Here is a 57,671-nt window from a genome sequence, read left to right as displayed (position 1 = left end):
TCTGCCGCTCCGACATCGCCATGCCGAGCACCGCGTAGGCTTCCTCGGCGAGCGGAGCCGAGTCGAAGAATGCGCGCAAGTCCGTCGACCGGCTGATCGTGGTCTCCACATCCTCGGCGGTCGCGAAGAAGGCCCGGATGCAGGGGTCCGTCGCCCAGGCTGCCCGATTCCCCTCGCGCGCGGCGGGCAGGTCCGCGACCACCTTGCCGACATAGTCCAGCGCCACGCCGGCTTGCGGCGACAACTTCTTCTGGTAGCCGGAGACCAGCCGCAGACGCGGGTTGAGCGCCGTCATCCGCTCGACGATCTCATCGAGGTCGCGACGCTCATGCACAGGCGGCCGGGACGTGCGCCGGCGCAGCCAATTCACAATACTCATGAAGCGGCCTGTGGCCTTCGCGCCCGGTTGCTGGCTCGTCCTGTCCTACTTGGCCGGGCCGGGTTGCACGGACACGGCAAGCGCTTCCGTGTAGACCGCCTGGACCCGGTCCCCCTTCTTCACGTTCTTCATCTGCTCGGGGTCTTCCACCATCAGGTCCAGGACGCGCCCCTTGGGCCCCTTGACGGTGACGATCTGCGCTTCCTTGTTCACCGCGACGACGTCCGCCACCACGGTGACTTCACGCCCCACCGTGCCACCGGGCTTTGCACCCGGCGCGGCACGGTCCGCGCTCTCGCGTTCCTGCATCGAGGGCGGCCCGCTGCCCTTCTTGAGGCTGACGGTGAGCGCCTCCTTGTACTCGATGGTGACGATATCGCCCACCTTCAGCTGGTCGAAGTTCCGCACGTCCTCGCCCACCACGAGATCCCTCACCTTGCCGGCCTTCGTCTTCAGCGTGACCTTGCGCGCCGCGGCATCGATCGCCGTAATCGTCGCGGTCACCTTCGCCACGCCGGTCACGGTCGTCTGGTCAGGTGTGCGCGACACATTCGTCTGCACCTCGGGCTGCGCCACGGCCGGGCCTGCGAAGGCTGCCATCGCGGCCACGACAATCATCGTCTTCCTGATCATGTTTTCTCCTTCATTCACCCATTATTTGATGGTGTAGCCGCGTCCTTCCATGCATGCCGAATACGCGCGGTAGTAGGTGCTCATGGCGTTCTGCGTCTGGGCTTGTCCCGATGCCTGCGCATTGCGCTGGTTCTGGCGCGCCCGGGCGCCGCCCGCCATCGTGCCGACCGCGGCACCGGCGGCCGCGCCCTTGCCGGCATCCCCCGCAATGCCACCGATCACCGCGCCACCGAGTGCGCCTCTCGCTGCACCCCCCACCCGTTCGCCGCCGCCAACGGCCGGGCCGGCGGGTGCGGGCGGCGGCGCCGCGGCCACCGCCGCCGGGTCGATCCCGGTATTGGTCTTGGCCCACGAATAGCAATAGCCGTCGTCCTTTTGCTGCTGCTGCGCGCTCTGCCCCTTGGCGGGATAAGGAATGGGCTTCGATTGCGCGACGGCGCCAAGCGAGACCATCGTCGCTATCGCGATGGCCGCACACCGTATGGTCAATGTCGTCATGATGATTACCTCCTCGCTGTCTCCATGGCCCTGCTCGCCTGCCAGACGGTCATGAGCTGCCTCCGCTGGACGCCGGAACATCGGGCGCGGCCCCCGGCCCCGCTCCATGCGCAGGAGGCTGGGCGGCCTGCTTCTGCGCGGTACGACGCTCCAGTCCCCAGAAGAACATCGGAATGAAGAAGATGGCGATCACGGTCGCACCGAGCATTCCGCCGATCACGCCCGTGCCGAGCGACTGCCGGCTGGCCGCCGACGCGCCACTGGCAATCGCCAGCGGGATACAACCAAGAATGAACGCCAGCGACGTCATGATGATCGGACGCAGCCGCAGCTTGGCCGACTTGACCGCGGCGTCATACGCGCTGAGTCCCTCCTTCACGCGTATTTCCACGGCGAACTCGAAGATCAGGATGGCGTTCTTGGCGGCCAGTGCAATCAGCACTGTCAGGCCAATCTGGAAGTAGACGTCGTTCTGCATGCCCCGCAACAGGATGCCCACCAACGCGCCAAACAAGGCAAACGGCACCGCCAGGAGCACGCCAAGCGGCAATGACCACTTCTCGTACTGCGCGGCCAGGATCAGGAACACCATGAGCAATGCAAAAGCAAACACCAGCGCCGCCGTCGAGCCGGCCTTCTTCTCCTCATACGCCTGCCCGCTCCAGCCGTAGCTGTAGCCCTGGCCCAGCACTTCCGCCGCCACTTCCTCCATCGCCGTCAAGGCCTGACCCGAGCTGTATCCGGGCGCCGCGTCGCCGGTGATCTTGGCCGCGGGAAAATTGTTGAAGCGCGTCACCAGATCGGCGCCCGGCGTGTAGCGCGACGTCGTGACGGCCTTGATCGGCACCATGTCGCCCTTCGCGTTGCGGACGTAGAGCTTGTCGAGATCCTCGGGACGCGAGCGGAACTCCGGCTCCGCCTGCAGGATGACCTGGAACAGCCGGCTGTTCTTGGGAAACTGGCTGACGTACAGCGAGCCGAACATCGTCTGCAGCGCCGAGTAGACCTGATCGACCGGCACGCCCTGCGTCTCGGTGCGCTCCCGGTCAACGTCCACCAGCAATTGCCGGGACCGCGTGTTGATCGTGGAATTGACGCCGCGCAGCTCTGGCCGCTGGCGTGCCTTGGCGATGAAGGCGCGCACGCGTTCCTCGAGCTGCTGATAGGTGCCATCGCCGGTGGATTGCAGCCAGAACTCGAAGCCGCCGGTAGTACCGAGGCCCGGGATCGATGGCGGATTGACCGGAATAACAACCCCATCGCGGTAGGTCGAGAACTCGCGGGTGGCCCTCGCGATCAGGTCCTCCGCGCTTTCCCCTTTGCCGCGCTCGTGAAAGCCCTTGAGCGTCACGAACAGCGTCCCCGCATTGGCCTTGTTCTGGGAATCGATCAGGCTGTAGCCATCGGGCGAGGCCACCGACTTCACGCCCGGCTGCTTGGCGAACCACGCCGCCGCGCGACCGGACAATTCCTGGGTGCGATCCAGGCTGGCCGCGTCCGGCAGAATCACCGCGCCAAACAGATAGCCCTGGTCCTCCACGGGAAGGAACGATGACGGGATGCGCATGAACAGCAACACGCTGACCACGATCAGCGCGGCGACCAGCGCCAGCGAGATCACGACGCGCCGGATCACGAGCTGGATGGCGCTGCCATACCCCTCGACCAGGCGGTCAAAGCTCCGGTTGAACCAGCGGAAGAAGCGGTTCTTCTCGTGCTCCCCCGGCTTGAGCAGGATGGCGGCCAGCGCCGGTGACAACGTCAGCGCCACCACCCCGGATAGCAGCACGGAAACCGCCAGCGTGATGGCGAACTGCTTGTAGAGCTGCCCCGTGATGCCGGACAGGAAGGCCACCGGGATGAACACCGCCAGCAGCACCAGCACGATGGCGATCACCGGCCCGCCCACTTCATCCATGGCGTGCTTGGCGGCCTCCTTGGGTGGCATCTTGAACTCCACCATGTTCCGCTCGACGTTCTCGATCACCACAATGGCATCGTCCACCACGATCCCGATGGCCAGCACCATGCCGAACAATGTCAGCATGTTCACGGAAAAGCCGAATGCCGACATCGCCATGAACGTGCCGATGATCGACACCGGCACCGCCAGGATCGGCACCAGCGTCGCCCGGAAACTCTGCAGGAAGATATAGACCACCAGGATCACGAGGATCACGGCGTCACGCAGCGTATGCACCACCTCGTTGATCGATTCGTGCACGAACTCGGTGGTATCGAGCGCGATGTCGTATTCCAGGCCCGGCGGGAACGTCTTCTTCATCTCTGCCAGCGTGTTGCGCACCTGCTCCGCCACGGCCAGCGCATTCGCGCCCGGTTGCTGGTAGACCGCCAGCAGCGTGGCCGTCTTGCCCTTGTAGCGGCTGCGCAGCGAATAGTCCTTCGAGCCCAGCTCCGCGCGGCCGATGTCCTTGAGGCGCACCAGCGCGGCCTCGCCCGACGCGGCACGCAGGATGATGTTCTCGAATTCCTCCGGCTCCGTCATGCGGCCCTTGGTCGCCACCGGGAAGGTCTGCTTGACCGGGCCCGCTGTCGGCGACTGCCCGATGCGGCCCGCGGAGAACTGCTCGTTCTGCTTGCTCACCGCGTTCTGGACGTCTTCCACCGTGATCCCCAGCCGCGCCATCCGGTCGGGGCGCAGCCAGACCCGCATGGCGTAGTCCGGCGTGCCGAAGATGGAGGCCTGGTTGGCGCCCGGGATGCGCTTGAGCGCATCGAGGATATAGATATTGGTGTAGTTGTCGACGAAGGTCTGCGGATAGCTGTTGTCCGGCGAGTAGACCGCGATCACCATCATGAATGCCGACGACCGCTTCTGCACCGACACCCCCTGCTTGGTCACCGCGTCCGGCAACGTCGGCAACGCCAGGTTGACGCGGTTCTGCACGTCGACCTGCGCCAGCGCCGGGTCCGTGCCGATCTCGAAATAGACCGTCAGCGTCAGGTTGCCCGTCGACGAACTGGTCGACGACATATAAAGCATGTTGTCCGCGCCGTTGACCTGCTGCTCGATCGGCGCGGCCACGTTCTGCGCCACCACTTCCGAGCTGGCGCCAGGATAGGTCGTGGTCACCGTGATACTGGGCGGCGTGATGTCCGGGAATTGCGCGATAGGCAGGTTGACCATGGCCACCAGCCCACCCACCACGATGATGATCGACAGCACCGACGCGAAAATCGGCCGGTCGATGAAGAAGTGGGAGAGCTTCATGGCTTCGCCCCTTCATGCGCCGCTCCCGGGGTGGCGCCCGGCGGATTTGCGCCCGGATTCGCACCTGACGCTGCCCCGGCTGCGCGACCCAGGCTTGCCGCACCGGGTCCGCCCGGCGGCGGTCCGGATGTGGCCTGCCCGGCCGGGCGCGGGGCTGCCGGCACGGGCTTGACCGACGCACCGGGAATCAGCCGCACCGAGCCATCGACGATCACCTGGTCGCCTTCACGCAGCCCGGACCGTACGACCCAGTTACCCTCCGACCATTCCCCTACTTCCACCACGCGCGACTCGGCCTTGTTGTCCTTGCCCACGGTCCAGATGGTTTCGCCGCGCTGACCCTGTACCACCGCTTCCTGCGGCACGGTAATGGCGCGCGTCCGCTGTGCGCCAAACAGCTTGACGCGCACGAACTGCCCCGGACGCAGCGATCCGGTCGGGTTGGCCACCTCAGCGCGGACCAGATAGGTCCCGGTCTCGGCATTGAACGACGCATCGGCAAAGGCAATCCGGCCGCGATGCGGATAGACGCTGCCGTCGGCCAGCACGATCTCCACCTCGAACTTGCCACGCTCCGGCATTTTCAGCGACCCGGAGGCCTGCTGCGATTGCGACTGCAGCACCTCGTTCTCCGACAAACTGAAATTCACCCACATCGGGTCGAGCTTCGCCACGTACGTCAGCAGGCTGTTGCCCGCATCGATATAGGTGCCGACCTGCTTCTTGGCGAAGCTGCTCAGGCCACTGACCGGTGACATGATGGTCGTATAGCCCAGGTTGAGTTTCGCGTTGACGACGTTGGCCTTGGCCTGCTCGACCGCGGCGGCGGCGGCCTGCTCCTGTCCCGTGGAGTCGTCCAGGTCCTTCTGGCTCAGGGCATTCCTGGCGGCCAGCGGCCGGACGCGATTCAGGTTGGCGCGCGCCGTGGTCAGCCGCGCCTGTTGCTGCGCCAGTTCTGCCTCGGCTGCGGACAAGGCGGCCTTGAACGGCTTCTGATCCATCCGGAACAGCACTTCACCGGCCTTCACCAGCGAGCCCTCGGTGTAGAGCCGCTGTTCGAGAAAACCGTTGACCCGCGCACGGATCTCGACCTGCTGGGAGCTCTGCGTCTCGCCGACAAATTCGAAGGTCAGCGGCACATCGCGCAAGGACACCGTGATGACGCCGACTTCGGCCGCCACGGCCGCTGGTGGCTTGGTTTCCTTCTTGCCACACCCGGCGGCCAGGACGATGGACAGGCCGACGAGGATCCGTTGCCAGTTGTTGTTGTTCAGACCGCTTCGCATCTCGATCTCCTCCCTGGCATGGCGTCGCGATTCTCCGGCGCGCCGCCTCGTCCCCGGCAGGCCATGGCGTCCTGCCGGTGCGCCTTCTACTTGCTGCGACTTCGGATGCCTGACAACGCCCGCACCGGGTGAGCCAAACGACGCCTATCCTGCGGGGCGCGCCGATCTCGCCTCTAAGAGTGCGTCTCGCGCCAGGTCATGACAATTGGACCAAAGTCCAACGCACGGCAGCGTCATGGCGAGCCACTCCATGGCTTGACGGATTGCATCAGGTCCATCAGCTGGCCGGCGCTGAATGGCTTGCGCAGGTAGCCGATCGCCCCGGCGGACAGGGCCTTTTCACGCACATCGGGGACGTCGTACGCCGTGATAAACAGCACGGGCAAGGCTGCCGGCGCTAGGCGCCGCTGGATCTCCAGTCCGCCGATCTCGGGCATGCAGACATCCAGGATGACGCAATCCGGCCGGTACCAGGGCTCCCTGGCGATCTTGTCGAGCAGCGCCAGGCCGCTGGTGTAGGTGTCGACCGCGATACCCGCCGCACGCAGCAGCCGCGCGATGGCGCGCGCTACGGACTCGTCATCGTCCACGACGGCGACAAAAGTTTCGGAAGGACCCATGAGGAGGAGACCTGGATGCGTAAGGCAATCGCGGTCATGCGCATGTCATGACAACATGTCTTCTCAACAGGCTATGAAACGCAGGCGCCCGGGGATATTGGACCAAGGTCCATCCGCGAGGGTCCGGCGTGCGTGCTAGTGCGGCGGGCGCCCCTCCTCGATGGCGGCGAGGCCGATCTTGTCGGCGATACGCACCAGTTCGGGCAGCGACGTGACTTCCAGCTTCCGCATGACGCGCGCCCGGTGCGCCTTGATGGTCTTCTCGACGGTGCCCAGCTCACACGCCACCTGCTTGTTGAGCCGGCCTGTCACCACCCAGGCCATGACCTCGCGTTCCCGGGGGGTCAGCCGATCGACCCGCGCATTCAGCTGCCTGAGTTCGTTGCGTCGCGCGTGGCGCTGCACGGCGACCTCGCACCCCCGGGCCACCGCGGCCAGCAGGACCGTATCCGAGACCGGCTTCAGCAGGAAATCCATCGCCCCGGCCTGCATCGCGACGACGGTCAACGGCACGTCCGCATGGCCGGTCAGGATGATGATGGGCAACTTTTCCCGCAGCATCTGTTGCAGCGCGATGCCGTTCACGCCGGGCATCTCCAGATCCAGCAGCAGGCATGCCGGCTCGCTGTCCGGGTCAACGGCCGCGAAGAAGTCGTTGGCCGAACTGAACGGGATCGCGCAATGCCCATGCGCCGCCAGCAGCCGGACCAGCGCGCGCCTGACGCTTGCTTCGTCATCAACGATATAGATCTTCGGCATTGTTTCGCTCATTGCGCCCTCCTTCCGAGAAGGAACGATGCATGGCCGCACCCATGGCCGCCGTACGCCCCACGCCCCGATCCGGCAGCACGGCCTCCGGTGGCAGGGAGAACCGGAAGGTCATGCCGCCTTCCTCGTTATTGCGCGCCTGTAGGTAACCGCCGTGGCGCTCGACGATGGAGCGGCTGATGGAGAGCCCCAGACCCATGCCATGGGGTTTCGAGGTGACGAACGGCACGAACATGTTGTCCAGTTCACCGGACGCGACGCCGCAACCGGTGTCACACACCGAGACCTGCACCATGCCGTCGGCCTCCGCCGCCAGCACGCTCACCTCCCGGGCGCAACCCGCACCGGGGCCGCGCGCATCGCTCGTATTTCTCGCATCGATGGCATCGAACGCATTCAGCAGCAGGTTCAGCAGCACCTGCTGGATCTGGACCGGATCACCGATGACGCGCGGCAGTGAAGGCGCCATGCGGCGCCTGACGACGATGTCGCGGCTGAGCGCGTCGGCACGGACCAGCGTCATCACATCCTCGATGACGGCATTCAGGTCGACTGGCGCGAACTGGGTGGCCTCGCCCCGGATCAGCGCGCGAATCTGGCGGACCAGCGCGCTGGCACGACACGCATCGCTTGCTACATCCTCGAGGATCTCGCGCACCTCCGCCACGTTCGCGGGATCGGTATCGAGGTATTTGAGCGCGGCCTGCGCATTGCTGGTGATGGCGGTCAGGGGCTGGTTGAGCTCATGGGCCAGCGACCCGGCCAGTTCGCCCATGCTGGAGACTCGCGACAGATCCACGAGCCGTCGGTAGTCCGGATCGGATGTCGCCAGCGAACCGGGCGACTTGCCCGTGCCGGACGTCGTCCCGCCACGGCCCGCTTGCCAGCCGGCGAACAGGCCGCCGATCTTGCAGGCGACCAGTCCGAACGCCGTCGCGACCGCCAGCCGGATGGGAAGCGTCATGGCGAAATCCCCAGGGGATGTACAGCGCGGCAAACACGATTGCGCGCGACGCGAGGCGCTCGCACGGCGCAAGGCATCCCAGTGCAACGCAGGATGCCTCCACGCTTTGCCCGACGCACATTCTTTGCACCCCTACCACCTTAGGTTTCATTTTTGGCGATTGCAAACTTTGCCGAAGACCATCGCCTCGCCAGCGGCGAGATGCTGCGATCACCCGGCAACGCGTGGCGAGTGCTGCGTCGGGCGCGGCGATGGCTTCGCAGGAACTGATACGCCTCATGCAAGCCTTCTCTCCGGACGTCTCTCCTCATCCCCTCTCGTTTTCCCGGACTGTCCCAGAATGCAAAAACGTTGTCCCGGATAGTCAAAACCACCGGCAACCAATCTTCGATACTTCGCCGTCATGACTCGACGGTGGCGCGGCCCCGGTGCGAGTCCCACTCGCAACCCTTTCCGCATTCATCATGGATTTTCTCGCTGACACAACCGTCCTGTTCGTGCCCGGCCTGCGTGACCACGTACCGGAACACTGGCAGACACTGCTCCAGGCGCAACTGCCCAACGCCCGCTCGGTGCCCCCGCTCGAGCACGACAAGCTGAGCCGCGCCGCACGCGTGGCCGCACTGGATCAGGCGCTTGCCGCCATCGACGGTCCGGTCGTACTCGTGGCGCACAGCGCAGGGGTGATGATCACCGCGCATTGGGCCGCGCTCCATCAACGCAAGATTCGCGCCGCACTGCTGGCCGCGCCTGCCGACCTCGAAAGCCCGATGCCCGCTGGCTATCCCACCCGGGCGGCCCTCGACGAGCACGGCTGGCTGCCAATTCCGCGGCATCCCCTGCCTTTCCCGAGCATCGTCGCCGCCAGCCGCAACGACCCGTTGGCCGCTTACACGCGCGTGGAACAGATGGCGCGCGACTGGGGCGCCGGACTGGTCGATCTCGGCGAGGTGGGACACCTCAACCCCGCAGCGGGATACGGGCCGTGGCCGCAAGCCACGACCTTGCTCGAACGCCTGCTGCGCAACGCGTAGACGCATAGCCCTAGCCCCATCCAACAACGATTTCGCAGTACCTGGCAGTACCCATTCCGACGGGAACACCCACATCGCAATAGTGAGAAAAAAATGAAAGGAGATACACGTATGAAGTTCAAGGGCATGGCCACGGCCGCATTGCTCGTCTGCGCGGGGAGCGCCTTCGCGCAGTCGAACGTCACGCTATATGGCGTGCTCGACATGAACCTGGAGTATGTCAACCACGTGGGTCAGGTGCCAACCGCCGCCAACGGGTTCAATCGGGGTCCTTCGAACCACGTCTATCGGATGGACTCCGGTGGCATGGCCGGGTCCCGCTGGGGTCTGCGCGGCACCGAAGACCTTGGCAATGGCCTCAAGGGCGTGTTCGTGCTGGAGTCCGGCATCAGCGCCGATAACGGCACGCTGCAGCAAAGCGGTCGCCTGTTCGGTCGCCAGGCATTCATCGGCCTGCAAAAGGCGGGGATCGGGCAACTGAGCCTGGGCCGCCAATACACCTCGATGTTCGAGGCGCTGGCCAACTTCTCGCCGACCGCCTACGCCACCCAGTACGAGCCGGTGGTGCTGCAATCGGGCGCGAACTTCCGCGAGGACAACACCGTCAAGTACACCGGCCAGTTCGGCCCCGTCACCGCGCTTGCGCACTTCTCCTTCGGCACCGGCCTGGCCCTGCCCCAGACCGTTGGCGTGGCAACGCCGATCGGCGGCAATGGCGAAGTACCCGGCCAGTTCCGGCGCGATACCGCCTACGGCACCGCCTTCGCCTATCAGACCGGCCCGTTCGGCGCGACGATCGGCTACGACCAGTGGAACCCGACAATCGGCACCAGCAGCGGCACGATCAAGAAGGCCGTGGTCGGCGCGAGCTATACGTGGAACAACACCGCCAAGATCATGGGCGGCTACCGCTGGGGCCAGAACAAGAACGCGGCCGGAACGCTGATCCAGCGTGACGACTTCTTCTGGATTGGCGCCAACTACCAGGTGACGCCGGCCATCGGCCTGACGCTCGAATACAACTACGACAACGTCAAGAGCCTCTTCGGCAATACCAGCGTGGCCAATCCGTGGCAGGTCGCGTTCGTGGCGAACTATGCGTTCTCCAAGCGCACCGATGTCTACCTGACCACGGCCTATGCGAAGAACGCTGGCCTGATGATGGAATCGCTCGCCACGGTCTACGCCAACAGCCTGTCACTGGGCAACAGCTATGCGCTGGCCAACGGCCAGAGCAACATGCTCGGCGCGGCCGTCGGCATTCGCCACAAGTTCTGATATTGCCTGTATCGGGAAAAACGGGGATGGGCGGGGACGGGCGATTCAATCCCGTTCCGCCCTCCCATCCCCGATGATTTTCGGCCTGGCCACGCTGTGTGGCCCTTTTCTTCTTTATTCGCCAGAACGCTCAGGGGGCAGGTGCAGGCGGCGGCAAGTTGGGCTTGTAGTTGGCAGGTGGCGTCGCGGGTGGCGCCGCAAGCATCTGGCCGTAGACCGGGACCCGGTGTCCTCTGGCGTACATGCACTGCATATAGGCCGCGTCGTATTGGTCCTGCGCACTGTAGCCCGAGTCGCTTGAATTGCTGGCCCCGAACGCCGAACTGCTCGCCGCCGCCATGCCGGACGCTTGATGCGAGCTCACGCCGCCGGCCCGGCCCTGCGCGAACTGACGGCAATCGATGTCATCGCCGACAAACTGGTCGAACGTCTTGTGAGTGCCCGGAAGCACCATCACGCTGGGGGCCGACGGCATTGTCGTACAGGCGCCCACCGCAAGCGCGGCCGCCATCAGCAGGGAAACGGAACGCGGCTTCATCAATGCCCCGGCATTACAGCGACGGCTGGGCCGGCTCCGTCTGCCAGCCGCCCGGACATTCCTTGACGTACGGGTAATAGCCACTGGGCTGGTCGCAGCGGTACCACCATGCGTTCGCCGAGGCACCATCCGACCCATCGCCTTGTTCGATGTATTGCACCGAAGGCGCGTAGTAACTGGCGTAGGCATCGGGGTATGACCAGCCGTAGTATGGATATCCCCACCAGCCCCAGCCGCCACCTACCACGAAAACCGCGTGCCCGTGCCCATGGTGAAAGCCGCCATGGTGGAAGCCACCGTGACCGTGAAAGCCGCCGCTGTGCATGCCGCCGCCGTGCATGCCACCGCCGCCACCGCCGCCACCGCGACCGCCACCTCGACCGGCGGCCAGCGTCGGACCGCCGGCGGCCATCGCCACCCCTGCCACCAATGCCAGGACGATCTGGCAAAACCTGCGCCCGTTCATGATGTGCCCCCTGCTTTGCTGCCCGACGTCCGGGTCACCCGGAACTCGCGCCGGACCTTAGGAGTGCGCCGAGCCTGCATCCCGTAAACCGCTGACAGGTCGGATTTATTCCATCAACCAGCCCCCGGCTTCCTTGTGCTGTCATGACAGGATGAAGAAGTATCTCGGACGATCCTTTGGGGCACCCTGCATGCGCTAGGGCGGCGGCGTCTTGCCGCCATCGTCCGTGAAGTTGTAGAGGTGCGTGTTGTCGGGCGCTTCCCCGATCCTGGTGCCGCTCGGCCGGAACCCGATGTGGCGACCGTAGTTCTCGCTGTCCGACTTCGCGCTTTGGGTGGCCAGCTCGACGGCCTCCGGGTAGGCCATCGGCTGCTTGTCCTTCTCGATCTCGAGCAGCTTCGTCTGCCCATTCACGCGCACGCTGTACCGGCCCAGGTTGTAGAGGAGATACATCGCGAAGAGGTTGTCGACATCCTGATAAGCGCCCTCGTCCCGGCGGAAGTCGAGGGACAAGACCGAGGGGAATCGATTGGGCAAGTCCTTGAAGGCCACCTTGTCCTCCTCGAGCGGATCCACATAGGTCGAGCCACCGTACTTCTTGTACAGCACGACGTCCATGCCGTACCCGCGCTTGCCCCACTCCCGGATCAGCTTCATCGCCATCTCGGTGGGCACATTGGCTCTAGCGGCCGCCACCACCCGCCGTCCGGACAGGAACCTGGCGCTGGTGACCTCCAGGTCCTTGTAGCCCGCGCCAAACTTGAACGCGGCGCCGATGGTTTTCGCGCAGTTGAGGCGCAGGTAGTCGTACTTGATTTCGCCGCTGTGATACTCGGTGTTGCGGGCCCGCCGGTGATAGTCGTCATTGATGCGCCGGAAGTACGCCGCCAGGGCCGCCTTGTCGCTGGCCGGTACGCCGTGGACGCGCACGCCGATCACCGATCGCTTGTAGATCTCGCCGAAGTCGAGACCAAATGAAGCCGTCTCGTCGACCGAGGAGACGGTCCTGAACAAGTATTCCTTCTTCGGGATGCCTACCATCAGATCCTTCGTGTAGTAGCCCTTTTCGTGCTTGCGCGTGCGGTCCGCGTAGAAGTTGGCCGAGTAGACCAGATCGTCGCCGGGCACATCGTCCCGGATCGCCAGCGCGAAATGGCCGGCCGATCCGCCCTTGGAGGTGCCAAAGCTGATAAGCAGCTCCAGGTCATAAGGATCCTCGCGAAGGACGTCGGCAATCTGGTCGATGTTGGCAGGCTCGGGCCCGCCCTTGCTGCCGAAGTCGGCTGCGACCGCACCCTCTGACAAGAGCACGGCGATGACTACGAACCAGATCGCTAGCCTCTTCCTCATCGCTCCGCTCCGCTAGGTTGCCTCGTCGCCGCCATTGCCTTGTCCGGCTCGCCACTTCGAGACACTGCAACCAAATTGCCCGCCAAACCAGCGCGAAAACGCACTCAGCGAGGAAAAGCCGAGCAGCGTGGCCACTTCCGACAGCGGCCGCGACGGGTTCTCGATATACCGGGTCGCCAGCCCCGCGCGCGCTTCATTGACGATGTCCGAGTAAGTCGTGCCGAGTTGCGCCAGATGCCGATGCACCGTACGCCGATCCACCCCCAGATGCTCGGCCACGCGATCGACAGTGCACAGGCCACCGGGCAGCAGCGCAAGCACGAGCTTGCGCACCTTGTCGTCCATCGTGGTATTCGATTGGGCCAGCAGCGTGCCCAGATAGCGCCTGACCTGCTGCGCCATGACCGGATCGTACGACGGCAGTGGCGCCTCGAGGTCCGAGGCCACGCAGACAATGCCATCGAAATCCTGGTTGAACAATGCCTGCATGCCGAACACGCGCAGATAGGTCGCGTGGCTCTCCGGCGGCGAATGAGAAAAGCAGATGCTGCGCGGCCGCCATGCGGGTCCGAGGAACAGGCTCAGCATCCGGAACATGACGCCAGCGGCCAGTTCCGTGGCCTGACGCAGGGTGCCGGGCTCGTCGCTGAAAATGTGCAGCCGGATCACCACCAGTCCCTCGTCGTCCTCGACGCGCATGGCCAGCGCCTCGTTCTGCAGGCCCATGTATCGCACCATCGATTCGAGCGCGCGCCGCAGCGTGGGCTCCTCGCGCACGACGAAGGCCAGCGGGCCGAGGTTGGAAAACTGCCGCTGCTCGGCCAGGCGCAGGCCGAAATCCTCCGCATGCCCGGCACGCGCCGAAGCCTCGAGCAAGCTCCCCACCCGCGCGGCCGGAATGCGGATATCCGGGTCCAGCAGCGCATCGCGGCTGATCCTTGCCGCACGCAGCATCTGGTGTGGATCGAGCCCCACGGCGCGCGCGACATCCACGTAGTTGGTGAGGCTGGCACTGCGCAGAAAGTAGGACATCGTGTTTTCCCTGACTGTCCCAAAATGTAAAGAGGCCGTCCCGCAATGTCAAATCCTGCAGCGCCATTGTCCGATACTTGCAGCACTGATTCACGTATCCGACATGAGGAGACAGACATGCAATTTCTTGACGATTCGCTGCACCCCGAGAACATGAACAAGGTGGTCATCACGGTGGCCCCCTATGGCCCCGAGTGGATGCCGGAGGACTTCCCGGAAGACATTCCGGTGACGATGGAAGAACAGATCCAGAAGGCGGTGGACTGCTACAACGCCGGCGCCACCGTGCTGCACCTGCACGTGCGCGAACTGGATGGCAAGGGTTCCAAGCGTCTCTCCAAGTTCAATGAACTGATCGCTGGCGTACGCGCAGCCGTACCCGACATGATCATCCAGGTTGGCGGGTCCATTTCCTTTGCGCCGGAAGACGACGGCCAGGCGGCCAAGTGGCTGTCGGACGACACGCGCCACATGCTGGCCGATCTCGATCCGGCACCGGACCAGGTGACCGTGGCGATCAACACCACGCAGATGAACATCATGGAGCTGCTCTACCCGGAGTATCTCGAGGGTACGTCGCTCTCCAATCCTGCGTTCGTCGCTGCCTACCGCGAGATGACCGTGCCGGCGGGCCCGGGTTGGGTCGAGGAACACCTGCGCCGGCTCTCCGCCGCCGGCATCCAGCCGCATTTCCAGCTCACCGGCATGCACGCGTTGGAAACGCTGGAGCGCATGGTTCGTGCCGGCGCCTACAAGGGTCCGCTGAACTTGACCTGGATCGGCATCGGCGGCGGCTTTGACGGCCCCAATCCGTTCAACTTCTTCAACTTCGTCCACCGTGCGCCCGACGGCTGCACGCTGACCGCGGAATCGCTGCTCAAGAACGTGCTGCCGTTCAACATGATGGCGATGGCCATGGGCCTGCATCCGCGTTGCGGCATTGAGGACACGATCATCGACCAGCACGGCAACCGCATGACCTCGGTGCAGCAGATCGAACAATGCGTGCGCGTGGCGCACGAACTGGGCCGCGAGATTGCTACCGGCAAGGAAGCCCGCGAGATCTATCGCATTGGCACCTGGTATGACAGCGCAGAGGAAACGCTCGCCGCGCACGGCATGGCGCCGAACCGCAAGCCGGGCGAGAAGAACCTGCCGATGCGCGCCGCTGCCTGATCCGCACCATGCCCGCCACCAACCCCTGCATCAACATCTGCCGCATGGACCTGGCGGGCAAGTACTGCCAGGGCTGCCGCAGAACCACTGTCGAAATCGGTCTCTGGGAGCGGATGACCGATACGCAACGCGCCGACGTGCTGGCGGCGTTGCCACAGCGCGCGCCCGGGCGCGGCGCTTCCTCCCTGCCGCCACCGGGTCGACCTTGACCCTCGCGCCGCATCTCACATGCGGCGCCCCTTTCCCCCCGGGTCTGCCAATTTCAGACACTTTCCCTGAGTCCAAAGCGAGGCGGACCCGGCTTTTACTCGCTCGTGCAGATTCTTATAAATTGATCATGGAGACAACAATGCTCAAGCGCCCTGCCCTTCTTCGCATGCGTCATGCGGTCATCGCCGCAGCAATGACGCTGGTCATGCCTGCCGCGATGGCCTGGACCAACAAGCCCGTGCGCGTGCTGGTGCCGGCGCCCGCCGGCGGCACCATGGATGTCATGGCGCGCCTGCTGGCCGACCAGCTTTCCGCCGACCTCGGCCAGCCCGTGGTGGTCGACAACAAGCCCGGCGGTGGCGGCGCCATTGCGATTTCCGCGTTGCTCGCGGCACCGGCCGACGGCCAGACCATCATGGTGACGGCAACCAATGTGCTGACGGAAGTCCCGCAGGTACAGAAGGTTGCCTATGACACCATGCGCGATGTCCGGCCGCTGGCAGCGGTGGGCCGCTCGCGGATGGTGCTGGTCGGCACGCCGTCGCTGCCCGCCAAGGATCTGAAGAGCCTGATCTCCTACGTCAAGGCCAATCCGGGCAAGCTCGGCTTTGCCTCGTACAGCGCGGGCACGGCATCGCACTACGCCGGCGCGATCCTGAATCAGGAAGCCGGCATGGACCTGCAGCACGTGCCGTTCGCCGGCTCGGGCCCGGCACTGGCCCAGGTAATGGGCGGACAGATCCCGCTGATGTACGACGGCATGGTGACGTCCCTGCCAATGATCCGCGCCGGCAAGGTCCAGCCGTATGCCGTGGCGTCCAAATCGCGCTCGCCGCTGCTGCCGCAGGTGCCGACGTTCGCCGAACAGGGCTACCCCGATATCGATTTCAGCAACTGGGTTGGCGTGGTCGCGTCCGCGCAGATGTCGGCCGACATGTCGCAGAAGATCCAGGCGGCGGTCTACAAGGCCGCAGGCATGCCGAAGCTGCGTGAGCGGCTGGAAGGCCTCGGCTATGAGCCGATGCCGCCGGAATCCCTGTCCGAACTCGGCCGCGATCTCCGCACCGAATACGATCGCAATGCCGGCATCGTGAAGACGTTCAATATCAAGCCCTGATTCGGGCCTTGATTCACCGCAGTAAAAAAGCAGCCGACGAATTCATCGGCTGCTTTTTTTACAGCATCTCGCGCGTCACTGCGCCGGGTTGCCGTGAGCCAGCCAAGGCGTGGGAGGGCGGCACCGCCCCAGCACGCCCAGCGGTCCCATATGCCGGAATAGCGACTACTATGAACAGACGCACTGCTGCGTGGGATAACGGCAACGCTGAGGGGGGACCGCAATGGCGAGAAGACTGAACCGGCTCGCAGTGATGGCTACGGCACTCATGACACTGACATTGGCGATTGGCTCACGCGCCGATGAAATCCCGCTGATTACTGGCAAGCAGTGGACAGACTCCTCTGAACTGACAAAAAAAGCCTACCTTGTAGGCATTGCCAACGTGCTTCAGGTTGATATCGCCTATCACGAAGGCAAGCCGCCGCCCGATGGGCAAAGCATCGTTCCCCGCTTTGCAAGGGGGCTCAAGGGCCATTCGCTCGACTCCGTGCGCCAGGGCTTGGATCGCTGGTACGCGGCACATCCTGACCAGTTGCAGCGGCCGGTCATTGAAACGATCTGGTTCGAAATGGTTGTTCCCGGTCTGCAGACCAAGAAGTAAGGTGACGCCATGAAACGACTCCAACTGATTGGTGCGGTGCTGGTCGCCGCTGGCGCTGCAGGATGCACGAATATGACACCGCAGCAGCAAGGCACCGTGACCGGTGCTGGCATCGGCGCCGCAGCAGGCGCGGGCATCGCGGCCATTGCCGGAGGTAGTGGCTGGACTGGCGCGGCGATCGGCGCCGTAGCCGGTGGCGTAGCGGGCAACATCAAGGGAAGCAAGCAGCAGCAGTGGTAAATCGCCCTGCCGGGCGCCACTCGACTGCGGTGCTCCACCTCGACGCGCGATATCGCGCTCCACGTGGGCGACAACCATATGGCAGAGCGAAGGCGTGAACCATGAAGGCGGTGCAACGAGGTAGTCGCTTCAATTGGGGCAATATCAAGGCACCTCTTGCAGGGCTCGGCAGGAAGCGTCTCGGCGTCGCCATCCTCTTTGCAATCGCTACCGGCTCGGGACATGCCGAATCGCCGGATGCGAACGGCTGGAAATTTGCAATTGCGCCGTACCTCTGGTTACCCAACGTGAGCGGAGCCCTGAGCTTCTCCGGAAATTCATCGACCGGGGGCGGCAGACTTGACCTCGGAACAGGGCCGGACAGCTATCTCCAGAATTTGCAGTTCCTTCTGATGCTGCAGGCCGTAGCCAGCAAAGGGGACTGGGCCATCGTGGCCGATGCGGCATACCTTGACTTCAGCCACCAGCAAACCACCCTCAATTCCGTCGGCGCGGGGAGCGGCGCGACGATTGCCATCCCGCGCGAGTTGGCAACCAATACAGGCAGCAGCCTGAGCGGGGGGCTGTTCGGACTCGCCGGCGCCTATACCGCACTGCGGGCGCAATGGGGGACGGTCGAGCCGCTCGGTGGGCTTAGATACCTGAACCTGAGTGCCAACGCGAACTGGGCGTTATCTGCCACGTTCACGCAACAAGGCGCGACGCTGGCGACGCAGGGAAGCCTGTCGCAGACAGCAAATATTGTGGACGGAATCATTGGCGTTCGTGGACGAATACGCGTCGGAAGCAATGACAGATGGTATGTGCCGTACTACCTCGACGTCGGGACCGGTTCCTCCAGATATACGGTGCAAGCGTCCGGAGGCGCCGCCTATGCGGCAAAGTGGGGGGATGTGCAACTGCTTTATCGCTACCTCACTTACCAACTCGGTAGCGGCGACCTGGTTCAAAGGCTTACCCTGAAGGGCCCCATGCTGAGTGTCGCGTTTCGCTTCTGAATTCCCTCCAGCGCAGAACCCTTTGTTTACAGGTAAAAAAACGGGCCCCATCTGAAAGACGGGACCCGTTTTGCGTTTCAACGAATGTTGTTAGCGGCTAGCCGATACGGGCCGTTTTCACATTCACACTGCTAGGCTGCTTATCGGTTCCGCAGTCGCTTCTTGTCGATCTTCCCGACACTGGTCTTCGGAATTTCCGCCACGAAGGCGATACGGTCGGCCTCGGGCACCGCGAACTTGCTCAGGCGCTGCGCTGCCACCTGGTCCAGCAGTTGTTCCCGGATCTGGTCCGCACCAACCTCGGCGCCCTCCTTGCGCACCACGAACGCCATCGGCCGTTCGCCCCAACGGGCATCGGGCACGCCGATCACCGCGCACTCCAGCACGCCCGGCACACGGGTCACGAGATGTTCGATCTCGATCGACGACACCCATTCGCCACCGGTCTTGATCACATCCTTGAGACGATCGACGATCTGCACGAAGCCATCCTTGCCCATCACGGCCACGTCCTGCGTGTGCAGATAGCCGCCGGCCCAGAGCTCCTCGGATGCTTCCGGCTTCCGGAAATATCCGCGCGTCAGGTAAGGCGCGCGCAGGACGATTTCGCCCTGGCTCTGGCGATCGCGTGGAAGATCGCGCATGTCCGTGTCGACGATGCGGAAGTCGACCAGCGTGACGGGCCGCCCCGTGGAACAACGCATGCGGACCTCTTCCTGGCGACTCGCGGGCGTGACGCCCGGGGGAATCTGGGCCAGCGCGACGATCGGCCCCGTTTCCGACATGCCATAGCCCGCGAAGATGTCGATGCCACGTGCCAGCGCTGCCTCGCAGAGCGAAGGCGGCAGGGCCGAGCCCCCAATGATCATCTTCCAGCCCGACAGGTCCTGTCCGCCCGTCTCCGCAGCCTGCAGCAGCATCTGCAGGATGGTCGGCACACAGTGCGAGAACGAAACCTTCTCGGTGTCGCGCAGCTTCAGCAGCAGGTCCGGCTGGTAGCGACCGGGCAGTACCGTGCGCAGGCCGAGCATGATCGCCACATACGGCATGCCCCACGCCATGACGTGGAACATCGGCGTGATCGGCATATACACGTCCTCGCGGTGCATGCGCTGACCTTCGCGCGGCGAGCACAGGCTGGTCGCGGTGGTCAGCGTGTGCAGCACGATATCGCGATGGCTGTAGCAGACGCCCTTGGGGTCTCCCGTGGTACCGGTGGTGTAGAACGTCGCGGCCTTCGTGCGTTCGTCGAACTCGGGAAAATCGAAGTCCGCCGACGCGTCGTCAAGCAGCGCCTCGTACTCGCCGGCAAACGGGATGGCGCTGTCCGGTGCCGGCTGGCCGTCGGCCATCAGCACGAAGCGTGGCGAGCAGGTGAGATCGCCACGGATCTGTTCGAGCACCGGCACGAAGTCCGGATGCACGAGCACGACATCCGCGCCCGCGTCATTGAGTGTGTAGAGGATCTGCTGCGGCGACAGGCGGACGTTCACCGTGAAGAGGGTGGCGCCCATCATCGGCACGCCGAAGTAGCACTCCAGGTAGCGATGGCTGTCCCAGTCCATCACCGCAACGGTGGAACCGTGGCGCACGTCGAGCCGGGTCAGCGCGGAAGCCAGCCGGCCCACGCGCTCGCGGAAGGTGCGGTACGTATAGCGCATCTCGCCGCGATAAGTGATCTCCTGGTCGCCATAGAGGCTCATCGCGTTGATCAGCAACTGCTTGACCAGCAGCGGATAGGCGTAAGCCGAACGCGTCGGCTCAATCAGGTTTTGCTCCATGTTTCTTCCTGAAAAATCGATCAGTACGGCACGGTGCCGATGATGCCGGCGCGCTCCATCTTGCGATGGCATGGCGGATAGTCCATCACCGCATAGTGCTGGGTGGCGGTGTTGTCCCAGATCGCCACACTGCCCGGCTGCCAGCGCCAGCGCACCTGGTACTCGGGGATGTACACCTGGGAGACCAGATAGCGCAGCAGATCCGACGCGCCGGGATTGGCGTCCTGGCCGAATCGCACGCGCGACGCCGTGTGGAAGTTCGTGAAATGCGTGGTGAACGCATTGACGTAGAGGATCTTCTCGCCGGTGTCCGGATGCGTGCGCACCACCGGGTGCTCGGCATCGGGATACATCGCCTTGAGCGCGAGCCGCTTTTCGATCGGCATCGCCGCGCCGAAGCTGGCTTCGATGCTGTGGCGCGCGCGCAGGTCGGCGATTTGCGTCTTGATGTGATCGGGCAGGTTTTCGTAGGCGAGCGCCATGTTCGCCCACATCGTGTCCCCGCCCACCGGCGGGCACTCCACGCAGCGCAGCACGGCGCCGAACTGCGGGGCTTCACGCCACGTGGTGTCGGAGTGCCACGCGTTTTCGTAGCGGTCGTTCGGCTGGTCAGGTGACTTGTAGATGCGGACCAGGCCGGGATGCTCGGGATCGCTGCCGGCGACCGGATGATCCTCCAGCTCGCCAAAGCGGCGCGCAAACGCGACGTGCTCGGCGCGGCTGAATGTCTGGTCGCGCAGGCACAGCACGCGGTGCTTCAGCAGCAGGCTGCGGATGTTGCCGAACAGGTCGTCGTTGTCGATGGCCTCGGCCAGATTCACGCCGACGAGTTCAGCGCCGATCGAGTGGGTCAGTAGTTTGACTTGCATGACGTGGTCCTCAGAGAACAAAGATCGACGAGCCGGTGGTCTTGCGCGATTCGAGGTCGCGATGCGCCTGCACGGCGTCTTCCAGCGCATAGCGCTGATTGATCTCGATGCGGATGCGGCCGGAGCCCACGTGATCGAACAGCTCGCCAGCCAGTTCGGCCTTTTCCGCCGGATCGGCGATGTAGTCGGCCAGCGCCGGGCGCGTGACGTACACCGATCCCTTCATCGCCAGCAGCACGGGATCGAACGGGGGAATCGGTCCCGATGCGGTGCCCACGCATACCAGCAGCCCGCGACGCTTGAGCGAATCGAGCGACGCCATGAAAGTGCTTTTGCCCACGCTGTCGAACACCACCGAGACGCCCACGCCATCGGTCAGCTCGCGCACGCGGCGAGCCACGTCCTCATGGCTGTAGTTGATGATGTGGTCACAACCGTGCGCGCGCGCCACCTCGCCCTTGGCTTCGGACGACACCGTGCCGATCACATTGAGGCCCAGCAGCTTCGCCCATTGGGACACGATCAGCCCGACGCCACCCGCGGCGGCGTGCAGCAGAATCGTATCGCCGCGCTTGAACGAGTGGATACGGCGCATCAGGTAGGCCGATGTCAGCCCGCGCATCGTCATGGCCGCGGCGGTCTCGAAGCCGATGGTCTCGGGCAGGCGGATCAGCGGCGCGGCCGGCACCACGCGCTCGGTGCTGTAGGCACCCAGCGTATTCAGGAAGCCCGTGTAGGTCACGCGATCTCCGACCGCCACGTTGGTCACGCCAGCGCCGATGGCCTGCACTACGCCAGACGCTTCGACGCCCATGCCGGCGGGCATCGGTACCGGATAGGTGCCGTTGCGGAAATAGGTATCGGCGTAATTCAGGCCGACTGCCACGTGGCGGATGCGAACCTCGCCCGGACCGGGATTTCCCACTTCCACGTCTTCATAGCGAAGCACCTCCGGTCCGCCGGTTTCATACATGCGCACTGCCTTGGCCATCATCTTGTCTCCTGGATTTGCTGCGGCACGACGCGTGCCGCCACGACTGCAAATTTAGGGCGTCGGGCACCTTTCCGCTTTGCAATAGCCACATCCGACTTTGCATTTCATGCCAGCGCCGCCTATCATCTTCCGCAGCATCACGCGGCGCGCCGGATGCGCCGCGTACATAACAAGAACGGAGACAAGATTGAGAACGCTGCTGCGAGCGGCCGCCCTGACGAACTTCTTCGAGGTGGCGGAAGCGCTGAAGCTGAATCCACAGCCTTTGCTACAGAAGGTGGGATTGAGCCGGGCGATGTTGGCCGATCCTGAACAACGCGTCCCGGCCGACGCCTGCGCGAGATTGCTGGAAGCGGCGGCCGAGGCATCGGGATGCCTGACCTTCGGCCTGCGCATGGCCGAATCGCGGCAGTTGTCGGATTACGGCGTCATGAGCCTGCTGATCAGCCAGCAGCCGACGCTACGCAGCGCGCTCGAGACGAGCATCCGCTACCGTCACCTGGTCAACGAGTCCGTGGCGACCCTGCTGGAGGACATGGGCAAGATCGTGCTGATTCGCCAGGAGGTGGTGCTGAATACGCCATCCCGGCAAGGCACGGAGCTGGCCATTGGCGTGATCTTCCGCCTTTGCCGTGCGCTGCTCGGGCCGAACTGGCGGCCGCTCAGCGTCAGTTTCACGCATGCCGCGCCGCCCGACCTGCAGGTGTACCGCCGCCTGTTTGGCTGCCCGGTCGAGTTCGGCCAGGAGTTCAACGGGATCTCCTGCCTGGCTGCCGATCTCGACGCGCCGAACCCCACCGGCGATCCGGCGATGGCGCGGCACGCCCAGCGGCTTGTCGAAACGCTGCCGCGTGTCAACGAGCCATCGATCGGTCGCGAGGTGCGCAACGCGGTCACCCTGTTGCTGCCGATGGGGCGGGCCACCAGCGAAGCCGTGGCGCAGGGACTCGGCCTGAGCCTGCGCACGATGCAGCGCCAGCTCGACGCGTCCAACGAGACCTTTACCGATATCCTGAATGACGTACGGCGCGAACTGGCGCTGCGCTATGTGAGCAACACGTCGTATTCGCTGTTGCGGGTGGCCGAGCTGCTCGGCTACGGGTCGGCCAGCTCCTTCACGCGCTGGTTCTCGACGCAGTTTGGCGAGGCACCGGTGGTCTGGCGGCGGCACCACGGCACCGGTCGCTGACGCGTGTCATCGCTGCCCGCAATCAGCTGTGGCCGCGCACGCGGGCCATGTTGCTCTTGATGACGTCGAGCACGGCGGCAGTCAACAGTGCCGTCGACTGGCCGAACATCAGGATGCCGTGCGCGGCTTCTATCGGCCCGAGCATGCGCCAGCGCGCGGACATCACGATATCGCCGTAACCCAGCGTCGCAAAATTGACAGCCGAGTGATAGAGCGCCTTCGCAAAGCTATCGAACTCGCCAAGCACCATGAACAGCCCGGCCCAGACCACCATCTGCGCGAAGTTGCACGCCAGCGCGAGCAGCATGACGATCATCAGCAGCGAAATATCCATCCAGAGCGGCTCGCGCCCCTCCCAGCGAGTGCGAAAGCCCGCATAGTGGCGCAGGCAGATCGCCACGGCGATCCCCTGCAGCAGCAGGCACAGCAGCATGACCGGGATGGCGACCAACAATTGAATCCCCATTGCCACCCCTCAGGTTGATGCGCCCGCCGGTGCAGTGCGTCGCCGATCCAGCCAGCGCAGCATCACCACGGCATACAGTGACACGCCGATAAACAGCCCCATCCGGATGGCAAAGGCGCGGTAGACGTCCTTGCCTGCCGCGCTGTCCTCGACGGACTGTCCCAGCAGGATGATCAGCGTGACCAGGCTGTTGAGCCAGAAGCCCGGCGTTGCGCGCGTCGGCCGGATGGCGAAGAGCCTGCGCGCGATGACCAGCGCGAACAACAGCGTCCACAAAAAGAACATCCAGAGGTGAACAAACAGGCCGAGTGCGAACCAGAAGACGATGGCCAGCAACCCGCCCAGCAACGTGGAGCCGAGCAGTTCCATTGCCGCGCTGCGTGCCGTCGTGCAGCTCTGCCTGCCAAGACTGACCGCTTTCATGATGATCGGCAGGTAGCTAGCGGGATCGGTCAGGGCCAGCAGGAACGCCGGCATGACAACCAGCGTCGCGCGCCACGCCATGCGGTCGGCTTCGTGCGCGCTGACCGCAGGGCGCGCGGCGGCCGGGGAGGCATCCCGATCCGGGATCAGCCAGTGGCAGACATTGAGCGCCAGCGCGCCGAGCAGCAAGCCTCTGGCCAGCGCGCCGATCACGCTGAGCGCCAGGCCGGTATCCAGGGTTCCGGCCACCGGGATCAGTGCAATGCCTGCCGCAAGGAACGTGGCCACCAGGTTGTTGCCGCCACGCAAGCCATAGCGGAATGCAAGGAACAGACCCAGCCCCGCCATCAGCACACCGCTCAGTGATGCATACAGCAGGAACGGGACCAGCAGCAAACCGCTCGCGGTGGTCAGCGCCACCAGCACCACCATCGCCAATGCCGCTTTCGCTGTCACGGGGCGATCGAGCGAGGCGAACAGGAACACGGCCAGCACGGGCGCCACCATCGGAATCGGCCATTGGAAGCCGAAGCTGATGGTCAGGCTGAGCCCAGTGCCAAGCGCCAGCCGTAGCGCGCGGCGGGCGCGGTGGGCGCGCCGCGCGGCGGCGCTGGCGATGGTGGCCTCAGTAGACATAGGACAGCCAGCTCATCAGATGCACGAACAGGCGACCCAGTGGATTGAGCGGGTTGCCTGTCAGCGGAAACGCCATGACCTCCGCCTGTCCGCCGACACGGATACCCCGCAGCGTGCGCAATTGCCCGGGGTCGATCTCGATCACCACGGGAAATCGCTGGGCGGGCCGCAACCAGTCGCGACTGTTCTGCACCGTCGGCAGGCTGCCGGGCGGCGGCGCCTGCCCCGCACTGACGCCAAAGCCGATGCTGCGCACCTTTCCCTGCAGCACCTTGCCTGGCAAGGTATCGAGCACAATCGCCACCGGCGTGCCCGGTTCGACATGGCCAAGGTTGTTCTCGGTCATGTCGGCGGTAATCCAGACGTCGTGGATGGCGATCAGCGTCATGACCGGGTTGCCGGCTGCGGCGTATTGCCCGGCTTCCGTGCGCAGATCCGTGATCAGGCCCGCCGTGCGCGCGCGTACCTGCGCGTTGGCAAGATCCAGTTCGGCCTTTTCCAGCGCCGCGGCGGCGCTGCGCAGCTTCGCATTGTCTTCGTCGCTGCCACCCTGCTGCTCCCGCGCCCGATCCACCTCGGCACGCGCGGCGGCGGTCTGGCTGATGGCCTGCGTGTGGGTGGCCCGTGCCACTTCAAGCCGACGCACGGAAACCGTCCCCGGGTCCTCGCGATACAGCCGCTCCAGCCGTTCGCTGTCCTGGCGCGCCTTGAGTTCGTTGGCCTGCGCCGCGCGCAACGATGCCTGCGCGGAGGCAATGCCGGCGGTATTGGCACCGATCTGGCGTCGCGTGGCTTCGAGATCGGCGCGCGCGCGGTCGACCGCAATGCGGTAGTGCTGGGGATCGACCTCGAACAACAACGCGCCCGCCTCGACGTTCTGGTTGTTGCGCACGTGTACGCGCGTGACGCGTCCCGGCACCTCCGACGCCACCGCAATGACAAAGGCCTGCACACGTGCCTGTTGCGTGTAGGGCGTGAGGCGGTCGGCGAGCAAATACCAGAGCAGGCTCACCAGGATCAGCACGACGGTCCAGCGGACACCCCTGCGCGACGGATCGGCGGCAGGCACTGGCGCTGGCGCTGGCGTGGGCGTTGGCGTTGGCGTTGGCGTTGGCGTGCCAGGCTCCCCGGGCTGCCCGGGCGACGTCGCATCACTCATGACCACCGGCTCCCGGAGTCTCTTCCAGCAATCGGCCCCAGTCCGTACGTTGCTGCATCTGCTGGCGCGTCGCCGCATCGACCAGTGGTGCCTCCGTATGCCAGCCACCCCCGAGTGCCTTGTACAGATCGATCAGGGAATCGACCGCACTGCTGCGATTGACCAGATAGGCGTCCTGCTGCGCGAAGAGCGCCCGTTGGGCATCGAGCACGCGCTGGAAGTCGCTATATCCCTCGCGAAACAAGGCGTTGGCCAAGGTCAGGGAGCGATTGGCGGCCTGGGCGGCCTCGCGCAGGATGTCCTCCCGTTCCAGCGCCTTGAGCAGGCCGTTTGCAGCGTCATCGGCCTCGCGTGCCGCCTGCCGTACCTCGTTCTGATAGGCGACGATCAGTTGCTGCAACCGGGCATCCTGCACGCGAATGTTGTTGGTAATGCGGCCGTAGTCGAAGATATTCCAGCGCAGGCTGGGCCCGCCCACCAGCAGCAGGCCGTTCTGGGTGCCCGGCAGGGAACTGGCCGACCACCCGATGCTGCCGAGCAGCGTCAGCGACGGATACAGATCGGCCTTTGCGACGCCGATCAACGCCGACTGCGCGGCGATCCGCAGCTCCGCGGCCCGGATATCGGGGCGCCGCAACAGCAGATTGGCAGGCACGTCCTGCAGGATCGCGCGGTCGATCCTCGGCAGTACGCCTTCCTTGTCCTGCGCATCGGCCAGTTCGGGCACGGGCCCGGGCGGCCTGCCGATCAGGATGACGATGGCGTTGCGCGCCAGCGCCATCTGCCGCTCCAATTCGGGAATGGCGCTCAGCGTGCCGAAATACTGGGTCTTGGCCTGCTGCAGATCGAGCTCGTCGCTTTCGCCGGCCTTGAACAGCCGCTCGGTGATCTCGTAGCTGCGCTTCTGCAGACGGGCGTTCTCGCGCGCGATGTTCACGCGGGCCTCGGCCGTGCGCATCGCGAAATAGGTCCTGGCAAGCTGCGCGTGCAGCAGCACCAGCACGTCCTCATGATTGGCCTGGGCGGCAAAGTATGCGGCGTCGGCGGATTCGATGGCGCGCGCGAATCGCCCCCAGAAATCCAGCTCCCATCCGATATCGACGCCGGCGCTGTACTCCCAGACGCGGCTGCTCTGCGCCGATGGCCCCGACTGGCGGCTATGGATATACATGACGTCCGCACCTGCCTGCTGGCGTTGCGGATAGCGCGCCGCCATTGCCATGCCGAGCTGGGCGCGCGCCTCCATGACACGCAGTCCGGCGATCATCACGCCGGCGTCATGGGCGTCCGCCTCGACGATCAGCCGTTCCAGCACCGGGTCGCCGAAGATCTGCCACCACTGCCGCATCTCGGGTTGCGCGCGCGATTCGCTGGCCTGCGTGACTGCCGGGCTAGTCCACTGCCCGCTCCACGCTTCGCGCTGCGGCTGGAAATCCGGCCCCACGTGCGCGCAACCGCCGAGCATCGCCGTGAACACGATAGCGATGACGATCCAGCACTGATGCGCGCGCACCGGGGATGGCATCGCTATCCGCCAGCGGCCCCGCTATCGCCACGGCTCCCCGATTCGTTTTCCGGCAGGGGTGGGTTCTCGACCCATTGCCAGAACAGCTGATAGCCGACCGCCAGCGCCACGGGCCCGATGAACAGGCCGATGACCCCGCCGGTCACCATGCCGCCCAGCGCGCCAATCAGCACCACCGGCATCGGCACGTCCACGCCGCGGCCAAGCATCATCGGCTTCAGTACGTTATCGGCCAGGCCGGCGATAAAGATGTAGACCGCGAAGATGATATTGATGACGCTGACCTCTTCGGTCGCAAAGACATAGATGATGACCGGCACCGTGATGAGCGTGGCGGGAAGTTGCATGATGCCAAGCAACAGCACCACGAGTGCCAGAACCCCGGCGCCGGGCACGCCCTTGATGACGAAGCCGATGCCGATCAGCAGCATCTGGATAAAGGCGATGCCCACCACGCCCTGGGCCACCGCGCGCACGGTGGCGGTGCACAACGCAGTCAGGCGCGGGCCCCGGTCCGGCCCTGAAATACGCGTGGCGATCTGGATCGCGCTGCGGGTGCCGAGCTCGCCATAGGCCATGAAGATCCCGGCGACGATCAATGCGCCGACAAAGATCAGCAGCCCCGCACCGACGCCGCGCATCGCGCCGAGCAATGTCACCGCCGTGGCCTTGATCTGCGGCGTCAGCCTTTCGGCGACGGCAGCGACATCTGTGGCGGCAAGCGTCCAGAAATCAAAGACTTTCTGCCCGATCAGCGGCCAGCTCGCCACCGATTCCGGCGGTGGCGGAATATGGATGTTGCCACTGTGGGCAATGTCCATGGCCCGCTCCACGGAGTCGATCAACGCGATGCCGAGCATACAGGACGGCACGAGAACGACGCAGATGGCCACGAAGATGATCAGCGTGGCGGTGCGCCCTTCGCTCGAGAAGAGCTTGCCTCGCAGACGTGTTTGCAGGGGGTAGAACGTGATCGCGAGAATCATCGACCACAGGATCAGGCTCAGGAATGGCTTGAAGATCTCGAAGCAGGACATCGCCAGCAAGGCGATCAGGCCGAAGCGGATCAGCACATCGATCAGCGTGCGGGAGAATAGTGGGAGCGTGATTCGTCCAAGCGGCATCATCGGTGCGGGAACCTGAAGGCGTTCGCGAATGGGGAAAAGGGTCAACTGGGCGGCGCGGGATACGTCGTCCCGCGCCGCCCGACGATCTACGGTGAAACCTTGTTCCAGCCGGCCACGGGGTTGAACGATTCGATCGCCTCCGCGCGTGCGTTGGTGTCCTTGCCCAGATCGCGCTCATAGACCTGGCCCTGATGATTGACGATAAAGCTCTTGATGCCCGTATCGCCGTATCGCACCGGCCAGGCGAGCACGCCGAAGCCGCCAAAGAGATACCCGTTGGCTATGTAGGAATACTGGCCGCCATCGGCGGCGGGGCCTTGCGACGTCAGCAGCTTGTAGCGGTAGCCGTGATAGCCGTCGGTGCCGATGTTGCGACCCACGGCTTCAATAAAGGCCGGGCCCAGCGGGCTGGGCGGCTCGCCCTGCGCGGTGGGCCAGAAAAGGCCGTCGCGCTTTCCCGGCGAACTGACGAGCCGTTTGGCGTAGACGGCCATCCCGTTACCGCCGTGGTCTGTCTGCGCGTATTCGCGCTGCGCGTCGTAGACCGCGAGCATGGTCTGGATCGTCGACAACTCGTTCCGGCCGATACGCCGCAGGCGGATCTCGGCGATCCCCGCCTGCGTGTCGAAATACCAGCGCTTGTTGCGCTCGACCAGCGGAATCGGCAACGTCCATCCGTCGTCGCCGACGACGATGCGCGCGGTGCGGGCATCGACCGCCTGAATCGCGTGCGCGCGGCCCCAGGCCGCGAGGAACCGGTAGCGCAGGTCGGCGCCCAGCGGTGGAATGACCCGCCGCGACGCGGAGCCCAGCAAAGCATCCATGGCGGCATCGTTACTGGTGGTCACCGCATCGCCAAACGCCTGCATTGCCGCTTCGGGCGAATCGAACGCCTTCTGCGCATGCGCGGCCGATGCCAGCCCGAAGGCCAGCGACAGCGGGAATGCGGCGGCCGCGAAGGTCGCTCGCCAGGTTCGTGTCAATGCGCGCATGGATGCCCCCTTCCGCATACGTCAGTGGTTGAGCTCAACGCCGTCCGCCGCCACGGCCACCGCCACCGCCACGCCCGCCGCCGCCGAAGCCACCTCCTCCTCCGCCGCGCCCGCCACCACCGCTGAAGCCACCGCCACCGCCGTGCTGGCCGCCACCGCTGAAGCCGCCACCACCGCCATGCTGGCCACCGCCGAAGCCCGAGGCGCTCGAACTCGCCCGGCCACGATCAAGATCGCGCTGCGCGGTATTGGCGCCACCGCCAACCCCCTGGAACGCGTTATCACGCCCGCCGCCGCCCCCGCCACGATTGCCGGCGCCCGCCCGGTCGGCACCCGACCTGTCAGCCACGCTCACGCGATCTCCCGATCGGTTCCCCGCGCGGTCCCCGCTCGACCTGTCGGCCACGCCGGCACGATCTCCCGATCGATCCCCGGCGCGATTGCCGGCGCGATCACCCGCACGGTCTCCGGCTCTGTCGCCGGCCCGGTCTCCCGTCCTGTCTCCGGCGCGGTTCCCCGCACGGTCGCTCACGCCGGCCCCGTCACGCCCCCGGAATTCGTTGCGACGGTCCGCACCTGCCACGTTGTTGCCGAATTTTTCGCGCGTGGCGTTGTCGCGGTAGGACACGCCCTTGCGATGGCTCGAATCGTGTTGCCAGCGATCGCCGCCCTGAACCTTGGTGCGGTCAAAGTTGCGATCGATATTCGTGGCGCGATTCACATTGATGTTGACGTCGCCGCCGCCCCAATTGCAGCCGCCGAAGATCGCCCCGGCGGCGGCGAGCCCGACCCCCCAGGCGAAACCGGTCATCAACGCGGCGCCCGGGTAATAAGCGGGATATGGCGGCCAGTAGTACGGCGGATACGTCGGATAGCTCCACGCGCCATACACCACGGTGGGGTTGTAGGCCGGTACGTAGATGACCTGCGGATTGGTCGGTTCGATCCGCACGACGGTCTGCGTGGTGCCGGTGCCTTGCGCAGGGGCGGCACCGGCAGCGGGGGCAGGCGCGGGCTCGACGATGACTTTCTGCTGCTCGTTGGATTTCAGGTTGCCCGCGTCACGGGCCTTGGCTCTCAACCTTTGCACGGCGGCCAGGACATCCTTTTCCTGCGCCAGGAAGGCGTCGCCGAGCTTCTGGGTCCAGTCGAGCTTGTCGTTCATCGCCTCCAGCACCTGCGGAAAGGCCACCAGCGACTTCACGCTGACGTCCCAGCTCTGGCTCTCGACCGCCTTGAGCGCGGCATCCCCTTTGACATTGGGATTGGCCTTGACCCATCGCGCGGCCTGCACCACTTCAAGTGGATAGGTCGACGCCATCAGCGACTGCGCAAGCACGGAGTCCGGGTAGAGCGCGATGGGCGCCACCAGCGCCTCGATTTCCTCGGGCTTGAACGTGGGAGCCTGGGCCTGGCTGGACGACTGGCCAGACGGCTGGGTGGAAGGCTGGGCGGGAGGCTGAGTGGATGCGCCTTGCGCCCTCGCGCCGTCAATGCTCGCGATCAGGCAGGCAAGAATCCACGCTCCGGTCCAGCGGAGTCTTCGCGCGCTACAGAGGGTCATGGCCTCCTCCTTGACGGCGCATGCTGCCATCATGCTGATCTTATAGATGCCCCGGCCACCGTCCGCAATGGCACCTTGGTCCAATATCGGCCAAGCCTGGCGCTACCGCGCTGCCATCCAATCCTCCGCAGCGTCCGGCGGCCTTCCTCGGGCGGACAAGTCCTGTCACGGGAATCGCCGGATTGCCGGGCGCGCCATATCGGCTGACCGATCCCGGCTGTGATCTACCTGATACTTGTCGATCGCCATGTCGCATGGCGCATGCGGACCGGGGGCTTCGCCATTTCGAAACGTTTCAACAAAGAATGGCGTGTAGTCGCTAAAGATTTTGCGTCTGGTGACTCAATAATGCGATGGGCGTTCCGCCAAATTTTATCGTTGCTGGCCAGATGAGGGAGGGAGATATGCGCTTTGCGGCATTCCACGCATCGTACTTGTCGATGTTTCTGCTAGCGGCTTGCGGTCCCCGCGAGCAACCGGCCACTCCCGGCGGCAGCAAGGTCGCGGCAGCGGGGAGCAGCGAGGCTGCTGTCGCCATCGCACCGCAACAAGCCGCCGAGAGACCAGCGACCGCAGGGCCAGGACGATACACAATCGCCATGAGTCCTCAGGGCCGTACGGGGCCCCTGCTCCTCGACACACAGACGGGTCGGGTCTGGCAGTTGAGGGACTTCCCAGGCCTGGAAGGCAACCCGAACGCATGGCAGGAAATGACGATCATCGACGACAAGGCCGGGATGGGGATCACGACCGGGCAGTTCCAGAAACTCTATCCCCCGCGCAACAGCGCGCCGGCGAGAGAGACAAGCCGACACAGGAGATGAGTGTCGGCGGGGAGGTGAAACTGGCCACTGGGCCTTTTCATTGCTGACGGAAACCGTGGGCGGAAAGCCATGAACGACGACCAGTGCTTTACGTAGCAGAAACAGGGGAAGCAGAAAAAGCAACAACAGGCGGAGACGCGCGAACCCGATCGGGTTGATCACCGCTGAAGCCAGTTTGTCAAAGGCCCAAAGCGCGCTCGCGGGGCCCAGGTGCTACGCAGCCGGTCGTTGTTTATGAATCGTGGCCATCATGCGATCGCACGTACGATTGCTCGTCAGCCCAAGCAGCGTGGAGACGCTGTCGCGCGGCACGCCGGAGAGCAGCGCGCGGCGACAGTACGTGTTTCTGAGGATGCGCGGACTCATATCATCGGCCTCGTAGGCAATGGCCTCAAACGCGTCGCGCACGATGTTACCGAGACTCATGTCGGTAATCGGCGCGCCGCATGACCGTAGCGCGAAGAGCAGGTTTCCAGCGATCGGGAGAGAAGCTCGCACAGTCTTCCAGGCATCCATGGCGGGAACGGCGAACGGTTCCAGTGGAACGGACCGCGCGGCCTTCGCGCCCAGCTCCGGCACATGGAGGCAGGGATGCGCGGATAAATTTTGAAGATCATGAAGAGCCGCGGCCCGGCCTTCCGCCGCCGTGACGCCGGTACCCAGAAACAATGCCAGGATGGCCCGCATGCGAAGTTGCGGGATATCATCACCCGGAAGTGGCTGGACGAAGTCCTGTAGCTGCTCATCGACCGCCTTGGGCAGGAAGAGCGGAGGTGATCCTGCATTCGACCAGCTACCCTCACGTGCGGGCTCGGCTGCAGGGTTGGTTTCGCGCATGCCGATCTCAACGAGGTGACGACAGAGCCGGTCCAACAAATGCAAATAGCGCATGCGTGTACTCGGTGTGTAGGTCGCCGCCCCGGGACCAAGCCAAAAGGCTTCGATGTGGTCCGGTTCGAAGTCTGCCAGCGTCACGCCGTGGCCAACCAGGTGTCGATGAAAGCGATCCAGCATCGCACGATGCTGGATGATCGACTGCCGCGCGAAACGACGGGTGCCAGTGTCGGTCGACAGGCGATCTTGCCAGTCGGCATAAGCAAGGGACGGATTCCTGAGCCACAGATTGTTCATAGCGCATGACCTGCCGGGGCAAAAAAGGAAAAACAGAGTCCTCGCGGCTGTGCCGGAAGGCGAGCCGCAATGCCACTGCAGTCAGGCAGTGGAGTGGCGAGAGGGAAGGTGTGCTACGCCGGGGAATGCGGTGAGCCCGCAATCCTCAAGCGATGGGGATGGGTATAGATAACGAGGCTGCCGGTGCGAACGAAGCCGAGAAGCGTCAGTCCGGCCGATTCTGCCAGGCGCCCCGCCAGCGCGGTGGGCCCCGACACAGCGGCAAGAACGCCCGCCCCAAGTGCCGCGGTCTTCAGTACCATCTCGTAGCTCGCACGGCTGGTCACGAGCACTGCGCCATGCGCCACGTCTATGCTATTGCGAGCAATGGCACCGGCCAGTTTGTCGAGCGCGTTGTGGCGCCCCACATCCTCGCGTACCAGTATCAAATGTCCGTCGGCGCGCATCCATGCGGCAGCATGCGTGGCGCCAGTGCTGCGCTGCAGGTTCTGCCTTGCGCTCAGCGCCAGAAATGCTTGATCGAATACCGCCGGATCGAACGACGCGCCACTGCGCACCGGCGCCGGCGTGCGCATCACCTCGTCAAGCGACTCGGTGCCGCACAAACCGCACCCCGTGCGTCCGGCCAAGGCACGGCGACGGACCTTGAGGGCGACGAACGCTCCGGTCGCAAGCTCCACCTTCAGCGTCACGCCGTTGGCGCCCGGCTCCACGTCAATCGCGTAGATATCGCGTGCGCTGCCGACAATGCCTTCGGTCAGGCTAAAGCCGATCGCGAAGTCCTCAAGGTCCGACGGCGTGGCCAACATGACCGCATGCGCGATGCCGTTGTACTCCAGCGCGACCGGAACTTCCTCTGCCAGACAATCCACTTCCGCTGACACAGCGCCGGCGCGCCATCGCCTCACTTCGCGCGTACATTGCGTCAACGGCGTCGTCATGTCGGGGGTCAGATCCTCGCCGGTGGGGTCGTTCATCATTGCTTACCTCTCAGCTGCTTTGCGCCATGCGGCACCGGCCTGCACCGGGCGCGCTGCATGTGACGGAAGCGTGGTCACGTCGACGTAGGCACCGGGGCATCGATAGGTTGAATACTAGAATAGGAAGGCGCGCCGACGAGATTACAGACGAGCCATTGCTCCGACGGAACAGTTGCAGCGGTTGTCGAGCGCCCCGCCGACTCGGTCTCCTTGTCACCCCCCACCGCACGGAGGAGGGATCACGCAAGTCGCGTCAATGACCGCAACTCGTCAGCCACAAAGACCCGAGCCATGGTTATCCATGGAAAGCGCAGCGAGGTGCCCGGGCGATAGAACGAAATCATCGGGAAATGCCCGTCAAGCATGCACTTGAAGTGGCGAATGCCTTTTTGGGGGTGCGTGACCGTGTAGCTAGCGCCGTGAGCCAATTCAAACTCTACAGGTCCTTGATGGAACACTATGGAGTGACCGCCGACGATACCCTTTGCGCCGCCACTCGATTCGCCATCTTCAGTTCGAGAAAGTCTGAGTACGAACCAATCCTCGAAGGCCAGCGTTGTCTTCCCTGCACCGACCTCCATGAGCCATTGATCCACGCGTAAGCATGGAGGAGATATCGCATCCAGGTTGATCGATTGACGCTTTTTCTTCATTCCGCTTTCAAGCTAAGTTGCATGCCATGCGTGGGATTCCCTAGGTAAGAAGAAGGCAGAAGCTCACGAAGATCTGGTGCGAGATCACGGATGAGTGCTTCGACACGCTGCTCACAGCCATTTGGACCTCTGGGTGATGCCGCGCCATGCCTGCCGCATGCACGGCTACACCGTGCAAGTCCCTATGACGGGACTGTATCTCTAGACGACTGCAGAGCACGGATACAGTTCGCCGTGGCGATGGCCGGAACAGTCAGCAAGCCAGAGACCCTGCTATTCCTGTCAGCAGTTGAACCGGCTCCAATCAACATCGAGAGACACCAACACCGGCAGCGCTGCCATGTCGAATACTCCATCCAACTACCGTTGAAAGTCGGTGGTGTTAAGACACTCAAGAATGACTGGACGAGTCAGACTTCTCGTCTACTGCATGTTTCGAAGCAGGCATTGGAGCATTCTCCCACCCACCGCCAAGCGCCTCGAACAATGCAACCTGCTTCAGCGCAACCTGGGCATCAGAATCCGCAAGTGTCTGCTCCAGACTGACTAGCGACCGGTCGGCATTCAGGCTGACCAGGTACGAAACCCTGCCGCCCGCATACAGGATTCTCTTTTCCCTTGCCGCGTCCGCTGCCGCATCACGTGCCTTCCGGAGTCCTGCGTTGCGCTCCAACTCAAAGCCATAGGCACTGAGCGCGGTTCGCGTCTCCTCCAGCGCCTTCAGTACCACGCCGTCAAATCTTGCGAGGGCCGCATCGGACTCGGCCTTCATGCCGTGAATGTGGGGAATCGCGCCGTTGCTCGGAAAATTCCACGTAATCATTGGCCCGACGCCCCAATGCACCGTGGACCCCGAGCCCAGGTCGGAGAGCACGCCCGTCACCCCTGCGGAAGCACCGAGGCGAATGGTCGGGAAGAGATCAGCAGTAGCGACGCCGATGCGCGCCACGGAAGACGCCAGCTCTCGCTCTGCCTGCCGCACGTCTGGCCGGCGTCTGAGTAGCGCCGCGCCGTCGCCGACCGGCAGCGGCTTCTTCAAGGTCGGTAGACCATGACAGACATACTCCGTCCGCGCAGGAGGCTGACCCAGCATGACTGAAAGACGATAGGCTGCCGCGGTTCTCCTGGCCTTGAATTGCGGTAGCGCCGCGCGCAGGCTACCGGCCTCTGCATTGGCCTGGTCCAGGTCACCGGGTTCGCTGCGGCCGGCGACGACCAGCTTGCGTGTCAGGTCGACGGCCCGCTCCTGTAGCGCCAACTGGCGCTCCGCCGCATGCAGTTCGTCCGTGGCTGCACAACCTTCGACATAGGCCTTTACGGTCTGCGCGACCACCGCCACTCGCACGGCATCCAGCGCTGCCCGGCTCGCCTCGGCATTCGCCAGCGCCGCCTCGTCCGCACGGGCCAGCTTTCCAAACAGGTCGACAAGATATGACACGCCGATCCCATAGTTGCCGATATTGAGCACCGGAACTTTCTCCTTGAGCAGGAAGGCTTCGCCGGCCAGTTGCGTGCGCTCCGTGCTGGCATTGATACTGCCCTGAACCAGGTTCTCGGCCTCGACCTCGTGGTAGTTGGCAATCGCGCGCTGCAGATTGGCGGCGGCCACGCGCAGATTCGTATTGGCCACGAGCGCGCGCTGCACCAGCGCGTTCACTTCCCGGTCGTCATACAGACGCCACCACGCGTCCGGCACCGCCTCACTTGAGGCTGCCGTGCTACCGGCTTCGACCAGTCCCGCGTTTGCTTCCGGCGCCTGTACCAACGCCTTTTCTGGCACCTTGTAGTCTGGTCCAACCGTCATACACGCAAACAACATGGGCAACACACTGCCGATGAGTGCCAAGCCAAGCGCATTACGTTTCATCGCGCTGCCCCCACCTGTTGTGCCGTAGGCAAGGCGCCCGCCTTGCGCCCCGCTTCGCGCACCCATACCGAGGCCGTTCTGCCCGAGATGAGACGAACTTCCTGCGGGACGTCCTGCAACACCACGCGTACAGGGATGCGCTGTGCCAGACGAACCCAGTTGAAGGTGGGATTCACATTCGGCAGCAGATTCGATCCCGCGCTACGGTCCCGGTCTTCGATGCCTGCCGAGAGACTCTGGACCACGCCATGAAGTATCGTGGACTCGCCCATGAGCCGAACATCGACGGCATCGCCGACGTGGATGCGCGGCAGCTTGGTCTCTTCGAAATACCCTTCGACATACAGCGCATCCTTGTCGACCATCGACAGCGCCGGCTTTCCGGTGACCACGTAGTCTCCCACGCGCGGCAGCCGGTCATTGAGGTATCCATCGACTGGCGCCACTACATGCGAGCGCTCCAGATCGAGACGCGCGACATCCACGGCCGCAAGGGCCTGCGCGGCCTCAGCCTCGCCTTCGTCCACTCTCGCCTGCGTCATCTCGGTGGCTTCCGTCGCCACCACGGCTGACAGTGAGCGGTTGCGCGCCAGCTCCCTGCGGGCCTGCGCCAACGTTGCCCGCTTCTGCGCCAGTGTCGCTTCGGCTTTTCGCAATGCCAGCGTAAAACGATCGGGGTCGACGATGAACAGAAGCTGCCCGCGATGAACCTGCGCATTGTCTTTCACGAGCACTTGCGTGACGAGCCCCGAGACATCCGGCGAGATCTGGACGACATCCGCTCTGACATGACCGTCGCGCGTCCACGGCGCCGCTTTGTAGTAATCCCAAAGATGAAGCGCCACGGGCACGGCACAAATCACCGCGAGGAGCGTAACCAATACGGGAACGAGTAGTAGGGGCTTCTGTTTCATACCTGTCCTGACGCACAACACCAAGAGGAGCAACTGGCAGCGAACACGGGAGGAGTCAGGCAGAGGCGCATCCTGTGGTCAGGGACGATGCCGTCCCCACATTGGCGCACACCACCACCTCGTCATGCGTGGATTCCTCGACGGACCTTGCGCGCGACATACCGGCTTCACATCCCGCAGAGTAGTGAATACAGGGCTCGCCGTAGGCATACAGAATCTGGGAAAGGCGCGCAGATCAGTTGCGCTTCACCAATCCGGCGCGCGCACCACGCGGATGCCATGTAGTGACACGACCGGCGAAGGCAGAGGAACAGGCGTCACAGTCGGCCCGCGCAACTGTTCTGCTCCAAATGGGCGAATTTTGTATGCGAAACCGTTCCAGTCATTCTCCTACCATGGTTTCCACAGGCAAGCACTGCTGGCAAGCGAAGCCACCGCAGGCGTGGTGGACGCAGACATCAACGTCGCCGTACTGTTCCAAGCGACAACCATTCAAAGGAATCCAAATCATGAAAGCCGCTGACCTCTCCACTCTTCTCTCGAGCGTTATCCTGGGCGCCAGTGTCCTGGTCTATGCCCCGGTACATGCGCAAGACGTCGTGCAGCACAGCGCAAGCGCCGAAAGCTACGGCTATGTGTTTCACAAAACCGGCTTCAACACCTATACGGATGGCGCGAACGGCATCAAGCGTCCCGACCCCTACACCGATGGCGCAAACGGCATCAAGCGCCCCGATCCGTACACGGACGGTGCCAACGGTCCGAGCAAGCGCGACCCGTTCACCGATGGCGCACACGGAAGCGCGGCCTTGCAGCTTGCCGGCATGGATCGGACCGGCGTATCCGCGCCCCCGTCACATGGCGCCGCAGCCGATAACGCCGATGCTGCCTGACAAGGCTTGCAGGATCTGAGATTGCGGAGACAAGCAATCCCGTCAAGACGGTGCGGGGCCTTTGACGAACAGGCCCCCGTTACCGCCACCATCCACTTACTCACGCCTTCCCACGCTTTCGACATGAAGACAACACTTTTTCTGCTGCTCACAGCGATCACAATGGGCGCAAGTTTCAGCGCAAACGCCGGCCCGGACTGGCATGTCATCGAGACCGCCCGCGCCAACGCGCACAAACTCGAGAAGCACCAGTGCGTGCTTCCCAATGACGTCACCGCAACGCCTGCGAGTTGAATCACCTGCAGGCCGCCGCGACGGCTTCAAGGCTCCCCTGTGCTATCGATGGGCCCGTCGAAACGCACCCCAAATCTGATCGCCGAATCGAGCCTGTTTCCTGCGACAACCCCTCCTGATTCAAGTTTTCCTGCTGTGATCCGTTGACGTGTGCATCTCACCCCTGGTGGATGTGAATTGTCCTCAACGAAAAGCCCCCTCCGAATCGACCGCACGCCCTCCATTGCAGAGGCAGCCGCGCGTGCGCATACCGAGTCTCCAGTCCTTGAATGGTTGCTGCACGATGACCAGGTCATGCGGGAGTGCTTCCGGCACGCTACGGCCATCCTGAAAAGCGTGACCGGCGCGTCCGTTTCCGCGGTACTGCTGCTCGACGCCGAACATCAGCACTACCGCGCGGAAGTCGGCCTGTCCGTCTTCCCGATCCCCCGCAAGCGGTCGCTCTGTAACTACGCAATTCAGAGTGACGATGTGTTTGTCGTGGAAGACGCCAGCACAGACGCCCGCTTTGCGGATTGCACGCTGGTGCAGGCCGCCCCCTTTGTGCGCTCCTATGCCGCTATCCCGCTTCGCGGCCCCGATGGTGAGATCGTGGGAGCGCTATGTGCCATGGATCCGGCGCCGGCACGCCTGCTGAAGGCTCCCATTGACGTCTTCCAGCACTTGCGCGCAATGATCGAGAACGACCTGCGGCTGCGCACCGCAACGGCCACGGATCCGCTTACGCAGCTGTTCAACCGGCGTCATATGCTGGAAAGCGTCCGACGAACCTGGGACGGCGCGGCAGATGGGGAAGCGATGGGTGCCGTCATGGTCGATATCGACTGGTTCAAGCAGTACAACGATACCTATGGACATCCGGCGGGCGACGCGTGCCTTCGCCAGGTGGCATCGGTCCTTCAAGCCATTGCCGATGAACACAGAATGATTGCGGGACGCCTGGGAGGCGAGGAGTTTGGACTGCTGCTGTGCGGCCTGCCGCGCCTGGACTTCGAAGCCGCACTGGAAAAGCTGCGTGCCAGCGTCATGAAGCTGGCGATTGACCATTGTCGGTCGCCGACTGGCGTCGTGACCGTCAGTGTCGGCGCTACCGTGACGCACCGCGCTGGGAGTACGGATCTGGCGCGCCAGACGACCTTCGCGGCGGCCGACCGTGCCCTGTACAGGGCCAAGGAGGGCGGGCGCAATCGGGTCGTGATCCTCTGACTGACCGGCCGTTACGCTTCAAGCCGGCTATTCGTCGATCAGGTGCTCACCTAGTGCAACCATCTGTCGAGTTCGTAGAACGGCAACGTGTTTGTCGCCCGGGTGCCGACATGTGGCCCCACGCGAACGAAGCCCATGGCTTCGCCTAGCGACGAAACCGACGCGGGCGCTTGTTGCGCGTGAATTCTTACACGGTCAAAACCAGTGCCAGGCCCCGACACGGACGCCCGGAAGAATTCATCACGCTGGCTCCGCCTTGTGTCTGGCAGTTCAGTCTGAACAGACCTGACCGGCGGATAGATCTGCCCGCGCCCCTGGAGCCTCCGAAGCATCGGGGTGACCAGTAGCGCAAACGTCGTGAATGCGGTGGCAGGATTTCCTGGCATGCATACCACTGCCTTGTCGCGCAGACGACCAAGCGCAATCGGCATGCCCGGTTTCATATTGACCTGGTGGCACAGCAGTTGCCCACCGGCCGAAATCAGGGCCGGTTCGACGAGATCCCGCTCCCCGCCCGACGTGCCGCCCGTAATCAGGACGATATCGGCCTCGTCAGACATTTCGAGCATCGCCTCATGCAGGTCCTGTTCATCGTCACGCACATGCCTTCGGCTGACGACCATCGCACCAAGCGACTCCACCATGGATTCCAGCATCGGCCCGTTGACATCGTTCACGCAATGTGACGCTGGAATGACATCCTCGAACGAAAGCTCATCGCCAGTGATCAACAGGGAGACTTCCACCAGTCGGTACACCCGCAACGCATCGATACCCTGAGATGCGAGCGAGGCGATATGCCCGGATGTCAGAACGGCACCCGCCCGAATCAGCAACGCACCTGACCTGACATCCTCGCCTTTGCGCCGCACGTGTGCGCCACGGGCCGGTGCGGCACACAGGCGCACCCCTCCCTCGACCTTCTGAACGGCCTCTTCCGGTATCACGGTGTCGGCGCCGTCCGGCATCACCGATCCCGTGAAAAGACGAATGGCATGGCCCGGCTTGAGCCGCTGGGGTGCCATGCCGGCATAGCAAACCTGTTGGATCGGAAACGTCCGCCCGTCGACATAGTCCGCCATGGCGACGGCATAGCCGTCCATGGCACTCTTGTCGACGGACGGAGTGTCGACACAAGCCACGATATCCTGAGCCAGCACTCTTCCCGCCGCGCCACCGAGCCAGATCCGCTCGGTTTCGGCGACCGGCTCAACACATGACGCAAAGAAAGCTTGCGCCTCATCAAAACTCAGCATCGCGCATCTCCGTTGATATTGAGCGTCCCAGCCTGCGCTGTCGCGCAGCGCAGGCCGGGACGCACGGGTCGGTTCCCGGGCCAAGGCGCCCACGTTCCACCGACATCACTGACGCGAACCGGAGCCAGCCTTCAAGAACGCTCAGGCGCCAGGATGAGTCTGGCCGGAGGCGGGTTTTCCCGTGGAGTACAGATGAATACAATCTCGCCGGCTACAGACCCCTTGGCAGCTGGCATGGGTCTTTCCCACCTTGCCCGCGCAGGCGAACGGCGAACCAACCGATGCATCCGTGACCCATCCGTATGACCCATCCTCCGTGACCTGGTGCGCAACGCGCGTCCTGTGTTCGTTCTGGAACGATGGAAGTGTCATCCCTCCTCGAACGCACCCTCCATAGAATGGCTGGGTCGCGGCGTACGAGTCCCGCAAGCCTCCTCGGCTTGCCGTCCTTCCCCCCTCAAAGGACACCCCTCCACTCCCGGACTTTCCCGCGACACCTCCCCTCTCACAACGATCCCCATTGCACTGCGCGCGCCCGATGCGTTGAAGCGCATCGCTGTCATTTGAATCCTTCGCCCCCACTCATCCGCGGCCAGGCGCCTGTCTGACCGCGCGCGCTTGCGCAATCCGCGTGTCGACGCATCACAGTTCCCCACTTGTCTCAGGAGAACAGATCCACTGCGCGGATATCGTCCTTTGCGCGAAACCGGCTCCAGGCAACGCCTGCAGCCCGATGACCAACTGAGTATTCACGATTCGTCCGAAACTGTATCTACCTCTGACCTGCTGCAATCCCTACTCTGCGTTATCGCGTCACGCGGCGTTGCCACCGACGTCAATACGAGGAGAAATACGATGCACGGACTTACAGCACTGGATCTGGCGCGAATACAGTTCGCCTTCACAGTGTCGTTTCACATCATCTTTCCAGCCATCACGATCGGCCTTGCGAGTTTTCTCGCATTCCTTGAGGCACGATGGCTCATGACGAAGAATCGCGTCTACAGGACGCTCTTTGACTTCTGGGTCAAGATCTTCGCGCTGAACTTCGGCATGGGTGTCGTATCCGGCCTGGTCATGGCCTATGAGTTCGGCACGAACTGGAGCTTCTTCTCGGAGTTTGCCGGTGGCGTCACCGGACCTTTGCTCACGTACGAAGTGCTGACCGCATTCTTCCTGGAAGCGGGCTTTCTTGGCGTCATGCTGTTCGGATGGAATCGCGTAGGACCCGGTCTGCATTTCTTCTCGACGCTGATGGTGGCGCTCGGCACCATGATCTCCGCGACATGGATTCTCGTGTCCAACAGCTGGATGCAGACGCCGACGGGCTACGCGATCATCGACGGAAAGATCGTGCCAACCGACTGGCTGGCCGTCATCTTCAATCCGTCGTTCCCCTATCGCCTCGCCCACATGGTCGTGGCAGCGATGCTCTCCACCGCGCTGTTCGTCGCGGCGGCTGGCGCGTGGCAGCTGCTGCGCGGCAAGAACACGCTGGCGGTCCGCAAGATGTTCTCCATGGCGATGTGGATGGTGCTGATCGTTGCGCCAATCCAGGCAGTGGTGGGCGATGCCCACGGCCTCAACACGCTTGAGCACCAACCCGCGAAGATCGCCGCCATGGAAGGCCACTGGGACACTGCCAAGCCGGGCGACAAGGGTGGGTTTCCGCTGATTGTCTTCGGCATCCCGGACATGGAGCACGAGGAAACGCGCTACGCGATCGAGATTCCGCGGCTCGGCAGCCTGATCCTCACGCACAGCCTCGATGGACAGATTCCCGGGCTGAAGGACTTCCCCAAGGAAGACCGTCCGAACTCGACCATCCTGTTCTTCACGTTCCGCGCCATGGTGGGCCTGGGCGTGCTCATGATCCTGTACGGCATGCTGGGCTGGCTGCTGCGTCGCAAGGACGCCATCTATCGGGCCAAGTCGTTCCTGCGCATGGCCGTCGTGATGGGTCCGAGCGGCCTGGTGGCCCTGCTGGCAGGCTGGATGACAACCGAGATTGGCCGTCAACCGTGGGTGGTCTATGGTCTGCTGCGTACCCGCGACGCGGTGTCGGCGCATGAACTCGGTCCGGTCGCCATTTCGCTGCTGCTGTTCGTGGTGGTGTACTTCCTGGTGTTCGGCGTGGGCATCCGCTACATGCTCAGGCTGGTGAACAAGGGGCCGGCGGAGGGCGACCACGCCGATCCGCACGCTGATCCGCTCCCGGTTTCGATCGCGCGTACCGTCCCTCCGCTGAGCGGCTCCCACAACTAATCAGGTGACAACCATGGGTATCAATCTTCCCGTCATTTGGGCCGTGCTGATCTTCTTCGGCGTGATGATGTACGTCATCATGGACGGCTTCGATCTGGGCATCGGCATCCTCTTTCCGTTCATCGGCGACCGTCACGATCGCGACGTGATGATGAACACGGTTGCCCCCGTCTGGGATGGCAATGAAACCTGGCTGGTCCTCGGCGGGGCCGCCATGCTCGCCGCGTTCCCGCTAGCCTACTCGGTCCTGCTCAGCGCGTTCTACCTGCCGCTGATGTTCATGCTGATGGGACTGATCTTCCGTGGCGTAGCCTTCGAGTTCCGCTTCAAGGCCAGCGACCGCAGCCGCCCTCACTGGGACAAGGCGTTCATCGGAGGCTCCCTCACGGCCGCGTTCTTCCAGGGCGTCACGCTTGGCGCCTACATCGATGGCATCGCCATGAACGGCCGTCATTTCGCAGGCGGTGCGTTCGACTGGGTGGCACCGTTTCCGATCTTCACGGGTATCGGTGTCGTGGTGGCCTACGCGTTCCTGGGCGTCACTTGGCTCGTCATGAAGACGGAAGGCCGCCTGCAATGGACGATGCTGCGCCTGGCCAAACCGCTGACCGGCGCCATGCTCGCCTTCATCGTCGCCGTGAGTGTCTGGACGCCGCTGACGCATCCTGAAATCGCCCAGCGCTGGTTCTCGATGCCGAACCTGTTCTTCTTCCTGCCTGTGCCGCTGCTCGTGGCGGGCGCTGCCATGGGGATCTATCGCGCACTCGGCAATCGCCCGAACGTCTCGCCGTTCCTATTCGCGCTGGTCATCATCTTCATGGGATACACCGGCCTCGCGATCAGCATCTGGCCGAACATCATCCCGCCGGGCATTTCGATCTGGGACGCTTCCTCGGCGCCGCAAAGCCAAGGCTTCGCGCTGGTCGGGACGCTGTTCATCGTGCCGATCATCCTGACCTATACGTCCTGGTCCTATTACGTGTTCCGTGGCAAGGTCAAGCGCGGCGAGGGGTATCACTGATGGCTACGCAAGAACGCTCCGGAATGGGCACGCGCCTGACCTGGTTGGTTGCCCTGTGGGTGGGTGGCGTCGGCGCGGTTGGCCTGGCGGCCGGCCTGATCCGATTCGCCATGCATCTTGCGGGAATGACCCCTTAGGCCATGCCCATGTCCATCGCGCGCCCGATGAAGGCGATCACGATCCAGGCGCCGCAACGTAAGAGTGCGAGCACACAACCGTGGCTGTTCTCCGTCAAGGTGTTCGCCGCCGCGATGCTCGCACTCTATGTGGCGCTGGCCCTGGGCCTGTCACGGCCCTACTGGGCCATGGCGACGGTCTACCTAGTCTCCAGCCCGCTGACCGCCGCCACCCGTTCCAAGGGCCTGTATCGGGTCGCCGGCACCTTGCTCGGTGCCGCGGCGGCGGTGGCCATGGTGCCCAACCTCGTCAACGAGCCATTGTTGTTGATGGCGGCGATCGCCTTGTGGACAGGTGCCATGCTCTACCTGTCATTGCTGGAACGGTCGCCACGCAGCTACGTGTTCCTGCTGGCAGCCTATACGCTGCCGATCGTGGCGCTGCCGGCCGTGACCGATCCCGCCAGTATTTTTGACATCGCGCTGCTACGGGTCGAAGAGATTGTGATCGGGATTGTCAGCGCGGGCCTGGTCAGTGCGCTGGTGTTCCCGGCCACAATCGCCCCGGTGTTGCGCGAGCAATCCGCCGCATGGCTGGCGCACGCAGCGACGCGGACGGCCGAGATCCTGACCGGCCCATCCGACTCGGTGGATCAGCACGACAGCCGTCGCAGGCTGACGGGCGATCTGCACACGATGTCCAACCTGATGGCCCAGCTGGCTCACGAGCCAGGCAGTTCGCAGACGCTCGAGCTTGCCGCGGCCTTGCGTGAGCGGATGCTCGCGCTGCTGCCGTTGCTCGAAGCACTGGCCGGAATCATCGGCGCGCTGCGCGCGCACCCGTTGGGTGTGCCCCCTGCGCTCGAAGACTGGATGCGCGACATCGCCGCATGGCTCCACACGCCTTCGCAATCGCCCGCTGATCGGCCTCGGCCCGCGGCCGCGCTGGTCGGCCTCCACAAGACGGACCATTGGCACGGCCAATTGATTGCCGCGGCATGCCACGATCTCGAAGCCCTGCTCGATATCTGGGAGGCGGGTCGGCGTCTGCATCGCGGCATCGGCCATCCCGAGTCGGCGGCCAACCTGTCTGGCTCGTGCAACGATCGTGGCCAGGGAAATCCGGAGATTCGGCCGGCGATTCAGCCGGCGGTTCACATTGACCACGGCCTGCTGCTGATCCAGGCGGCAACGGCGGCATCGGCCACGTTCCTGGCCGGCGCGGCGTGGATGCTTTCGGGATGGATTGATGGCGCCGGTGCCGTGAGCCTGGCCGCGCTGACCGCCTGCTTCGTGAGCACTGTGGATGTGCCACGGGCCGCAGTCAGACGCGTGGTGATCGCCAGCATGGCCTGCCTGCTGCTTTCCTGCTTCTATCAGTTCGTCGTGCTGCCGAACGCGACGGACTTCTTCTCGCTGGCCACGCTGCTTGCGGTCCCCTATCTCTGCATCGGGGTCCTGATGGCGCGGCCGGATTTCGGGCTCACCGGCGTGCTGCTCGCGGTCACCACGGCATCCTTTGCCAACGTACAGCAGATCTATGAAGCAAACTTTGCGGATCTCTTCAACAGCAGCCTCGCGGCGTGCAGCGCCATCCTGTTCGCAGCCATCTGGGTGGTTCTGGCCAGGCCGGCGGAGATGGACTTTGTCGCACGCCGGATCCTGAGAGCCAGCTGGAAGAGCATCGGTGACGGATTCGTTCCACGCCGGGCCGCCATGTCTTCCCAGGTTTCGGCCCAGATGCGCGGCCAGATGCTCGACCGCATGACTCAGCTGATCTCGATCATTCCGCCCAGACACAACGCTCCCATGAACGACGGAATTTCCGAACTGCTGGTCAGTTTCGGTGCACTGACTCTCCAGCGCGACTTTGATGCGCTCTCTTCCCAATGCCGACGCGCCATCGCCTATGTGCTCGTGGAACTGGCTCGCTACTACCGCCAGTGCACCCGCACTGACGCGACGTTGCCCCCGCCCGCGCGACTGGCGGCGCGCGTCGATGCGGCACTGATGACCTTGCCCGACGCATCCGACAAGATCGACGAAATCGACACATTGCACGGTGCGCAACGCGATGTCCTGGCCTCGCTGCTGGCCATCCGGCTAGCGCTCTTCCCGCATTCCACCAGCGACAGCGGAGCCGGGCATGATGTTCGGTGAACTCGATATCTACGGGGTCTTCGTGCCGGCCCTGCTCGTGTGGATGCTCATCGCCCTTGGCATTACCGCGGCGATTCGCGGCGTGCTTGCGACTACCCGCTTCTATCTGAAGGTGTGGCACCGGTCCTTGTTCAACGTGTCGATGTACGTGATCGTCCTCGGCATCGTGGTCAGCATGGCACATCACGGCTGACGCGGCCCGGCCCGCCGCGGGGTGGCGGGGTGGATCGGATCAGCGCCGGATCAGCGGCTCCGCTCAAGCAGGTTCGTCGCCAGTCGCCCCAGGGTCTGCAACGCGGTATCGAGCTCCGGCGTCCATTCCCAACTGTAATTCAGGCGAATGCAATGGCTGTAGGTGAAGCCCGGCGCAAACATATGGCCGGGCGCAACCGTGATACGGGACGCGAGCGCGGCGTGGTAAAGGTCCATGGCATCGATGCCTTCCGGCATTTGCACCCACAGGACATAGCCCCCGGCGGGGTGCGATGTCGAGGTGCCCTCGGGAAAGAACCGACGCACGCTGGCGCTCATGATCTTCGCCTGCTGCGAGTAAGCCTTCCGGACTCGTCTGAGGTGATAGTCGTATCCATCATTCTTGAGAAACTCGGCGATGGCCAGTTGCGGGAGCGAAGGCGTGGTCAGCGTGTTCAGGAATTTCAACCGTTCCACGTGTTCGTGGTAGCGACCCGCCAGGGTCCAGCCGATTCGGGAGGCGTTCGTCAGCGTTTTGGAGAACGACGAGCAATGCAGGATGATGCCGGCCTTGTCGTAGGTTTTCAGGGAGCTCGGATGGCTGGCGCCATAGTAGAGCTCGCCATACACGTCGTTTTCAATCGCCGGTATGTCCTTCTCGGTGAGCAGTTCGACAAGCCTTTTCTTCTTCTCGTCGGGCATCTGAAATCCGAGGGGATTCTGGAAGTTCGGCATGACCATGCAGGCAGCAATCTCCTTCTCGTCGATCAGCTTCGCCAGCGCGTCGATATCGATGCCTTCCACCGGATCAGTCGCCACCTCGACGGCGCGCATGCCAAGTCTTTCGATCGCGTGGAGCATCGCATAGTACGTGGGAGATTCCACGGCAATCGTATCGCCTGGTTTGGCTACCGCCTGCAGGCACAGGTTGATCGCCTCGGTGGCCCCGATCGTGATAATCATCTCGTTGGGGTCAATGGCGTAGCCGTTCTCGAGGTAGCGGCGTGAAATCTGCCGGATCAACTGCGGACTGCCCGGGGGCAAATCATCGAGCACGTTCCACTTGGTATAACGCCGCGCAATATTGTTGGAGTACTGGGTGATCCGCTGCCATGGGAAGAGCGAGGAATCGGGATAGGGCGAGCCCAGCGCCACAGCTTCGTCCGAGCGGATGGAGCGCAGCGTCGATAGCACCAACGCGCTCACGTCGACAGCCGATGGTCGCGGGTTCGGTCGGGAGGCTCGCAGTTCGATGGTGGATTCCCCGGATCGCGCGCGGACGAAGTATCCCGATTGCGGCCGGCTTTCGATGACCCCCCGGCTTTCAAGCTGTGCGTAGGCTCGGATCACCGTGGTAAGACTTATCCGATGATGCTGGCTGGTTTGCCGCACCGACGGTATACGCTCCCCTGGGAGCAAGACACCTTGCTTGACCAGCGCCTCGATGTCTTCCGCAAGCTTTTCATACAGTTTCACACACACCCCTCTTGCTTATCTAATTGTGATGAAAAGCACGCTCCCCCGCGCCCCTTGGCCTGGCGCGGCGTACGCGCCGCGAGGCCACTCCCTGCAGCCTGGCGAAGCCAGCGGGACAACTTATAGTATGCAAGCCGTTGCGCGTCGCCCAAGTCGGCCAACTGTGCCTGAGCTCTCAGAATACTGGCAGCCTGCCCCAACGAGGTTACGGAGAAAGCACGATTGTGCTGGGCGAACCCGGCGAATTGGGCGACGGGTCGAATTGAGCGGCTTGAGCCGATAGAGCGGGACTGGCGGATACCTCAGATCCCCCAGGGCTCGGATCTTGTGCAACGCACCAGAGAATCTGGCACAAGACGTCTGTGCGCGGTTAGCCCGCTCGTGCGTACCTTGCCGGGCAGAGCCGGGATATTTCCAGCCATCGCCCACACGACGAAGAAAGGCCTCGCGGACACACGCAACGCGCGCGACCCTTGCAGCCGCCGCCGACAGGTGCCGTCGTGCTCCACGCGGTTTCCATCTATTCCGCGTGTCCTGCCTCTTGGTCATCCTCACTTGGAAAGCGGGATTGGCCGTACCGCAGGATCAGGACACCGCAAGCAAGCATCACAATGCCGGCGCACAGCGCCAGCAAGTGAAACTCCGTAGCATCGTTGAAGCGCAGAATCAGATCACGTGCGAGCGAAACCATCGCGATATACAACGGAAACCTTACCGGCAGCTGTCCCAGCCTCAGGTAGCGGACCACCATGGCCAGTATTTCCAGATAGAGGAACATCAGAAGCAGATCGGTAATCGACACCTCTCCCAGCCCTGCAATCTTCCAGCCCTCCTGTGCCATGGCGAATGAAGTCGCCAGGCCGATCACCACCAGGCCGACCAGCTCGACCACGCCAAGCAGCGATTCCAACCGAGCCCGGATAAAGTGCTGTACTGGCGGACGGGCTCCGGATCTTCTCAAGCCAAATCCTTTCCGATCCTGAGATGTCCCCGCGGGTTTCTCATGTGTGGCCGTCTCCATACCGATCACGCGGCAGCCTTCGTCTCGCCCTTTGCCAGATGAAGCAGGACCGGAACGGACTTGGACGTTGGCGTGCCGCACCCGTCGCCCGTGCTCTCGAGCGGCACTAGCGGATTGGTCTCCGGATAGTAGGCGCCGACGCAGCCCACGGGGATGTCATATTCCACGAGCTCGAAGTCCTCGACACGGCGTCTGATGCCGTCTTCCCATACGCTGGTGATATCCACCTTTTGCCCGGCCTTGAAGCCCAGCCTGGCGAGGTCTGCGGCATTGATGAACACCACGCGCCGCAGGCCAAACACGCCGCGATAACGGTCGTCCAGCCCGTAGATCGTGGTGTTGTACTGGTCGTGGGAGCGCGTCGTCATCATGACCAAGAGATCGTCACCGTACGCCAGGCGGGCACGGTGGATCGGCGTATCCTTGTCGATCCGGTTGACCTTGAACTCAGCCTTGCCCGAGGGCGTATGCCACACGCGATGGTTCGCAGCGGGCGTCAAATGAAAGCCTCCCGGAATCGCAACGCGCTCGTTGTAGTTCTCGAAGCCGTCCAGGACCTTTTCGATGACGTCCCGGATACGCGCGTAATCCTGCGCATACCACAACCAGTCGATCTTGCCGGAACCGAGCGTTGCCTCGGCCATGTGCGCGACGATGGCGGTCTCGGAGCGCAGATGCGGCGAGGCCGGCGCGTTCATGCCGAACGAGACATGCACCATGCAAACCGAATCCTCGACGGTCACGCCTTGTGCGACGCCATGTTGCATATCGATCTCGGTGCGACCGATCGTCGGCAGAATCAGCGAATCCTTACCGTGCACCAGATGACTGCGATTGAGTTTCGTGGCGATGTTCATGGTCAGGTCGCACTGTCGCAAGGCTTCGAACGTGCGCTGTGTATCGGGCGTGGCCGCCGCGAAGTTGCCACCCAGCCCTACGAACACCTTGACCTCGCCTTCGAGCATCGCGCCGATCGTCTTGACGACGTCATAGCCGTGTCCGCGGGGCGGCTCGAAGCCGAAGACCCCCTTGAGCCTGTCCAGGAACTCCTGCTCCGGCCGCTCCTCGATCCCCACGGTCCGGTTGCCCTGCACATTGGAATGGCCGCGCACCGGCAGAAGTCCCGCACCGGGACGGCCGATGTTCCCGCGCATCATCATCAGGTTGGACAGGATCTGGATCGTCGGAACGGAGTTCTTGTGCTGCGTCAGACCCATGCCCCAGCACGCGATGACACGCTCGCCCTTTGCATAGACCTGCGTGAGCGCATCGATGTCTTCGTACGAAATGCCCGACTCCGCGACGATGTCCGCCCAGGATTCCGCGCGGAGGTCCTTCACGAATGCCTCATAGCCGTCCGTGTGCTCGCGCACGAAGTCAACGTCGATGAGACGGGTATGACCGTGCAACGCGGCTACGTCGTCCATTTCGACGAGCCGCTTTGCCATCCCCTTGATCAAGGCGAAGTCCCCGCCCAGCTTTGGCTGAAGGAACATCGACGCGATCTTGGTGCTGCTGCCCGTGAGCATTTCCACCGGGTGCTGCGGGCTCGTGAAGCGTTCCATCCCGCGCTCGCGCAACGGATTGATCGAGACGATCCTGGCACCACGCCGCGCGCATTCCCGAAGCTCGCCAAGCATGCGCGGATGGTTGGTGGCGGCGTTATGCCCAAAGATCAGGATCGTGTCGGCATGCTCGAAATCATCGAGGAGCACTGTGGCCTTGCCGACGCCGATGGTCGTCGGCAGCCCGCGACTGGTCGCCTCGTGACACATGTTCGAGCAATCCGGGAAATTGTTCGTCCCATAGGCGCGCACGAACAACTGATAGAGAAAGGCAGCTTCGTTGCTGGCGCGACCCGACGTGTAGAAAGCGGCCCGGTTGGGATTGTCCAGCGCTTTCAGGTGCCGCCCGATCATGGCGAACGCCTCGGACCATTCGATCTGGCGATACTTGTCGCTCTTCGCGTCGTAGACCATCGGATGGGTCAGCCGACCGTGCTGTTCCAGCTCGAAGTCGGTCTGCTCCATCAACGACGTCACGGTATGCTCCGCAAAGAATTCCGGCGTGACGCGCTTGCTCGTTGCTTCGGCCGCCACGGCCTTGACACCGTTCTCGCAGAACTCGAACGTCGACGCGTGTTCGCGGTCCGGCCATGCGCAACCAGGGCAATCGAAGCCATCCGCCTGGTTCTGCTTGAACAGGAGTGTGTACTTTCCTGCTGCAACCTTTTCCTTGATCAGGTTGATGGCGACGTACTTCAATGCCCCCCAGCCTGCTGCCGGGTGGGTATACGGTGCGATTTTTCCTTTCTCGGGTGCTGAAGAGCTCATGGGGGCGGTTCCTATCAGAGGCGCAAGTTTTCGGCCAGCCTGGCGGTCAAGCACGCGGTGCGTGCGTATGCGATGACGATAGGGTAGGAGCAGAGGACAACAGGAAGCGCATACAAAAGACCGACGAGGATTGGAGTACAGTGCCGTACCGCGTTTCAATGTCGGGAGACGGCGGAACTGACTACCTCCGCAGAGCAACGATCTGTACCTGTACTTGCTCTTTCCCCTCTCCACGCCCGCCCTGCAAGCGTTCGTGGTCGCCTTCGCCGGCGGGCTTTCGCTGGGATGGAAGAATGGGATCCGACTTGCCAAAGTCGCAATTCTTTAAGCTGATTGCTTCGATGAAGCTTGTTCTCAAATACTTCGCCGAAACACGAGAAAAGGCTGGATGTAGCGAGGAATCCATCGTCACACCGGAGTCGGTTCAGACGGTCCTCGATTTGCGCCGGTTTCTGATTGTGTTTCGGCCATCCGCGTACGCTAGCTCAGCGCTTCCGGCTCACGTCCCGAAAGATTCTCCAGCAGTGCGGCCGATGGTACGAAAAACAGCCCACCCGTTACCGCCTTGCTGAAGTCGAGAAGCCTGTCATAGTTGCCCGGCGGCCTCCCGACAAACATGTTCTCGAGCATTTGCTCGATAGGTTCCGGACTGCGGGCATAGCCAATAAAGAAGGTCCCAAACTCTCCCTTGCCCGGGTGACCAAAGGGCATGTTGTCGCGCAGGATCTTCACTTCCTCCCCATTCTTCTCGATAGTGGTCAGTGAACTGTGCGAGCAGGACGGCTTGACTGACTCATCAAGCTCGATGTCTTCGAGCTTGGTGCGACCGATGACTCGTTCTTGCTCTTCCACGGTCAGGTCATTCCACGCATCCATGTTGTGAATGTACTTCTGGATAAGGACGTAGCTACCGCCGGCGAATGCCGAATCCTCTTCGTCGATGATGGTGAATTTCGCAATATCACTGCCCTCGGGATTCTCAGTTCCATCGACAAAGCCCACCATGCTGCGCATGTCGAAATTTCGGAATCCATGCACCTCATCGACGACCGAAACCGCATCGCCGAGGCGCTTCATGAGCTGAGTCGCCAGTTCGAAGCACAAGTCCATCTGCTCGGCCCGGATATGCAGAAGCACATCCCCCGGCGTCGCGATGGCGCGACGATTGCCTGGACCGAACTCCCGGAATTTATGCAACGACAGCGGCTTCTGCCTTCCGAAGAGTCGGTCCCATGCATCCGATCCGAAGCCACAGACACATGACAGGTTGCCTGCCGGCTGCCGCTTTCCGACAGACCGAACGAGTGCCGCGACGTCGGCGCACAGCGTTCTGACCGTCGCGGCATGTTGACTCCCGGGAGCCAGTGTTGCCACGATGAAAATCGCAGTGCGGGTTATGGGACTGCACACCGCCTGCGGCATTGGCACGTTTTCCATTTTCTAGATTGATCTGACTATGGATAGGGTTTCACTTGCGACCTAACGTCCATGTGCCGCCCATGGTCAACCTGGCTCGGCGCGTACCACCCGCACCGGGATCGACTTATAGGATGGCGTACCACTTTCTGGATCGATATAGTCGAGTGGCACAAGGACATTGGCTTCAGGGTAATAGGCAGCGACTGAACCACGCGCAATGTTGTCGTACGCGATTGCAGTCAGTCCCTTGAGATGAAGTTTTCGATTGGAAACGATGGTTTCAATATCGACGACGTCTCCATGCTCGAGTCCACGCCCGTCCATGTCCGCTGCATTCATGAAAAGTACATCACGCCGGCCAAACACACCGCGGTAGCGATCGTCCAGAGCATAAATCGTAGTGTTGTACTGGTCGTGACTACGAATCGTCATGAGCCGCAGGACCTCCTCTCCTCCCAGGACATCGGCATCCTCCTTCACCCCGCCAAATACCGAGAATACGGCCTTCCCTGAGGGCGTCGTCCATTTGCGCTCGGTGGGCGGCAATGGCAAACGAAAGCCACCAGGCACCCGGATACGCGCATTGAAGTCTTCGAAACCCGGTACGGTTTTCTCAATCAGGTCGCGGATCCTGTCGTAGTCGGCAACCAGATCCGTCCACGGCACCTTGCTGTTCGGCAAGGTCGCCTCCGCCATGCCGGCAACGATCGACGGTTCAGACCGCAGATGCTCGGATGCGGGTGTCAGCTTGCCCGCCGACGCATGCACCATCGACATCGAATCTTCAACTGTCACGGATTGGGGGCCGTTTGCCTGGATGTCCAACTCTGTTCGCCCGAGACATGGGAACAGGTACGTTTCCTTACCCACCAGCAGATGGGTGCGATTGAGTTTTGTACCGATATGCACGCTTAGATCAAGGCTCCCCATCGCGGGGAACGATTGATCCGAATCGGGTAGGGCCACGGCGAAGTTTCCACCCAGGCAGATCAATGCCTTGGACTTGCCATCTATCATCGCCTGCATCGCTTTCACCGCGTCATGACCATGCTGCCGCGGCGGCTTGAATCCAAGCGTGTTTTCGATTGCATCGAGAAAGGCTTCGGACGGCTTCTCCGTGATTCCTACTGTCCGATTCCCTTGGACGTTCGAATGCCCACGCAGTGGACAGATTCCCGCACCCGGCTTTCCGAAGTTCCCGCGCAAGAACAGCAAGTCGGCTATCAACCGAACGTTCGCTGTTCCTCTGCTATGCTGGGTGACTCCCATGCCGTAAGTCACAATTGTTGCATTGGACTTCGCATAGAGCTTAGCGACAGCTTCGAGATCCGCACGAGTGAGCCCACTCGCCTTCTCGATGTCTTCCCAGGATGTCGTGTCCATATCCTTTGAAAACGCGTCGAATCCCTCCGTGTTCAAGGTGATAAAGTCCTTATCCAGAATATCTCCCTGATCGGCCTCCATCGCTAGTAGCGCCTTCATGATTCCTTTCAGGGCAGCCGCGTCGCCGCCGGCAGCTACCTGATAGTAGGTCGAGGCAATTTGCGTTGACCCATAGGTGGCCATCTCCAGCCAGTTCTGAGGATCAGCAAATCTTTCCAACGCCCTTTCCTTCAACGGATTGAAAACAATAATCGGAACATTCCTCCTGGCAACCTCATGTAGTGTGCCCATCATGCGAGGATGATTCGTTCCGGGATTATGACCAATGGCGAGAATCAGCTCGCAGTTGTCGAAATCGTCTAGCGAGACCGTTCCCTTGCCGATTCCGATCGACAAAGGCAATCCGACACTGGTTGGCTCATGGCACATATTGGAACAGTCCGGAAAGTTATTGGAGCCATATTCCCGTGCAAATATCTGGAACAAATAGGCTGCCTCATTAGAGGCTCTTCCCGATGTGTAGAACTCAACCTGCTCCGGAGGGAGGCCACGAAGAATCTCCCCGATCCGATTGAAAGCATCCGCCCATTCAACTGGGCGAAACGTGTCCGTTGGCCGGGCATACACCATTGGATTGGTAATACGTCCCATATCCTCCAGCTGATAATCCGACATTTGCAGGAGGGATGTCACGGTGTTGCTGGCGAAGAAATCGGGCCGCACGCGTTTGGTCGTGGCTTCCCATGTCACCGCCTTCGCACCGTTCTCACAGAACTGGAAGGTGGAGCGGTGTTCCTTGTCAGGCCAGGCGCATCCGGGGCAATCGAAGCCGTCTGGCTGGTTGGTTCGAAGGAGTGTTATGGGGGCCTTGACGTTCTCCATTTGCGTGCGAATCGCCAGTGTCGTTGCCCGCAGCGCTCCCCATCCCCCAGCTGGTCCGTCATAAGGCCGCACGCCGGGAACTTCGCGTCGAATTGCCATGATCACTCCCCTGGGAAAATGCGCCGAGCTCCACGCTCAGGCTCAAATAAGTAAGCCCCCTAACTGAATGCAACGATAGCGCTACCTATTCAAACGTGGCATCGGCTGTTACAAATTAGGCCCCATGAATTGTCCAATGTGATGACACCACTACGCTGAGCCACTCCGGTATATAAAATGCGGTCAAACAGTATATAAACCAAGAATCATCGGCAACGATCTTTCTTGCGAAGAACCGGCTTAGCCATGCTGGACGCCAGACTCCATAGCGATGATTGTTGAGCAGGTCTTTGACCTCAGTTCTTGCACGCCGACACGACATGCGGGGAGGTATAACGCGAAAATGGTCAATGACGCGTGCAAACAGAGCGCTGGGGAGGCTGCCTGTCGGAAATCAGGGCTTATTGCCAAGAAGCATTCGCTGCAGATTTCTTTTGTAACAGAGGGCATGGGCGCCGGCAGCGCGCCGCGTTCAGCGTGATGCGCTGTGGATGGCGCGCAGTCATGTGGCGCGTGCTGTCGACGCCGGACGCGCCGGACTTCGCAATCGAGTCGCAGCGGGCATGCTCGATGGCGACATTTACCAGCATCGCTTTCCCACCGGCGGCAGGCTCAGGAAATTCCGAATCGCTTCAGGAAGGCTCTTATGCCTTGCGCCACGAGAAAGACACGCTGTACGTCTACTTGCGCGAGTCGATCTGCGAGCAGATCGACTGTGATTGCAGGTTGACTGCGGTACTTCACCGTAAAACGGGCGGTAAGCGCTGCGGTGAGTTCCCCGTCCTTCGCGTAGGGAGGAGATGAAAAAATCAGCGGCAGCAACTCAGCGGCTTCTTCCTTGGGTAGCTCGATCTCGTCGTTGGACGACGGCGTTTTGACGCTGATGCTCTCAACGTCAGCCACCTCCATGCCGGGACCAAACCCAAGGTTCTTCATGCCCATGAACTGGAAGTTTGCATCGGCGAGCGCTGACGGCTCTCTCCAGTTGCCTTCGGGGCACTCGACGTAGCCGTTAGGTCGCGCAGCATCGCGAGGGACGCAGCAGGCGATTTGTGCTCCCTTCTCCCAGAAGGCGTACTGTGAAGTCGCAATCAGCAGCCCGGTCCCGGCGCTGACCCTCAGGTTGCCTACATCCGCAATGCGCTGCAGCAATTCACGCCCTTCCGGGCTTGCGGCCGTGGAGCAACTGAGGAACTGAATGCTTCTGAAGCGAGGTATCTCGCCCCAGTGTGGATGCCGCTCAATCTTCGGTGGTACCCACAGTCTAGCGAACTGCGGGGCCCACACTTCTTCGTTCTCCAACCAAATGGAACGCTCCCAGGAGCGCCCCCATTGCCCAGCACCGACTTCCACGTATCCGGGCCCTCCGTGGCCCAAGATGAAGCTGCCCGGGTGGAACATCGGGTGTGATCCGGGCTCCTGGGCGTACGCTTTGACGAGGCTATCGCCAAGCTCCTTGATGCTGCTGTGGGTTGAAAGGCAAGGGTAGCTAACGCGGAGCAGGTTGATTGCGCCGTTGTCCTTTCCCAGCGACGCATGCCGATGAACGGAGGGGGGCGGCGATTTCCCGATGGTGGTCGCACCGCCGCTCAGAGTGCCGCGAAGAACCGTACTTAGAGGCGTCATCGCGAGCAGCTGTCAGGCCGGAACGGCATCCACGACGTCCCAATGGAACCTCTGCATCGTGCTGTCCGGAATGGGGCAGCCCATATAGGCGTCCCACTCGTGCACGACGTTCATATCGGCGTTCGGATTGGGGCGCAGGACGTAATTCTTCTTTGGCTCTCGCAGGACTTCGCCGTTGTACACCCACCAGTGGTCAACAGTGATCTTGATTGTCAACGTGGGATGCGTGTTGCGGTAGTACAGCAGCCTCGTGTTGTGCGGGCCGCAAACGTTCCCAAATACTTCCTTGATATAAACGATGTTGGTTGACATTCGGAAGCACCTCTCTGGTCTAGGTCAGCGGATCGTACTGAACCGCCCCGGGTACCGTGGAGGCTGGTTGGTTTAAGTTAATAGCGTTTCAGCGGCAGGCATTTGAAGCTGCTGATAGTAGTTTGCCTCAGCTTCGGCGGGCGGGATATAGCCAAGGGGTTCCATCAGCCGGTGGTGATTGAACCGGTGGTGATTGAACC

The 57,671-nt window shown here is 63.1% G+C and carries 52 protein-coding genes (1 of these 52 running past the window's edge); 17 read left to right on the top strand and 35 right to left on the bottom strand.

The features are described from left to right. From AC1DOX_RS18170 to AC1DOX_RS18135, 8 genes are all read right to left on the bottom strand, one after another. Nucleotides 1-379, bottom strand: the 5' end (the start) of a protein-coding gene (locus AC1DOX_RS18170; protein ID WP_441619290.1) for a hypothetical protein. The gene continues 641 nt to the left of window position 1, outside the view; only the first 379 of its 1,020 coding nucleotides appear in the window; its start codon is at nt 377-379; its stop codon lies beyond the left edge, outside the window. 45 nt (nt 380-424) lie between these two features. Beyond that, nucleotides 425-1,012, bottom strand: coding sequence for a hypothetical protein (locus tag AC1DOX_RS18165; protein WP_441619289.1), 588 nt, complete (start codon nt 1,010-1,012; stop codon nt 425-427). 21 nt (nt 1,013-1,033) lie between these two features. Beyond that, complete coding sequence (locus AC1DOX_RS18160; protein ID WP_441619287.1) at nt 1,034-1,510, bottom strand: glycine zipper domain-containing protein; 477 nt, start codon at nt 1,508-1,510, stop codon at nt 1,034-1,036. Between the two features lie 49 nt (nt 1,511-1,559). Beyond that, nucleotides 1,560-4,742 carry an efflux RND transporter permease subunit gene (locus AC1DOX_RS18155; RefSeq protein WP_441619285.1) on the bottom strand — a complete coding sequence of 1,061 codons (3,183 nt, stop codon included), beginning with the start codon at nt 4,740-4,742 and terminating at the stop codon, nt 1,560-1,562. Beyond that, on the bottom strand, nt 4,739-6,028 hold the full coding sequence (locus AC1DOX_RS18150; protein WP_441619283.1) for an efflux RND transporter periplasmic adaptor subunit: 1,290 nt from the start codon (nt 6,026-6,028) through the stop codon (nt 4,739-4,741). Before AC1DOX_RS18150 ends, AC1DOX_RS18155 begins: the two co-directional genes overlap by 4 nt. A 233-nt stretch (nt 6,029-6,261) precedes the next feature. Further along, a complete protein-coding gene (locus AC1DOX_RS18145; RefSeq protein WP_092141740.1) occupies nt 6,262-6,648 on the bottom strand; it encodes a response regulator transcription factor in 387 nt (128 codons plus the stop codon). A 135-nt stretch (nt 6,649-6,783) separates the two neighbouring features. Continuing rightward, nucleotides 6,784-7,419, bottom strand: a complete 636-nt coding sequence (locus AC1DOX_RS18140) for a response regulator transcription factor (protein WP_441619281.1) — start codon at nt 7,417-7,419, stop codon at nt 6,784-6,786. Continuing rightward, nucleotides 7,385-8,380 (bottom strand): sensor histidine kinase, encoded by a 996-nt coding sequence (locus AC1DOX_RS18135; protein WP_441619279.1) that lies wholly within the window; start codon nt 8,378-8,380, stop codon nt 7,385-7,387. The genes AC1DOX_RS18140 and AC1DOX_RS18135 overlap by 35 nt, the downstream gene beginning before the upstream one ends. Before the next feature lie 464 nt (nt 8,381-8,844). Here AC1DOX_RS18135 and AC1DOX_RS18130 point away from each other — a divergent pair, with 464 nt between their 5' ends. Together AC1DOX_RS18130 and AC1DOX_RS18125 are read left to right on the top strand one after the other, a co-directional pair. Further along, nucleotides 8,845-9,414: an RBBP9/YdeN family alpha/beta hydrolase gene (locus AC1DOX_RS18130; RefSeq protein WP_441619277.1), complete on the top strand. Its 570-nt coding sequence runs from the start codon at nt 8,845-8,847 to the stop codon at nt 9,412-9,414. Between the two features lie 111 nt (nt 9,415-9,525). Next, entirely contained in the window at nt 9,526-10,692 is a 1,167-nt protein-coding gene (locus AC1DOX_RS18125) for a porin (RefSeq protein WP_441619275.1), read from the top strand. A gap of 130 nt (nt 10,693-10,822) precedes the next feature. On the opposite strand, the gene AC1DOX_RS18120 is transcribed toward AC1DOX_RS18125, so the two are convergent. The 4 genes from AC1DOX_RS18120 to AC1DOX_RS18105 form a co-directional block, all read right to left on the bottom strand. Then, nucleotides 10,823-11,230 carry a glycine zipper family protein gene (locus AC1DOX_RS18120; RefSeq protein ID WP_441619273.1) on the bottom strand — a complete coding sequence of 136 codons (408 nt, stop codon included), beginning with the start codon at nt 11,228-11,230 and terminating at the stop codon, nt 10,823-10,825. 13 nt (nt 11,231-11,243) lie between these two features. After that, entirely contained in the window at nt 11,244-11,696 is a 453-nt protein-coding gene (locus AC1DOX_RS18115) for a hypothetical protein (RefSeq protein ID WP_441619271.1), read from the bottom strand. Between the two features lie 195 nt (nt 11,697-11,891). Further along, nucleotides 11,892-13,046 (bottom strand): hypothetical protein, encoded by a 1,155-nt coding sequence (locus AC1DOX_RS18110; RefSeq protein WP_441619269.1) that lies wholly within the window; start codon nt 13,044-13,046, stop codon nt 11,892-11,894. 12 nt (nt 13,047-13,058) lie between these two features. Further along, the gene (locus AC1DOX_RS18105; protein ID WP_441619267.1) at nt 13,059-14,078 is read right to left on the bottom strand and encodes an AraC family transcriptional regulator; all 1,020 of its coding nucleotides are present in this window, start codon (nt 14,076-14,078) and stop codon (nt 13,059-13,061) included. A 117-nt stretch (nt 14,079-14,195) separates the two neighbouring features. Here AC1DOX_RS18105 and AC1DOX_RS18100 point away from each other — a divergent pair, with 117 nt between their 5' ends. The 6 genes from AC1DOX_RS18100 (at nt 14,196) to AC1DOX_RS18075 (ending at nt 18,423) form a co-directional block, all read left to right on the top strand. After that, entirely contained in the window at nt 14,196-15,254 is a 1,059-nt protein-coding gene (locus tag AC1DOX_RS18100) for a beta-keto acid cleavage family enzyme (protein ID WP_441619265.1), read from the top strand. 8 nt (nt 15,255-15,262) lie between these two features. Further along, on the top strand, nt 15,263-15,463 hold the full coding sequence (locus tag AC1DOX_RS18095; protein ID WP_092141770.1) for a DUF1289 domain-containing protein: 201 nt from the start codon (nt 15,263-15,265) through the stop codon (nt 15,461-15,463). 140 nt (nt 15,464-15,603) lie between these two features. Continuing rightward, complete coding sequence (locus AC1DOX_RS18090; RefSeq protein ID WP_441619262.1) at nt 15,604-16,581, top strand: Bug family tripartite tricarboxylate transporter substrate binding protein; 978 nt, start codon at nt 15,604-15,606, stop codon at nt 16,579-16,581. Nucleotides 16,582-16,849: 268 nt separating this feature from the next. Next, nucleotides 16,850-17,185: a hypothetical protein gene (locus AC1DOX_RS18085; RefSeq protein WP_441619260.1), complete on the top strand. Its 336-nt coding sequence runs from the start codon at nt 16,850-16,852 to the stop codon at nt 17,183-17,185. Nucleotides 17,186-17,194: 9 nt separating this feature from the next. Next, nucleotides 17,195-17,425 (top strand): YMGG-like glycine zipper-containing protein, encoded by a 231-nt coding sequence (locus AC1DOX_RS18080; protein ID WP_092141786.1) that lies wholly within the window; start codon nt 17,195-17,197, stop codon nt 17,423-17,425. Nucleotides 17,426-17,526: 101 nt separating this feature from the next. Continuing rightward, nucleotides 17,527-18,423: a hypothetical protein gene (locus AC1DOX_RS18075; protein WP_441619258.1), complete on the top strand. Its 897-nt coding sequence runs from the start codon at nt 17,527-17,529 to the stop codon at nt 18,421-18,423. Nucleotides 18,424-18,563: 140 nt separating this feature from the next. On the opposite strand, the gene AC1DOX_RS18070 is transcribed toward AC1DOX_RS18075, so the two are convergent. From AC1DOX_RS18070 to AC1DOX_RS18060, 3 genes are read right to left on the bottom strand one after another with little or no spacing between them, the layout of a single operon-like run. Next, complete coding sequence (locus AC1DOX_RS18070) at nt 18,564-20,204, bottom strand: fatty acid--CoA ligase (RefSeq protein ID WP_441619256.1); 1,641 nt, start codon at nt 20,202-20,204, stop codon at nt 18,564-18,566. Between the two features lie 20 nt (nt 20,205-20,224). After that, nucleotides 20,225-21,073, bottom strand: coding sequence for a TauD/TfdA dioxygenase family protein (locus AC1DOX_RS18065; protein ID WP_441619254.1), 849 nt, complete (start codon nt 21,071-21,073; stop codon nt 20,225-20,227). A 10-nt stretch (nt 21,074-21,083) separates the two neighbouring features. After that, on the bottom strand, nt 21,084-22,064 hold the full coding sequence (locus AC1DOX_RS18060) for a quinone oxidoreductase family protein (protein WP_441619434.1): 981 nt from the start codon (nt 22,062-22,064) through the stop codon (nt 21,084-21,086). 190 nt (nt 22,065-22,254) lie between these two features. On the opposite strand from AC1DOX_RS18060, the gene AC1DOX_RS18055 reads away from it, so the two are divergent. Beyond that, nucleotides 22,255-23,256, top strand: a complete 1,002-nt coding sequence (locus AC1DOX_RS18055) for an AraC family transcriptional regulator (protein ID WP_441619252.1) — start codon at nt 22,255-22,257, stop codon at nt 23,254-23,256. Nucleotides 23,257-23,278: 22 nt separating this feature from the next. Here the strand turns inward: AC1DOX_RS18055 and AC1DOX_RS18050 are convergent, their stop codons facing one another. The 12 genes from AC1DOX_RS18050 to AC1DOX_RS17995 all read right to left on the bottom strand — a co-directional run bounded on the left by AC1DOX_RS18050 (nt 23,279) and on the right by AC1DOX_RS17995 (nt 37,517). Then, the gene (locus AC1DOX_RS18050) at nt 23,279-23,722 is read right to left on the bottom strand and encodes an ion channel (RefSeq protein ID WP_441619250.1); all 444 of its coding nucleotides are present in this window, start codon (nt 23,720-23,722) and stop codon (nt 23,279-23,281) included. Nucleotides 23,723-23,731: 9 nt separating this feature from the next. Then, a complete protein-coding gene (locus AC1DOX_RS18045; protein WP_441619248.1) occupies nt 23,732-24,781 on the bottom strand; it encodes a DUF2955 domain-containing protein in 1,050 nt (349 codons plus the stop codon). Beyond that, nucleotides 24,771-25,940, bottom strand: coding sequence for an HlyD family secretion protein (locus tag AC1DOX_RS18040; protein WP_441619246.1), 1,170 nt, complete (start codon nt 25,938-25,940; stop codon nt 24,771-24,773). Before AC1DOX_RS18040 ends, AC1DOX_RS18045 begins: the two co-directional genes overlap by 11 nt. Then, the gene (locus AC1DOX_RS18035; RefSeq protein ID WP_441619432.1) at nt 25,933-27,405 is read right to left on the bottom strand and encodes an efflux transporter outer membrane subunit; all 1,473 of its coding nucleotides are present in this window, start codon (nt 27,403-27,405) and stop codon (nt 25,933-25,935) included. The genes AC1DOX_RS18040 and AC1DOX_RS18035 overlap by 8 nt, the downstream gene beginning before the upstream one ends. Nucleotides 27,406-27,467: 62 nt before the next feature. Continuing rightward, entirely contained in the window at nt 27,468-28,592 is a 1,125-nt protein-coding gene (locus AC1DOX_RS18030) for an AI-2E family transporter (RefSeq protein WP_441619244.1), read from the bottom strand. 86 nt (nt 28,593-28,678) lie between these two features. Next, nucleotides 28,679-29,584, bottom strand: a complete 906-nt coding sequence (locus tag AC1DOX_RS18025) for a DUF2950 domain-containing protein (protein WP_441619242.1) — start codon at nt 29,582-29,584, stop codon at nt 28,679-28,681. Between the two features lie 34 nt (nt 29,585-29,618). After that, entirely contained in the window at nt 29,619-31,148 is a 1,530-nt protein-coding gene (locus tag AC1DOX_RS18020) for a DUF3300 domain-containing protein (protein ID WP_441619240.1), read from the bottom strand. Nucleotides 31,149-32,185: 1,037 nt separating this feature from the next. Then, nucleotides 32,186-33,103, bottom strand: a complete 918-nt coding sequence (locus tag AC1DOX_RS18015; protein WP_441619238.1) for a tyrosine-type recombinase/integrase — start codon at nt 33,101-33,103, stop codon at nt 32,186-32,188. Between the two features lie 113 nt (nt 33,104-33,216). Further along, nucleotides 33,217-34,083, bottom strand: coding sequence for a formate dehydrogenase accessory sulfurtransferase FdhD (gene fdhD / locus AC1DOX_RS18010; protein ID WP_441619236.1), 867 nt, complete (start codon nt 34,081-34,083; stop codon nt 33,217-33,219). A 239-nt stretch (nt 34,084-34,322) separates the two neighbouring features. Beyond that, a complete protein-coding gene (locus tag AC1DOX_RS18005) occupies nt 34,323-34,736 on the bottom strand; it encodes a hypothetical protein (protein WP_092141821.1) in 414 nt (137 codons plus the stop codon). 391 nt (nt 34,737-35,127) lie between these two features. Continuing rightward, complete coding sequence (locus AC1DOX_RS18000) at nt 35,128-36,603, bottom strand: efflux transporter outer membrane subunit (protein ID WP_441619234.1); 1,476 nt, start codon at nt 36,601-36,603, stop codon at nt 35,128-35,130. Next, a complete protein-coding gene (locus AC1DOX_RS17995) occupies nt 36,600-37,517 on the bottom strand; it encodes an efflux RND transporter periplasmic adaptor subunit (protein ID WP_441619232.1) in 918 nt (305 codons plus the stop codon). The genes AC1DOX_RS18000 and AC1DOX_RS17995 overlap by 4 nt, the downstream gene beginning before the upstream one ends. A 509-nt stretch (nt 37,518-38,026) precedes the next feature. On the opposite strand from AC1DOX_RS17995, the gene AC1DOX_RS17990 reads away from it, so the two are divergent. The 3 genes from AC1DOX_RS17990 (at nt 38,027) to AC1DOX_RS17980 (ending at nt 39,910) form a co-directional block, all read left to right on the top strand. After that, a complete protein-coding gene (locus tag AC1DOX_RS17990) occupies nt 38,027-38,410 on the top strand; it encodes a hypothetical protein (RefSeq protein WP_441619230.1) in 384 nt (127 codons plus the stop codon). Between the two features lie 123 nt (nt 38,411-38,533). Further along, nucleotides 38,534-38,704 carry a hypothetical protein gene (locus AC1DOX_RS17985; protein WP_441619228.1) on the top strand — a complete coding sequence of 57 codons (171 nt, stop codon included), beginning with the start codon at nt 38,534-38,536 and terminating at the stop codon, nt 38,702-38,704. A gap of 150 nt (nt 38,705-38,854) precedes the next feature. Beyond that, nucleotides 38,855-39,910 (top strand): sensor domain-containing diguanylate cyclase, encoded by a 1,056-nt coding sequence (locus AC1DOX_RS17980; protein WP_477112670.1) that lies wholly within the window; start codon nt 38,855-38,857, stop codon nt 39,908-39,910. A 50-nt stretch (nt 39,911-39,960) separates the two neighbouring features. Here the strand turns inward: AC1DOX_RS17980 and AC1DOX_RS17975 are convergent, their stop codons facing one another. Beyond that, nucleotides 39,961-41,166 (bottom strand): molybdopterin molybdotransferase MoeA, encoded by a 1,206-nt coding sequence (locus tag AC1DOX_RS17975; protein ID WP_441619224.1) that lies wholly within the window; start codon nt 41,164-41,166, stop codon nt 39,961-39,963. An 855-nt stretch (nt 41,167-42,021) separates the two neighbouring features. Between AC1DOX_RS17975 and AC1DOX_RS17970 the strand changes: the two genes are divergently transcribed. Genes AC1DOX_RS17970 through AC1DOX_RS17950 form a run of 5 tightly spaced genes read left to right on the top strand, consistent with a single transcriptional unit; the run spans nt 42,022 to nt 46,921 of the window. After that, nucleotides 42,022-43,431 carry a cytochrome ubiquinol oxidase subunit I gene (locus AC1DOX_RS17970; RefSeq protein WP_441619222.1) on the top strand — a complete coding sequence of 470 codons (1,410 nt, stop codon included), beginning with the start codon at nt 42,022-42,024 and terminating at the stop codon, nt 43,429-43,431. 13 nt (nt 43,432-43,444) lie between these two features. Next, nucleotides 43,445-44,452, top strand: coding sequence for a cytochrome d ubiquinol oxidase subunit II (gene cydB, locus AC1DOX_RS17965; protein WP_441619220.1), 1,008 nt, complete (start codon nt 43,445-43,447; stop codon nt 44,450-44,452). Continuing rightward, nucleotides 44,452-44,589: a DUF2474 family protein gene (locus tag AC1DOX_RS17960; RefSeq protein WP_441619218.1), complete on the top strand. Its 138-nt coding sequence runs from the start codon at nt 44,452-44,454 to the stop codon at nt 44,587-44,589. The genes cydB and AC1DOX_RS17960 overlap by 1 nt, the downstream gene beginning before the upstream one ends. 9 nt (nt 44,590-44,598) lie before the next feature. Next, nucleotides 44,599-46,728, top strand: a complete 2,130-nt coding sequence (locus tag AC1DOX_RS17955; RefSeq protein ID WP_441619216.1) for an FUSC family protein — start codon at nt 44,599-44,601, stop codon at nt 46,726-46,728. Beyond that, nucleotides 46,718-46,921 (top strand): DUF1656 domain-containing protein, encoded by a 204-nt coding sequence (locus AC1DOX_RS17950; protein WP_441619430.1) that lies wholly within the window; start codon nt 46,718-46,720, stop codon nt 46,919-46,921. The genes AC1DOX_RS17955 and AC1DOX_RS17950 overlap by 11 nt, the downstream gene beginning before the upstream one ends. Before the next feature lie 50 nt (nt 46,922-46,971). Here the strand turns inward: AC1DOX_RS17950 and AC1DOX_RS17945 are convergent, their stop codons facing one another. The 7 genes from AC1DOX_RS17945 to AC1DOX_RS17915 all read right to left on the bottom strand — a co-directional run bounded on the left by AC1DOX_RS17945 (nt 46,972) and on the right by AC1DOX_RS17915 (nt 57,471). Further along, complete coding sequence (locus tag AC1DOX_RS17945) at nt 46,972-48,396, bottom strand: aminotransferase-like domain-containing protein (RefSeq protein ID WP_441619214.1); 1,425 nt, start codon at nt 48,394-48,396, stop codon at nt 46,972-46,974. A 520-nt stretch (nt 48,397-48,916) separates the two neighbouring features. Beyond that, complete coding sequence (locus tag AC1DOX_RS17940; protein ID WP_441619212.1) at nt 48,917-49,306, bottom strand: phosphate-starvation-inducible protein PsiE; 390 nt, start codon at nt 49,304-49,306, stop codon at nt 48,917-48,919. A gap of 116 nt (nt 49,307-49,422) precedes the next feature. Then, complete coding sequence (locus tag AC1DOX_RS17935; RefSeq protein WP_441619210.1) at nt 49,423-51,750, bottom strand: FdhF/YdeP family oxidoreductase; 2,328 nt, start codon at nt 51,748-51,750, stop codon at nt 49,423-49,425. 480 nt (nt 51,751-52,230) lie between these two features. After that, complete coding sequence (locus tag AC1DOX_RS17930; RefSeq protein ID WP_477101473.1) at nt 52,231-53,187, bottom strand: Dyp-type peroxidase; 957 nt, start codon at nt 53,185-53,187, stop codon at nt 52,231-52,233. A gap of 66 nt (nt 53,188-53,253) precedes the next feature. Next, nucleotides 53,254-55,533: an FdhF/YdeP family oxidoreductase gene (locus tag AC1DOX_RS17925; RefSeq protein ID WP_441619206.1), complete on the bottom strand. Its 2,280-nt coding sequence runs from the start codon at nt 55,531-55,533 to the stop codon at nt 53,254-53,256. A 612-nt stretch (nt 55,534-56,145) separates the two neighbouring features. Further along, nucleotides 56,146-56,835: a hypothetical protein gene (locus tag AC1DOX_RS17920; protein ID WP_441619204.1), complete on the bottom strand. Its 690-nt coding sequence runs from the start codon at nt 56,833-56,835 to the stop codon at nt 56,146-56,148. Nucleotides 56,836-57,171: 336 nt separating this feature from the next. Further along, the gene (locus AC1DOX_RS17915) at nt 57,172-57,471 is read right to left on the bottom strand and encodes a hypothetical protein (protein ID WP_441619202.1); all 300 of its coding nucleotides are present in this window, start codon (nt 57,469-57,471) and stop codon (nt 57,172-57,174) included. Nucleotides 57,472-57,671: the final 200 nt, after the last annotated feature.

It is taken from the genome of Cupriavidus sp. 01L415, from assembly GCF_056400065.1.
The sequence above is the reverse complement of the archived record's forward strand: the minus strand, read 5'-3'. Positions and strand labels throughout refer to the sequence as shown.

Bases quoted from the DNA above. Each gene is read 5' to 3' on its own strand.
- AC1DOX_RS18145 (WP_092141740.1), bottom strand. From the start codon at position 6,648: ATGGGTCCTTCCGAAACTTTTGTCGCCGTCGTGGACGATGACGAGTCC.
- AC1DOX_RS18165 (WP_441619289.1), bottom strand. From the start codon at position 1,012: ATGATCAGGAAGACGATGATTGTCGTGGCCGCGATGGCAGCCTTCGCA.
- AC1DOX_RS17950 (WP_441619430.1), top strand. From the start codon at position 46,718: ATGTTCGGTGAACTCGATATCTACGGGGTCTTCGTGCCGGCCCTGCTC.
- AC1DOX_RS18025 (WP_441619242.1), bottom strand. From the start codon at position 29,584: ATGCGCGCATTGACACGAACCTGGCGAGCGACCTTCGCGGCCGCCGCA.
- AC1DOX_RS18065 (WP_441619254.1), bottom strand. From the start codon at position 21,073: ATGCAAGTCAAACTACTGACCCACTCGATCGGCGCTGAACTCGTCGGC.
- AC1DOX_RS18020 (WP_441619240.1), bottom strand. From the start codon at position 31,148: ATGACCCTCTGTAGCGCGCGAAGACTCCGCTGGACCGGAGCGTGGATT.
- AC1DOX_RS18030 (WP_441619244.1), bottom strand. From the start codon at position 28,592: ATGATGCCGCTTGGACGAATCACGCTCCCACTATTCTCCCGCACGCTG.
- AC1DOX_RS17925 (WP_441619206.1), bottom strand. From the start codon at position 55,533: ATGGCAATTCGACGCGAAGTTCCCGGCGTGCGGCCTTATGACGGACCA.
- AC1DOX_RS18005 (WP_092141821.1), bottom strand. From the start codon at position 34,736: ATGAAGAAAAAGCGTCAATCGATCAACCTGGATGCGATATCTCCTCCA.
- AC1DOX_RS17955 (WP_441619216.1), top strand. From the start codon at position 44,599: ATGTCCATCGCGCGCCCGATGAAGGCGATCACGATCCAGGCGCCGCAA.
- AC1DOX_RS17930 (WP_477101473.1), bottom strand. From the start codon at position 53,187: ATGGAAAACGTGCCAATGCCGCAGGCGGTGTGCAGTCCCATAACCCGC.
- AC1DOX_RS17960 (WP_441619218.1), top strand. From the start codon at position 44,452: ATGGCTACGCAAGAACGCTCCGGAATGGGCACGCGCCTGACCTGGTTG.
- AC1DOX_RS18095 (WP_092141770.1), top strand. From the start codon at position 15,263: ATGCCCGCCACCAACCCCTGCATCAACATCTGCCGCATGGACCTGGCG.
- AC1DOX_RS18155 (WP_441619285.1), bottom strand. From the start codon at position 4,742: ATGAAGCTCTCCCACTTCTTCATCGACCGGCCGATTTTCGCGTCGGTG.
- cydB (WP_441619220.1), top strand. From the start codon at position 43,445: ATGGGTATCAATCTTCCCGTCATTTGGGCCGTGCTGATCTTCTTCGGC.
- AC1DOX_RS18085 (WP_441619260.1), top strand. From the start codon at position 16,850: ATGACACTGACATTGGCGATTGGCTCACGCGCCGATGAAATCCCGCTG.
- AC1DOX_RS18130 (WP_441619277.1), top strand. From the start codon at position 8,845: ATGGATTTTCTCGCTGACACAACCGTCCTGTTCGTGCCCGGCCTGCGT.
- AC1DOX_RS18070 (WP_441619256.1), bottom strand. From the start codon at position 20,204: ATGGAGCAAAACCTGATTGAGCCGACGCGTTCGGCTTACGCCTATCCG.
- AC1DOX_RS17915 (WP_441619202.1), bottom strand. From the start codon at position 57,471: ATGTCAACCAACATCGTTTATATCAAGGAAGTATTTGGGAACGTTTGC.
- AC1DOX_RS18160 (WP_441619287.1), bottom strand. From the start codon at position 1,510: ATGACGACATTGACCATACGGTGTGCGGCCATCGCGATAGCGACGATG.
- AC1DOX_RS18110 (WP_441619269.1), bottom strand. From the start codon at position 13,046: ATGAGGAAGAGGCTAGCGATCTGGTTCGTAGTCATCGCCGTGCTCTTG.
- AC1DOX_RS18140 (WP_441619281.1), bottom strand. From the start codon at position 7,419: ATGAGCGAAACAATGCCGAAGATCTATATCGTTGATGACGAAGCAAGC.
- AC1DOX_RS18045 (WP_441619248.1), bottom strand. From the start codon at position 24,781: ATGTCTACTGAGGCCACCATCGCCAGCGCCGCCGCGCGGCGCGCCCAC.
- AC1DOX_RS18150 (WP_441619283.1), bottom strand. From the start codon at position 6,028: ATGCGAAGCGGTCTGAACAACAACAACTGGCAACGGATCCTCGTCGGC.
- AC1DOX_RS18115 (WP_441619271.1), bottom strand. From the start codon at position 11,696: ATGAACGGGCGCAGGTTTTGCCAGATCGTCCTGGCATTGGTGGCAGGG.
- AC1DOX_RS18050 (WP_441619250.1), bottom strand. From the start codon at position 23,722: ATGGGGATTCAATTGTTGGTCGCCATCCCGGTCATGCTGCTGTGCCTG.
- fdhD (WP_441619236.1), bottom strand. From the start codon at position 34,083: ATGATGAACGACCCCACCGGCGAGGATCTGACCCCCGACATGACGACG.
- AC1DOX_RS17985 (WP_441619228.1), top strand. From the start codon at position 38,534: ATGAAGACAACACTTTTTCTGCTGCTCACAGCGATCACAATGGGCGCA.
- AC1DOX_RS18090 (WP_441619262.1), top strand. From the start codon at position 15,604: ATGCTCAAGCGCCCTGCCCTTCTTCGCATGCGTCATGCGGTCATCGCC.
- AC1DOX_RS18015 (WP_441619238.1), bottom strand. From the start codon at position 33,103: ATGAACAATCTGTGGCTCAGGAATCCGTCCCTTGCTTATGCCGACTGG.
- AC1DOX_RS18105 (WP_441619267.1), bottom strand. From the start codon at position 14,078: ATGTCCTACTTTCTGCGCAGTGCCAGCCTCACCAACTACGTGGATGTC.
- AC1DOX_RS18075 (WP_441619258.1), top strand. From the start codon at position 17,527: ATGAAGGCGGTGCAACGAGGTAGTCGCTTCAATTGGGGCAATATCAAG.
- AC1DOX_RS18100 (WP_441619265.1), top strand. From the start codon at position 14,196: ATGCAATTTCTTGACGATTCGCTGCACCCCGAGAACATGAACAAGGTG.
- AC1DOX_RS18135 (WP_441619279.1), bottom strand. From the start codon at position 8,380: ATGACGCTTCCCATCCGGCTGGCGGTCGCGACGGCGTTCGGACTGGTC.
- AC1DOX_RS18060 (WP_441619434.1), bottom strand. From the start codon at position 22,064: ATGGCCAAGGCAGTGCGCATGTATGAAACCGGCGGACCGGAGGTGCTT.
- AC1DOX_RS17995 (WP_441619232.1), bottom strand. From the start codon at position 37,517: ATGAAACAGAAGCCCCTACTACTCGTTCCCGTATTGGTTACGCTCCTC.
- AC1DOX_RS18040 (WP_441619246.1), bottom strand. From the start codon at position 25,940: ATGAGTGATGCGACGTCGCCCGGGCAGCCCGGGGAGCCTGGCACGCCA.
- AC1DOX_RS18035 (WP_441619432.1), bottom strand. From the start codon at position 27,405: ATGCTCGGCGGTTGCGCGCACGTGGGGCCGGATTTCCAGCCGCAGCGC.
- AC1DOX_RS18080 (WP_092141786.1), top strand. From the start codon at position 17,195: ATGAAACGACTCCAACTGATTGGTGCGGTGCTGGTCGCCGCTGGCGCT.
- AC1DOX_RS17975 (WP_441619224.1), bottom strand. From the start codon at position 41,166: ATGCTGAGTTTTGATGAGGCGCAAGCTTTCTTTGCGTCATGTGTTGAG.
- AC1DOX_RS18120 (WP_441619273.1), bottom strand. From the start codon at position 11,230: ATGAAGCCGCGTTCCGTTTCCCTGCTGATGGCGGCCGCGCTTGCGGTG.
- AC1DOX_RS17990 (WP_441619230.1), top strand. From the start codon at position 38,027: ATGAAAGCCGCTGACCTCTCCACTCTTCTCTCGAGCGTTATCCTGGGC.
- AC1DOX_RS17970 (WP_441619222.1), top strand. From the start codon at position 42,022: ATGCACGGACTTACAGCACTGGATCTGGCGCGAATACAGTTCGCCTTC.
- AC1DOX_RS18125 (WP_441619275.1), top strand. From the start codon at position 9,526: ATGAAGTTCAAGGGCATGGCCACGGCCGCATTGCTCGTCTGCGCGGGG.
- AC1DOX_RS18000 (WP_441619234.1), bottom strand. From the start codon at position 36,603: ATGAAACGTAATGCGCTTGGCTTGGCACTCATCGGCAGTGTGTTGCCC.
- AC1DOX_RS17935 (WP_441619210.1), bottom strand. From the start codon at position 51,750: ATGAGCTCTTCAGCACCCGAGAAAGGAAAAATCGCACCGTATACCCAC.